The sequence below is a fragment of the Halomonas sp. A11-A genome, assembly GCF_003182195.1.
GTDB classification, from domain to species: Bacteria; Pseudomonadota; Gammaproteobacteria; order Pseudomonadales; family Halomonadaceae; genus Halomonas; species Halomonas alkalicola.
Genome location: NZ_QGTM01000018.1, coordinates 1 through 52,216, shown reverse-complemented (window position 1 = coordinate 52,216; position 52,216 = coordinate 1). Strand labels below are relative to the sequence as shown.

The window sequence follows — 52,216 nt, the reverse complement described above, 5'->3', positions numbered from 1 at the left end:
CACCTCCCCGGGACGCGCGGCTCACCTCCAGCACCGCCTCGGGGGCCTCACCCTGCAGGGTATCCAGCAGCGCCGAGAGGGCCGCGACCGCCTCGGAGGCGCGGCGCGCGCCGAAGCTGTCGTCGTCCGGCGGGGGCGCCTGCTCGGCCAGCTTCTCCGCCTGCAGGGCGAAATCGATCTTCGCGCCCTTCACCGAGAGCCGCTCCCACACCAGGTCGAGGATGGCCCGCAGCGCCTGGGGGTTGCCGTGACCGACGCCCTGGGCGTCGAGCGCCTGGCAGTAGAACCCGTAGTTGGGCAGCAGGCGCTCGCACAGCGCCGCCATGAAGGCCTGCTGGGAGCGGGGTTCGAGCTCCTGCAGGCGCTGAAAGAAACCGCTCATGGACTCTCCTTAACATCTCAATGTCTCATGGCCAGAGGCGCTCGGCCGGGGCACGGCCCCGGCCATCCAGCACCACGCCCTCCGCGGCGAGCCGCTCGCGCTGCTCCGCCGCACCGGGATGGTCGGCCAGCTTGCGCGAGGCGGTGATCACCCGGTACCAGGGCAGGCCGTGATCCTCGGGCAGCTCGCGCAGGGCGCGGGCCACCAGCCGGGGCGTCGCCCCCTCGGTCATCGCGGCGATGCGCCCATAGGTGGTCACCCGCCCGGCCGGGATGGCCGCCAGCACCGTCAGTATCTGTTCACGCAACGCCGGCTTCATGTACCCTTGCGCCCCCTGTCAGGTCGTTACGCATCGATGGCGAGGTTCCCATGCACCTTCACCTGCTCCAGCACAGCCCCCACCAGGGGCCGGCGCGCCTGGCCGACTGGCTCTCCAGCATGGGCCACAGCCATACGGTGTTCCATCTGGACGCCGGCGAGACGCCGCCGCGCCTCGCCGACTGCGATGCCCTGGTGGTGCTCGACGGCCCCGTCGGCCCGCTGGACAAGGGCAGCCAGCCCTGGCTCAAGGGCGAGCGTCGGCTGATCGAGCGCGCCCTGGACAGCCACAAGCCGCTGCTCGGCATCGGCTACGGCGCGCGCCTGATCGCCGAGGCGCTGGGCGCCGTGGCGGCCCGCGGCACCTTTGCCGAGACCGGCTGGCACCGGGTCACCCTGGCGCCGGAGAGCCCGCTGGACCTGCCCGAGCAGTTCGACGCCTTCATGTGGCACCGCGAGGTGTTCGCGCTGCCAGAGGACGCCGTGGCGCTGGGCGGCAGCGAGGCGAGCCCGCTGCAGGGCTTCAGCTGGGACGCCGGCCGGGTGGTGGGCCTGCTCTGCCACCTGGAAGTGACGCCGGAGAGCGTGGCGGCGCTGCTCGAACGGAGCCCGCTCCCCGACGGCACCACCCGGAGCCCCCACGCCCAGCCCGCGGAGGCGATGCTCGCCGACCCCCAGCGCTTCGTGCGGCTGGCCCCGCTGCTCGACCGCCTGCTCAGCCAGTGGCTGCGCCCGCGGGCGGCCTGAGCGCCTGCAAATCGCCTAGGGAGCGGCCTGGGCGGCGCTCCACTCCCGGGCCGCGGCCAGGCAGCTCTCCCAGTCACCCACATGGAGGAAGCGCTGCTCGGGGTGCTTCTCCAGCTGGTAGCGGTACATGGGGTCGTAGTACTCGGTGAGCAGCGGGGCCAGCCAGGCCTCGTGGGCCTGGCGATTACCTCGCGCGTGCTCGCGGAAGGCCAGCTGCTGGAGCCGCTGCAGCCGATCGAGCCGGGCGCGCCCCAGCCGCTTGCGCAGCCTGGCCAGCGAACCCGACAGCTGCTTGCGCATCAGCGCCCAGCCCAGCCACTCGCCGCACTGCTGCCGGTAGACCTCCCAGAGGTCGTCGATGTAGTCCTTGTGGATCTGCGCCAGGCGCCAGTCCAGCGGCATCTCCACGCGCAGGCGTGGCGCCTGCTCCATGGCCCGCCAGAAGGTGAGCGGCAGGTTGGCGGTGCCGATATGACGCGACTCGTCCTCCACCACGACGGGGCCGGGCAGGGCCAGCAGGCGCCGGCCCATGGCGTGCTCGAAGTCGATCTGGCTGGGGGCCGGCAGCGGGTGGCGCCCGAAGGCCGAGCCCTTGTGACGGGCGCAGCCCTCCAGATCCAGGCCGTTGTCGAGGGCCTGGATCAGCGCGGTCTTGGCACAGCCGGTCAGCCCGCCCACCACCAGCAGCGGCCGCTCGGCGGCGGCATCGATGCGCGCACAGAGCGCCTGGCGCATCGCCTTCCAGCCGCCGCGGATGCGTGGGCGGGTGATGCCCGCCTCGCTGATCCACTGCTGGGCGATCTGCGAGCGAAGCCCACCGCGGAAGCAGTAGACGATGGCGTCGGGGTGAGCCTCCAGGGCCTGTATCCAGGCCCTGACGCGGGCCGCCTTGATGCCGCCGCTGACCAGCCGCTGGCCGAGCTCGATGGCCGCCTGCTGGCCACGCTGCTTGTACTCGATGCCGACCAGGCGGCGCTCCTCGTCATCCATCAGCGGGAGGTTGATGGCCCCGGGCAGCGCGCCCTGGGCGAACTCCACCGGGGCACGCACGTCGATCAGCACACGCCCCTCGCTCAGCAGAGCGAGATCCGGTTCGACCAGCGGCAGTTCGCTCACCCCTTTACCTCGATCAGCGCGGGGCCTTCGGCCCTGACCACCTCGCCGAAGGGGGTGAGCACGATGCCGTGCTCGCGGCCGATGCGCTCCACGTCGTCCTCCCAGGCGGGGTCCACCGAAAGCAGCAGGCCGCCGGAGGTCTGGGGGTCGCACAGCCACTGCCAGTGCGCCTCGTCCATCTCCGGCAGGCTCTCTCCCAGGGCCTGGCGGTTGCGCAGGGTGCCGCCGGGCACCGCGCCCTGGCGGCGGTAGGCCTCCGCCTCGGCGAGTCGCGGCAATCGGCGGAAGTCGACCCGCGCCGCCACGCCGCTGGCCGCGCACACCTCGGCCAAGTGGCCGGCCAGGCCGAAGCCGGTGACGTCGGTCATGGCGTTGACCCCCTTCACCTTCGCCAGGGCCACGCCGATGCGGTTGGACCTGAGCATGGTCTTCCGGGCCAGCCCCTGGTGGCCGGCCTCCAGCAGCCCCTTCTTCTCGGCGGTGGTGAGCATGCCCACCCCCAGCGGCTTGGTCAGGAACAGCAGGTCGCCGGGCTTCGCCCCCTTGTTGAGCTTGAGGTGCTCGAGCTCCACCAGGCCGTTGACCGCGAGGCCGAAGATCGGCTCCGGGGCATCGATGGAGTGGCCGCCGGCCAGGGCCAGGCCCAGCTCCCGGCATACGGCCTGGGCACCGGCGAGCACGTCGCCCGCCACCTCGGCGGGCAGCTTGTCCAGCGGCCAGCCGAGGATGCCCAGGGCCAGCACCGGGGTGCCCCCCATGGCGAAGACATCGCTGATGGCGTTGGTGGCAGCGATACGGCCGAAGTCGAAGGGGTCATCGACGATGGGCATGAAGAAATCGGTGGTGGCGATCATGCCGCGGCCATCGCCCAGGTCATAGACGGCGGCATCCTCGCGCCCCTGGTTGCCGACGATCAGCTGCGAATGGGTGGCGCCCGGACCGGCCTTGGCCAGGATGCCGTCGAGCACGTCGGGGGCGATCTTGCAGCCACAGCCGGCGCCGTGGCTGTACTGGGTCAGGCGGATGGCACTCATCGAAGTCTCCTCGGTGTCTGATGCAGGCATTCTACCTCAAGGCGGCAGGCCCCGAGGACGGTGGTGTAGCCCGGCTCGCCCCCTCATCGCCGGTAGGCCTAGCTCGGATGTTGCATCGGGTTGGTCAGCAGCACCTAGATGCCAGGTTGGGTGGCGATGATGCCACCCAGAGCTGGAAGTTGGCTATATATTGATCAATTTCCTGCGCTTAGGGTGCACTTTCCCCTACCCCCATCTGTTTTCTGTGCCGGGGACAGCACGCCGCGGCGCTACCCAGGCACCAGTTTGCCAGCCAGCCTCAGGTAGAGGTTCTCCATCTCGTCCCGGGCACAGTAGCGATTGTCATAGAGCCACTCGGCGCTGCAGCCGCGCCGGCCGCGGGTCAAGCCCATCTCACGATCGAGCTGACGCAGCAGGAGGATGCCGGCGTCGACAGTGACATCACCACCATCGAAGTGGGCGACGATCTGACGGCCTTTGCAGTGTGGAAAGGTGGCGGGGCATGCTGGGGCCCCGGGTACAGCGATGTCGAGCCGGTGGTGGCGGCATGCCATGGGGCCGCGGTAGTGGTACGCGGCGCCTGGTGCGGTAGACTGTGTGGCTTGTCGCCGAGATGCGGCACGCATAATGAGAAGGAGAAGACCCGCCATGCGCTTTGTTCCACGTTTCACCGATGGCCAGGAGTTTCCCCACGCGCTCGGCAAGATCGTCTGCGTCGGCCGCAACTACGCCGATCATGCCCGGGAGCTCGACAATCCGGTGCCCAGCGAGCCGCTGCTGTTCATCAAGCCGGCGACCTGTGCCGTGCCGCTGGAAGAGCCCATCGAGGCGCCCTTCTCCCGGGGCGAGGTGCACTACGAGACCGAGCTGGCGCTGCTGGTCGGCGAGGAGCTCTCCCACGCCACCGCCGATGAGGCCGAGCGCGCCATCGTCGGGATCGGCCTTGGGCTGGACCTGACCCTGCGCGACCTGCAGACCCGCCTCAAGGAGAAGGGGCATCCCTGGGAGGTCTCCAAGGCCTTCGATGGGGCCTGCCCGCTCTCCACCTTCCTGCCGCTCTCTCAGGTGCCCAACTGGAGTGCGCTGACCTTCACCCTCGAGATCGACGGTGAGCTGCGCCAGCGCGGGGAGGGGGCCGACATGCTATTCCCGGTCGCCACCCTGGTGGCGGAGATGAGCCGCCACTTCACCCTGCTGCCGGGCGATGTGGTGCTCACCGGCACCCCGGTGGGGGTGGGCCTGCTGCCCCGCGGTGCCGAGCTGCATTTCACCCTGACCGGCGGCCTGGAGTTCACCACCCGGGTGGTCGAGTGAGTTAGCCTCGCCCGATAGCGCAAGGCAGTCGTGCAATAAGGAAGACGCCCCGCGGCCTGGCCGCGGGGCGTCGTCGTCTGGCAGTGCAGAAGGGCGCGCTATTCGAGGTAGGTATAGCCCGCCAGGCCCTCGGAGAGGTCGTCGAGGAAGCGCTGCTGCTCGGCCTCCTCGAGGCCGCTGGCCGCGAGCTGGTCGGCCAGGTGGCGGCGCAGCACTTCGGCATCGAAGTTGACGTAGCTCAGCACGTCGGCGACCCGGTCGCCCTGCTGGATATGGCTCAGGGTCCAGCTGCCGTCCTCGGCCAGGGTCGCATCCACCGAGTCGGTGTCGCCGAACAGGTTGTGCAGGTCGCCGAGGATCTCCTGATAGGCGCCCACCAGGAAGAAGCCCAGCAGCTGCTCCTCGCCCTCCTGCCACTCGGGCAGCGGCAGGGTAGTTTCCACGCCCTGGCCATCCACGTAGCCGTCGATGCGACCGTCGGAGTCGCAGGTGATGTCCTGGATCACCCCGCGGCGCACCGGCTCCTGGTCGAGGCCGGTCAGCGGTAGCACCGGGAAGATCTGCTGGATGCCCCAGACGTCGGGCACCGACTGGAACAGCGAGAAGTTGACGAACAGCTTGTCGGCGAGCTTCTCGGCCAGCTCGTCGGCGATCTCGCGGTGGGCGCGGTTGCGGGTGTCGAGACGGGCGCGCAGCCGCGCGCAGGCGGCGAAGTAGACCGCCTCGCCCTCGGCGCGGGCGTTGATGTCGGTCATGCCGATCACGAAGCGCTCGTGCAGCTCGCCCATGGCCTGGACCAGGTCGTGCCAGGCTTCCACCAGGCCGCGTGGCTCGATGTGGGCGTGCAGCAGGTCATGCACTCGCCACAGCTCGTCGACCTGGGGGTCTCCCTCGACGCGGCGTTCGGGGGCCAGCTCGCTGACCCGCTCCTCGCCGATCACGTTGGTGATCAGCACCGCATGGTGGGCGGTCAGGGCGCGGCCGGATTCGCTGATCAGGTGCGGCTCGGGCAGCCCCTGCTCCTGACAGGCCTGGCGGAAGGCGTAGACCACGTTGCGGGCGTACTCGAGCATCGAGTAGTTGGCGGAGCAGAAGCTGCGCGAGCGGGTGCCCTCGTAGTCAACGCCGAGGCCCCCGCCCACGTCCACGGTATCCACCGGGGCGCCCAGCTCCACCAGACTCTGGTAGAAGCGGGCGCACTCGCGCAGCCCGCCCTGGATGTCGCGGATATTGGCGATCTGGGAGCCTAGGTGGAAGTGCACCAGCTGCAGGCTGGCCAGGGCGTCGGCCTCGCGCAGCTGCCCCACCACGGCCAGGATCTGGCTGGCGGTGAGGCCGAATTTGGATTTCTCGCCGCCGGTGTTCTGCCAGCGTCCGCGGCCCACGGTGGCCAGGCGCGCGCGCAGGCCGATGCGTGGCTTGACCCCGAGCTCGGCGGCCTCCTCGAGGATCAGCGGCAGCTCGGAGAGCTTCTCCACCACCAGGTAGACGCGGTGGCCGAGCTTCTCGCCCATCAGCGCCAGGCGAATGTACTCGCGGTCCTTGTAGCCGTTGCAGACGATCAGCGAGGGGCCGTCGCCGGAGAGCGCCAGCACGGCGAGCAGCTCGGGCTTGCTGCCGGCCTCGAGGCCCACCCGGTCGCGACCGCGCTCGGGGGTGGCGAGGATCTCCTCCACCACGCGGCGCTGCTGGTTGACCTTGATCGGGTAGACGGCGGTATAGCCGCCGCCGAACTCCTCCTCGGCCATGGCGGTGTCGAAGGCGGCACACAGCTGCTCGACGCGGTCGTGGAGGATATCGATGAAGCGCACCAGCACCGGCAGGCGCAGGCCGGCGGCCTTGAGTTCGGCCACCAGGTCGTCCAGCGGCAGGGCCGGGCCCTCGATCTCGCTGCCCAGGGGGCGTACCAGGGCGTGCCCGGAGTCGTCCACGTCATAGTAGCCGCTGCCCCACTGGTCGATGTTCCAGACGCGCCGCGCGCGCTTCGCCGGGCTGCCGGCACTGGCCATGGAGAGACTCATGCATTCACCTCCGGGAGAGGAAGGGCGCCATGCGCCAGGCGCGCCTTGAGGATGGTGCGGAACTGTTCGGGATCGTGGGGGGTGAGGTCATGGGCCGGCGGATCCACGTAGACCACCAGCAGCCGAGAGAGCCAGTAGCGCAGTGCGGTCATGCGCAGCATCATCGGCCACGCCTCGCGCTCGGCCGCGGTGAGCGGGCGGCGCGCCTGATAGGCGCCGAGAATGGCGTCATGGCGCTCGACGTTGAGGCGGCCGTCGACCTCGGTGGCCCAGTCGTTGATGACGATGGCCAGGTCGAACAGCAGGTCGCCGGTGCAGCCGTTGTAGAAGTCGATGATGCCGCCCAGGCGGTTACCCTCGTAGAGGGTGTTGTCGCGGAAGAGGTCGCCGTGCAGGGCCCCCTGGGGCAGCTCGGGGCCGTTGCCGAAGGCCTCCTGGTAGATCTCCACCTCATCCTTCATCAGGGCCTGATCCTCCGGCGAGAGGTAGACCAGCACCTTGTGGTGCATGGGCAGCAGCCAGTGGAGATCCCGCGGGTTGGGGCGGTGGCCGGGGAAATGCTGCGACACCCTGTGCAGATGGCCCAGGGCATCGCCCAGGGCCGCACACTGCGCCAGGTTGGGCGCCTTGGGATGCCGGCCGGGCAGGCGCGGGAAGAGCAGCGCCGGCTTGCCGGCGAGGCGGTGCAGTGCCACGCCCTCGCGGTCGTGGAGCGGTCCCGGCACCGGCAGACGGTGTTCGTCCAGGTAGTCGAGCAGGTCGACGAAGAACGGCAGCTCTCCGAATTCGCCCTGCTCGAATAGGGTCAGCACCAGCGCCCTCCGGTCGGTGGTGACGAAGAAGGTGCTGTTCTCGGTGCCGGCGGGGACGCCTTCCAGGGAGACCAGCGAGCCGGCATCGAAGCGTGCCAGAAAGTCCGCGACCTGGGTCTCGGTAAGCGGTGTGAATACGGCCATGTGTCTCTCACCCGGGAATGCCAAGCCGCCTATTGTAGCGACTTGGCAGTCCGATGCACGCGTGCGGATTCGGGGAGAGGCAATTGATGGCGATCGAGCGGCTCGGGCCGCTCTGGCTGGCGGGTCAGAAGGTCCGCAGGATCCACTGGGGGACGGCGATGCGGTCGCCCTCCTGGCGCTCGAAGTTGCCGTCGCCGTCGTGGTCCACCAGGTAGTAGGAGGGGCCGCGGGAAGGCCGGATCTCGATGGCGTAGAGCTCACCGTTGATGCGGTACTCGCGGATGGTACGATCCTCCTCCTGGCGGATGGTGATGTCCGGCTCAAGGTCGGCGGAGGACTGGGCCAGGGCGGGGCCGGTGGCGATCAGCGAAAGCCCCAGCAGCAGGGCGATGAGAGGGCGTGTCACGAGCATGGTGGCCTCCGGGCTGCCTGGGGCAGTAGCGAGGGGAGATACCCGCAGTGTAAGGCGTCCGGCGCACCCTGCCCACTACCCGCGGAAAAACGGCGCCGCAATGCGTATCATGGGTGATCAGGATCACTTTCCGCCCAGCTTGAAGGGATGCCTCCATGGCCGATACCCCCATCGTACTCGTCGACGGTTCCTCCTATCTCTACCGCGCCTTCCACGCCCTGCCGCCGCTGACCACCTCCAGGGGCCAGCCCACCGGCGCCATCAAGGGCGTACTCAACATGCTCAAGCGGCTGATCAAGGACTATCCGGACAGCCCCATGGCGGTGGTCTTCGACGCGCCGGGCAAGACCTTCCGGGACGAGCTGTTCGCCGAGTACAAGTCCCATCGCCCGCCGATGCCCGACGACCTGCGCTCCCAGGTGGCGCCGCTGCATCGGTGCGTCAAGGCGCTGGGGCTGCCGCTTTTGTGCATCGAGGGCGTGGAGGCCGACGATGTCATCGGCACCCTGGCCCGCCAGGCCACCGAGGCCGGCCGCGACGCGGTGATCTCCACCGGCGACAAGGACATGGCCCAGTTGGTCAATGCCCATATCACCCTGGTCAACACCATGAAGGACGAGACCCTGGATGTGGAAGGGGTGAAGGCGAAGTTCGGCCTGCCCCCCGAGCTGATCATCGACTTCCTGGCGCTGATGGGCGACAAGGTCGACAACATTCCCGGCGTGCCCGGCGTGGGCGAGAAGACCGCGCTGGGCCTGCTGCAGGGCATGGGCGCTGGCCTCGAGACCATCTATGCCGATCTCGAGAAGGTCAGGACGCTCACGTTCCGCGGCGCCAAGACGTTGCCGAAGAAGCTCGAGGAGCACCGCGACCAGGCCTTCCTCTCGTACCAATTGGCCACCATCAAGACCGACTGCGAGCTGCCTGTCGGCCTCGACGATCTCGATATCGCCCGCCCGGATCGCGAGGCGCTTCTCGAGCTCTACCGTGAGTACGAGTTCAAGGCGTGGCTCGCCGAGCTGCTGGAGGGCAGCGACAGCGGCGTCGATGATGCCGGCGGCGGCACGCCGACCCCTGCCGACGCCGACGCTGCCCCCGGCAGCGCTGCCCGGGAGGACCAGGTGATCCTGGAGCAGGCCGACTTCGACGCCTGGCTCTCGCGTCTGCAGGAGGCCGAGGCCTTCTGCTTCGACCTGGAGACCACCAGCCTCAACTACATGGAGGCGCAGATCGTCGGCGTGGGGCTCTCGCTTGTGCCCGGGGAGGCGGCCTATATCCCGCTCGCCCACGACTACCTGGACGCTCCCGCGCAGCTCGACCGCGACGCCGTGCTCGCTGCCCTCAGGCCGCTGCTGGAGGATGCCGGCAAGACCAAGATTGGCCAGAACCTCAAGTACGACATCTCGGTGCTGGCGAGCCACGGCATCAAGGTGGCGGGGCCCCTGGAGGACACCATGCTGGAGTCCTACGTGCTCGACTCCACCGCGACCCGCCATGACATGGACTCCCTGGCGCTGAAGTACCTCGGCGAGAAGACCGTCTCCTTCGAGGAGATCGCCGGCAAGGGGGCCAAACAGCTCACCTTCAATCAGATCGCCCTGGAGCAGGCGGCCCCCTACGTTTGCGAGGACGTCGACATCACCCTGCGCCTGCACGGCGAGCTGCGCCCGCGCCTTGCGGCCACCGGGCGCCTGGCGGAGGTGCTGGAAGAGATCGAGCTGCCGCTGGTGCCGGTGCTGTCGCGTATGGAGCGCACCGGCGTGGCGCTGGACCCGCAGCGCCTCGATGCTCAGAGCCGCGAGCTCGAGGGGCGCATCCGCGAGCTGGAGGCCCGAGCCTACGAACTGGCCGGGCGCGAGTTCAACCTGGGCTCGCCCAAGCAGCTCGGCCAGATCCTCTTCGAGGAGCAGAAGATTCCGGTGATCAAGAAGACCCCCAAGGGGGCGCCCTCCACCGCGGAAGCGGTGCTGGAGGAGCTGGCGCTGGACTACCCGCTGCCCAAGGTGATCATGGAGCACCGGGGACTGGCCAAGCTCAAGTCCACCTACACCGACAAGCTGCCGCGGCTGGTCAACAAGGGAACCGGCAGGCTGCACACCAGCTACCACCAGGCGGTCACCGCCACTGGCCGGCTCTCCTCCAGCGACCCCAATCTGCAGAACATCCCGATTCGCACCGAGGAGGGACGCAAGATCCGCCAGGCCTTTATCGCCCGGCCCGGCTACCGCATCGTCGCCGCCGACTACTCCCAGATCGAGCTGCGCATCATGGCGCACCTCTCCGAGGACAGGGGGCTGCTCGACGCCTTCGCCGAGGGGCGCGACATCCATGCCGCCACCGCGGCGGAGGTGTTCGGCGTGCCCCTGGAGAAGGTCTCGGACGACCAGCGGCGCAGTGCTAAGGCGATCAACTTCGGCCTGATCTACGGCATGAGCGCCTGGGGCCTGGGCCGCCAGCTGCATATCGAGCGCAACCAGGCCCAGACCTGGATCGAGCGCTACTTCGACCGCTACCCCGGCGTGGCCCGCTACATGGAGCGGATCCGCGCCCAGGCGGCGGAGGATGGCTTCGTCGAGACGGTGTTCGGCCGGCGCCTCTACCTGCCGGAGATCCACTCCCAGAACCGCGCTCGCCGCCAGGGGGCCGAGCGCACGGCGATCAACGCACCCATGCAGGGCACCGCGGCGGACATCATCAAGCGGGCGATGATCAACGTCGATGCCTGGCTGCAGGCGGGAGAGATGGATGCCTGGATGGTGATGCAGGTCCACGACGAGCTGGTGTTCGAGGTGGCGGAAGGGCAGGTGGAGGCCTTCATCGAGCAGGTGAAGGGGCGCATGCAGGCCGCCGCCGAGCTCAGCGTGCCGCTGATCGTCGAGGCACAGTCAGGTGCCAACTGGGACGAAGCCCACTAGGGGCAGTCCTGCGGCGCTTTTCTACTCTGGTGGGAGCCACGCTTTGCGGGCGGTTCGACGCTTCGACGAATGGCGCCGCAGGCGCCCCGGTGGTGTTGCCAGTGCTAGTGTCTTCCGCCAGGAGTCCTTCGGCCTCCATTCGCCGGGCAAAGCCCAGCTCCCACCAGTAGCCTCGAGGCCGGCACTCAGTCCCTGAGCACGGTGGCGGTGCGCTGGGGCTCCAGGCTGACCTGCTCGCCCACCTTCCACAGGGTATGGCTGGGGGTGATGGCGCAGAAGTGCTGGCCGTGCTGCTCCAGCAGATAGAAGCAGTCGTGGCCGCGGAACTCCCGCTCGACGATGGTGGCGCCCTGGCCGTCCGGGGCGGCGGAGAGGGCCAGGTGCTCCGGGCGCAGCGAGAGGCGCACCGGGCCGCGCCGGTGGCTGTCGATGGCCACCGGGCCGAGGGTGGTGCGGGCGATCTCGCCGTCGGCCTCGCCCTCCAGCAGGTTGGTATGGCCGAGGAACTCCGCCACGAAGGCGGTGGCCGGCGCCTGATAGATCCGCTCCGGGCGGTCCTTCTGGATCAGCTGGCCATAGTGCATTACCCCCACCTGATCGGCGAAGGAGAGCGCCTCGGCCTGGTCGTGGGTGACCAGGATCACCGAGGTGCCGGCGGCCTTGAACAGCCGGCGCACCTCCTTGCGGGTCGATTCGCGCAGGGCGGCGTCCAGGTTGGAGAAGGGCTCGTCGAGCAGCACCAGCTCGGGCTCGGCGGCGAGCGTGCGGGCCAGGGCCACGCGCTGCTGCTGGCCGCCGGAGAGTTGGTCGGGCATGCGCGCGGCGAGATCCGCCAGTCCCACCAGGTCGAGCCACTCCCGGGACTTGGCGGCCCGCTTGGCCTTAGGCACATGGCGCATGGCGAAGGCGACGTTTTCGCCCAGGCTCATGTGCGGGAAGAGGGCGTAGTCCTGGAAGACGATGCCGATGCGGCGCTGCTGGGGCGGCAGGCGGGTGACGTCCTCGCCGCGCAGCAGGATCTCACCGGCATCGGGGTGCTCGAAGCCGGCGATCATACGCAGCGTGGTGGTCTTGCCGCAGCCGCTGGGGCCGAGCAGGGCGAGGATCTCGCCGTTGTCCAGGGAGAAGCTCACGTCCTCCACCGCCAGCGGGTCCTGGCGGCGATAGCGCTTGTGCAGCCCGCCTACCGAGAGCAGCGGCTCGGGCAGCCGGGTCGGCACGCCCTGCGGAGCGGCCTTGAGGTCGAGGTTGGACATCATTTGCCCTCCTTGGTGAGCAGCAGGCCCACGGACAGGCTGGAGAACACCACGATGGCGGCGGCGAAGGGAGCCGCTTCGGCCAGCATGCCTTCCGAGGTGCGAGTGAAGACGGTGACCGCCAGGGTCGTGTAGCCGGTGGGGGCCAGCAGGAAGGTGATCGGCAGCTCCTTCATGCACAGCACGAAGACCAGCGCCACGCCGGCCAGGATGCCGCGGCGCAGGCGCGGGAAGATCACGTGGATGAAGGTGCTGATGGGGCCGTGGCCCAGGGATTGGGCAGCCTCTTCCATGCTCGGCCGTGTCTGCAGCAGGGCGCTGCGGATTGGGCCCAGGGCCAGCGCCAGCGATGCCATCGCCCAGGTGATGATCAGCATCGCCAGGGTCTGGTAGAGGAAGGGCGCGGTGCGCAGCGAGAAGAACACCATGGCCAGCGCCAGCGCCAGCGGCGGAATGGCGTAGCCGATATAGGCCGAGCGCTCGATCAGGGTCGCGAAGGGTGAGCGGTAGCGCACTGTCAGAAAGGCGATGGGCAGGGCGAAGGCCGCGGCCAGGAGGGCGGCCGGCAGGGCCGCGCCGGCGGAGCGCAGCAGGGTGCCCGGCACGCGGGCGAAGAAGGAGAGATCTGGCGGCGCCAGCAGCAGCCAATAGGCCAGGATCATCACCGGCAGGCCGATGGAGGCGGTGAACAGCGCCACCAGATAGGGCCAGGCCAGGAAGCGCGCCCGGCCGAGCCGCTGGGGCGTCATCGGGCGGGCCACCCCGGTGCCGATGCGCGCCAGCTTGCGCTTCACCACCAGGCTGTCGAGCATCACGAAGCAGGCGGCCAACGCCAGCAGCATCAGCGCCAGCCAGGCAGCATAGACGCGGTCGAAGGCGCCGGAGTACTGGGTGTAGATGGCGTAGCTGAAGGCCTCGTAGCGCATCAGCGCCACGGCGCCGAAGTCGCCCAGCACATAGAGGGTGATCACCAGCCAGCCGGCCATCAGCGCCGGCATCAGGTGGGGCAGGGTCACCCGACGAAAGATCTCGCCTTGGGTGTAGCCCAGGCTGCGTGCGCTCTCCTCGAGGTTGCCATCGAGACCCGCCAGGGCGGCGCGCAGGTTCAGGAACAGGTAGGGAAAGGTATAGAGCGACAGCGCCAGGGTGGCGCCCCAGTAGCCCTGCAGGCGCGGCAGCTGGAGCCCGGTGAGCTGGGCCAACACTCCGTAGTTGCCGCCGAGCCCGATCAGCGCATAGGCCATCACGTAGCCAGGCACTGCCAGGGGAATCACGCCGAGAATCGTCAGGGTCTTTTTGAAGCGGATATCGGTGCGGGTGACCAGCCAGGCCAATGGGAAGGCCATCAGGGTGGTCAACGCCACTACGCCGGCGGCCAGGGACAGGGTGTTGATCAGCAGTTGCAGGTTGCGGGGGCGGAATACCAGGTCGACGAGGGTGGCGCTATCGGCTTCGAACGCGCGCAGCCCCAGGTAGGCCAGGGGCACCAGCATCATCCCCGCCGCGATCAGCGAGGGTAGCAGGATATGCAGCGGAACGCCGCGAGGCAGCAGCCGGGGCAGGCCCCGGGTACGGTGCGGCGTGGCGGTGTAGCGTGTCGGATTCATCGTACCTCGTCGGTGAAGACCTGCCGCCACGGGGCGGCAGGTCGCTGGCCGGGTTACAGCAGCCCGGCGTCACGCAGCAGCCGGAGGGTACCCTCGAGATCGCTCAGGTCGTCAAGGTCGATCTGAGGGGAGACCTCCAGCAGGCGCTCGAAGTCCTCGAGCACCGGGTTCTGGATCACGTCGCGGGTGACCGGGTACTCGTAGACGTTGCCGGTAAAGTACTGCTGGGCGGCCGGAGAGAGCAGGAAGCGCACGAACTCCACGGCGGCCTCCTGGTTGCTGCTGCTCTCGAGCACCGCGATGCCGGCCACGTTCACCAGATTGCCGATGTCGCCGTCGGCGAAGAAGGTCTGCTTTACCGGGAAGTCGGCGTCGGAGGCCAGGAAGCGCGGCAGGTAGTAGCTGTTCACCAGGCCAAAGTCGATCTCGCCGTCGGCGATGCCCTGCACCTGGGTGGTGTTGTTGCTGAAGGTGACGGCGCCGTTTGCCTTCATCCCCTCGAGCCAGGCCAGGGTGCGCTCGTCGCCGTGCTCCACGCGCATGGCGGTGACGAAGGACTGGAAGGAGCCATTGGTGGGCGCCCAGCCGACGCGGCCTTCGTAGCGCTCGTCGACGAGGTCGAAGACGCTCTCGGGCAGCTCATCCTCGCTGGTGCGCTCCGGGGAGTAGGCGACCACGCGGGCGCGACCGCTGGCGGCGACCCAGTTGCCGCTCTTGCTGGTGTAGATGGTCGGCAGACCTTCGTAGATGTCGGCGGGCAGTTCGGCCAGCAGGCCGGCCTTACTAAGCTCGCCCATGGCGCCGGCGTCCTGGCCCCAGTAGAGGTCTGCCGGAGAGCGGCTGCCCTCCTCCTGGACCAGCACCGCCAACTGAGCGGTGTCGCCGTAGCGGACGTTGACGCTGATGCCGGTGTTCTTCTCGAACTGACTGATGATCGGCTCGACCATGGACTCGCCGCGACCGGAGTAGAGCGTCAGGCTGGCGGCGGAGGCCAGGGGAGTGGCAAGCAGGGTGGCCACGAGGGTGGCGGAGGCGAACAGCGACTTCTGCATATCTGGATGATCCTTGGGTTGACGGTCAGGATAAATCCGCTCTGCGGCGGCTGATGATCCTCGGCCAGTCTCGGTCTATTGGCACGATAGCAAAATTATTGTCTGCTGCAAATGATAATGATACGCAAAAGGCTTCTCATGATGTGCGTCAATTCCTGCCCTCGTGATGGACGGCTGTAGGCAGCACGAGTCTTGAAAACCGAAGCGCCCGCCATGCAGGGTATGGCGGGCGCTGTGTGGCGGGGAGGGCGGGGCTCAGCCCAGCAGCATCGCGGGCAGGCCGGTGATCAGCACCGGGAAGAAGGCCATCAGCACGCAGGCCAGCAGGATCAGCGCCACGAAGGGCAGCACCGCCTTGTAGAGATCGATGATCTCCACCCCCTTGGGCGCCACCCCCTTCATGTAGAAGAGCGCATAGCCGAACGGCGGGGTGAGGAAGGAGGTCTGCAGCACCACCGCCACCATCACCACGAACCACAGCACGTCGATGCCCATGTCGGCGACGATCGGCAGCATGATCGGGAAGCTCAGCAGCACGATGCCGGTCCAGTCGAGGAACATGCCCAGCACAAACACCAGGAAGAACATGAAGATCAGCGCGCCCACGGTGCCGCCAGGCATGGCCATGACCAGGTCGTTGATCACCGTCATGCCGCCACCGCGGGAGAAGACCCCGGTGAAGGCGGTGGCGCCGACCAGTACCAGCATCACCATGGTGGTGGTCTTGCCGGCATCAATCAGGGTCTTGAAGCAGGTCGAGAGCTTGCGATCACCGAAGATCAGGAACAGCAGGAAGGCGATGCCCACGCCGATGGCCGAGGCCTCGGTGGCGGTGGCCACGCCGGTGAACAGCGCGCCCAGCACGCCGAGGATCAGCGACATGGGCGGCAGCACGTACTTGGCCAGCATGACCAGCAGCTGGCCGGTGGAGACCTCGGCGCGCTCCGCGGCGGGCACCGGCGGGCCGTAGCTCGGCTTGACGAAGCAGATCACCAGCACGTAGAGGGCATACATCGCGCCCAGCATCACGCCCGGCACCAGGGCGCCGGCGAACAGCGCGCCCACCGAGACCGGCGAGTAGCTGGCCATCAGGATCAGCATGATGCTCGGCGGGATCAGGATGCCCAGGCAGCCGCTGGCCATGATCACCCCGGTGCTGAGCTCCTTGTTGTAGCCGTACTTGAGCATCGGGGCGAGGGCGATCATGCCCATCACCGCGATGGAAGCGCCGACGATGCCGGTGGTGGCGGCCAGCAGCACCGAGACGACCACCACGGTGAGCGCCAGGCCGCCGCGCAGGTTGGCCATCAGCAGGCGCATCGCCTCGAACATCTTCTCGGTGACGCCGGAATCGTTGAGGAAGCGCGCCATCAGCACGAACAGGGGAATGGCCACCAGGACGTAGTTGTCCATGGCGTTGCCGTAGATGTTGTTGATGATGGTGCCAAGCACGCGCTCGCCGGGGCCCAGGTAGGCGCCGATGACCGCCACGCCGCCCAGCACGAAGGCCAGCGGATGGCCCATGAACAGGCCGATCAGCAGCCCGCCGAACATCACCAGGGTGAGCAGTTCGGGACTCAGGTTCATGCGGCTTTCTCCTCGCGCAGCTGCTGGATGGCGCGAATGACGATGGCGATGGCCTGGAGCAGGATCAGCACGGCGGCCACCACGATGACGCCCTTGATCGGGTAGACCGGGATCGACACCACCCCGTAGGTGGTCTCGCCGCGGCTGTAGGAGCGCATGAAGAAGCTCCAGCCCAGGCTCAGCATCATGTAGATGAAGGGCACGAAGAAGATCAGGTAGCCGAGCAGTTCGACGATGGCCTGCTTCCGGCGCGAGAGCAGGCGCTTGAGCACGTCGACCTCGACGTGGGCGTGATGGCGCAGGCCGTAGGCGGCCATCAGCATGAAATGGGCACCGAACAGCATCTTGGTGATGTCGAAGGCCCAGTCGCTGGGGCGTCCGGCAAAGTAGCGCAGGCCGATGTCATAGAGGACGATCAGCGTGATCACGGCGATCAGCGGCGCGATGAGTCGCCCGAGCGCCTCGTTGAGCGTATCGATCGCCTTGGCAATCGCATTCATGGGAACAGTCTCCGACGTCGGAACGCAGGCCGCCCCGGGCAGGGCCGGGGCGGCTTCGGCACGCCTTACAGGCAGGCTTCGATCTCTTCCAGAGACGGCAGGTTATCCATGGTGCGGCTCATGTTGAACGGGACGGAGATGTCACGCCAGGTGGCGTAGTGCTCCAGGTAGCTGATCATGGAGTGGTAAACCTTGGCGTGGTCCGGGTGCTCACAGGCACCGCGCACGATCACCTCGTTAGTGATGTCCTGGATGCGGGCAAGTTCTTCATCGGAGAGCGGGTTGATCTGCACGCCTGCCTCGATGAAGTTCTCGGTGCCTTCGGTAGAGCCGCGCTCGGACCAGGCCAGCGACCAGGCCATGGTGGCGTCGGCGGCAATTTTCAGTTTCTCCTGGGTCTCTTCGGAGAGGGCGTCCCAGGCGTCTTTGTTAATCATCACGCCAAACACGCTAGCGGATTGGTGCCAGCCGGGTACCGACCAGTGCTCGACCACTTCGGCGAAGCCGGCCTTGTAATCCACGCCCGGGGTTGAGAACTCACCGGCGTCAACTACACCGCGCTCGATGGCCTGGTAGATTTCACCGCCAGCCAGGTTGACCTGGGAGCCGCCCAGTTGCTCGAGTACACGGCCCTGGTCTCGGCCCGAGAGGCGCAGGCGCTTGCCTTCGAGATCGGCCAGGCTCTCGATGGGCGTGCGGCCCATGAAACCGGATTCGTTGTTGGTGATGCCGTAGGGCAGATAGACCATGTTGTACTGGCCGTAGATCTCTTGATAGAGGTCCCAGCCGCCCCACTGCTGGATCCAGTTGAGATAATCCACGCCATTGAACAGCATGGTGGTAGTGGCCAGGGGCGAGAAGGCCGGGTTGCGGCCAGCCCAGTAGCCGGGCCAGTCGCCGGCGGCCTCGATGCTGCCGGTCTCGGTGGCGTCGAAGACCTCGGTGCCGGGCATCAGGGTGCCACCGGCGCGGAACTCGATCTGCAGCTCGTCGCCGGCCAGCTTGTTGACGAGTTCGGCCCAGTGGCGGTCGATCTGGATCAGGTCGAGGTTGTCGGGCCAGGTGCTGGTCATGGTCCAGCGTTCCTGGGCCTGGGCGGTGGTGGAGAGGGCGGCCAGTGCTACGCCGGCGGCCAGGCCGGTGAGGGCGAACTTGGTCATCTTCTTCATGGGATGCTCCCTGTGCGGGTTATTGGTGTTGGTCGAGAAGACGTATCGAGTGCCGGAGCCGGCCCTTATTGTGTGACGATGGTGGGGCGGCGGCGCCTGCGGTCCGCGGTTGACCGGACGGGCAGACTCGGCAGCCATGCCAAGCTAGCACACTGCCGCTCTCATAATCGATAGCCTGCTGGCGACAGGGCGCGAGGTGCCTGGGTGGTAGCTGGTAGAGGCGGCGTGTCAGATTTTTCTAGTATTATTAGAGTGTTAAATGAATTCCCTGTTGGCCTTTTCGGAGCCGGCAGCGTTGAATGCAATGAGCATTGCGACCAAGGTAGTAGCTGCCATCGGGAGGAAAACCATGCCGCAGGCCTCGGGAAGCCAGCCTCTATCGGGGCAGAGGGAGGCGCCAGAGGCGCTAAGGCAGCATAGCGTCAAGGCGATAGTGGAGCGGGCCGCCGACCTGGCGCGGCGGCGCTGGCGCGGCCTGGTATGGCTGACCGGCGAGGCGCCGGCCTGTCGTGAGGCGGCGCTGGCGCTATGGAGGGCCGGCCCCTGGCAAGCGCCGCTGTGGGTGGCCGCCGAGCCCCCTCCGGGGCTGGCCGGAGATGCCTGCCTGGCGCCCGGGCGGGCCCGGAGCCGCCTAGGCGGCGAGCAGGACTTGCTGGTGGTGGATGCGGTGTCCGCGGGGGCGGGCTTCGATCCCGACGCCTTCGGTGCCCTGGCCGGCACCCTGCGCGCCGGGGGCCTGCTGGTACTGATGACGCCCGCCGACTGGGGCGCGCGCCCCGATGCCGACTACGCCCGCCTGGCCGAGCACCCGTTTCTGCTGGAGCGGCTTACTGCCCGCTACCTGGGCCGGCTGGCTCGCCTGCTGGCGGCAGCTACCGAGGCGATCCGCTGGCGGGTAGAGGAGGCGCCGCTGCTGCCGCCTCTTGCCGAGCCGGCCCCGCAAACCTCGGCTCCCGGGCAGAGCAACCAAAGCGCGGATCCCGACTGCCTGACCGACGACCAGGCCGAGGCGGTGGCGCGCCTGGTGCGCCAGCGTCGGCGGCGCCCGCTGGTGATCACCGCTGATCGCGGGCGTGGTAAGAGCGCGGCGCTGGGCATCGCCTGTGCGCGACTGCTGGCCGCCGGCGAAGCGGAGATCCTGGTCACCGCGCCGCGGCCGGCGGCGGTGGAGAGCCTCTTCGAGCGCCTCGCTACGCTCTGCCCGGCAGGCGAGCGCCAGGGCCTCGACTTCCGGCTGGGCGATCGGCGGGTGCGCTTCGTGGCACCGGACGAGCTGACGCGACTGGCCCAGGCGGGGGCGGCCGGCGGGGCCGGGGCTCGGCTGCTGGTGGACGAGGCCGCGGCGATACCCGCCGCCCTGCTCGGCGAGTGGCTGGGTGCCTTCCCGCGCATCTCCTTCGCCACCACGGTGCACGGCTACGAGGGCTCCGGGCGTGGCTTCGCGGTGCGTTTCCTGCCGCGGCTGGCGCGCGAGGCACCCAACTGGCAGAGCCTGCACCTGGGCGAGCCGATTCGATGGGCGGCGGATGATCCCCTGGAGGGGCTGGTCAACCGCCTGCTGCTGCTGGACGCCGAGCCGACGGGGGCCCCGTCTGATGGCGACGTCGTCTGGCAGCGGGTGCTGCCCGCCGAGCTGGCCGAGGACGAGTCCCGGCTGCGGGCCCTGTTCGGCCTGTTGGTGCAGGCCCACTACCGCACCACGCCGGCCGACCTGCGCCGCCTGCTGGACGGCCCCGGCGTCGGCATCGGCGCGCTGATGGTCGACCGCTCCCCGATGGGCGTGGTGCTCACCGGCGACGAGGGGGGCTTCGATGCCGAGCTGGCCGAACGAGTGGCTCGCGGCGAGCGCCGCCCCCGCGGACACCTGATGGCCCAGTCGCTGGCCGCCCACGCCGGCAGCCGCGAGGCGCTCACCGCCCGGCTGCGTCGCGTGGTGCGCATCGCCGTGGCCCAGCCTCAGCGACGCGCCGGGCTGGGCCGGCGGCTGATCGAGGCGGAGGCCGAGCAGGCCCGCCGCGACGGCGTCGATCTGCTGGGCGCAAGCTTCGGTGCCGAGCCTGGGCTGCTCGCCTTCTGGCGCTCGCTCGGCTTCGTCACCCTGCGCCTGGGGCTGACCCGGGAGACCGCCACCGGGGAGCATGCGGTAATGGTGGCGCGCCCACTGAACGAGCGGGGCGAGGCGCTGGTGGAAGGGCTCGCCGCACGCTTCCGGCGCGCCCTGCCGGGACTGCTGGCCTTCGAGCTGCGCGGGCTTGCCCCCGAGATCGCCGCCGCCCTGCTGGCGGAGGGGCCGGCATTGGACGCCGCCGACCGCCGTGACGTGGAGGATGTGGCCTTCGCCCAGCGCGAGCCGGCCCTGGCCCGCCCGGCACTGCAGGCGCTGGTGCGCCACGCCCTGGCACGGGGCGTACCGGCGGGCGACGCCTCGCTCTGCCTGCTGGTGGCCTGGGGTTTCCAGGGGGCGAGCAGCGAACGGCTGGCTGCCCTGCTCGGCGTCACCGGGCGCCGCGAGGTCACCGCCCGGCTGCGCCAGGCCGCGGGGGCGCTGCTTGAGGCCACTTTCCCTGCCACCAACGGCTGAGTAAGGTAGGCCGGTTATCGCAGAGCAGACATCTCATGAACGAACATCTCGAAAGGCTCGAGCCGCAGCCGCTGTGGCGCCACTTCCGCACCCTGTGCAACACGCCGCGCCCCTCCGGGCACGAGGCGGCGTTGGTCGCCCTCCTCGAGGCGTGGGCCGACGAACAGGGGCTCGCCCACGACCGCGACGCCTTCGGCAACCTGCGCCTGCGCAAGCCGGCCACGCCGGGCTGCGAGGGTGCGCCGGGGGTGATCCTCCAGGCCCACCTGGACATGGTGCCCCAGGCCAATGCCGGCTCCTCCCACGACTTCACCCGCGACCCGATCCAGACCCGTATCGGTGACGACGGCTGGCTGCGCGCCACCGACACCACCCTGGGCGCCGACAACGGCCTGGGGGTTGCCGCGGCGCTGGCCATCCTCGAGGATGACACCCTCGCCCACGGCCCGCTGGAGGCGCTCTTCACCCTGGAGGAGGAGACCTCCATGGGCGGGGCCCTGAACCTGGCCGAGGGGTGGCTCGAGGGGCAGCTGCTGCTCAACCTGGACTCCGAGGATCGCGGCGAGGTCTATATCGGCTGCGCCGGCGGGGCCGACGTGGTGGTGGAGGCGCAGCTGCCGACGGCCTCCATCGGCGAGGACGAGGCGGCGATGCGCCTCTCGCTCACCGGCCTCAGGGGCGGCCACTCGGGCATGGACATCCACAAGGGGCTGGGCAACGCCAACCGGCTGCTGGTGCGGGTGCTGCGCGCTCTGGAGGGCTACGGGGTGCGCCTGGTGGACTATCACGGCGGCACGCTGCGCAACGCCTTGCCGAGGGAGGCCTTCGCCACTCTGGTCCTGCCTGCCGACCAGCGCGAGGCGGCACTGGCACGGGTGGCGGCGCTGGAGGCGGAGCTGCGCGCGGAGCTTGCCGGGGTCGACGATGGCCTGGCGCTGGCCCTCGAGCCGGCGGAGCCTGGCGCTGGCGAGGCGCTCACCGCCCAGGCCAGCCACCTGCTGGTGGCGGCGCTGCACGCCGCCCCCTGCGGGGTGGAGCGCATGAGCAGCGAGGTGCCGGGCGTGGTGGAGACCTCCAACAACCTGGGCGTGGTCAGCCTCGAGGCCGGGCGCTTCCATCTCTGCGCCCTGGTGCGCTCGCTACGCGACAGCGCCACCGCCGACCTGGCCGACCGCTTCAAGGCGCTGTTCGAGCTGATTGGCGCCCGGGTGCGGGTAGAGAACGCCTACCCGGGCTGGACGCCCCAACCGGACAGCGACCTGCTGGTCCGCTTCCGGCGCCTGCATCGTGAGCGACTGGGCAGCGACCCGGCGGTCAAGGTGATCCATGCGGGGCTGGAGTGCGGCATCCTCGGCGGCAAGTATCCGGCGCTCGAGATGATCTCCTTCGGCCCGCTGATCCGCGGCGCCCACTCCCCCGACGAGCGGGTGGAGATCGCCTCGGTGGCGGAGTTCTGGGACCTGCTGCGAGCCCTGGTCGAGGACCTGGCCCGCGAGGGTCAGTGATTGACCTGGATGCGCACCGCCGGGTAGCCGCCCACGGTTATCAGCGGGATGTCGGTGCTGCCGCGATGGTAGTACCGATGGTCCCGGCGGGGCTCGCGATAGCGGGGCGGCGAGGAGTAGTAGTGGTGCTCCACGACGCGGCTCGGGGTGCGGTGGCGATGTTTGGCACGCTTGGGGGCCTTGTAGCGCTTCTGGGCGTGGTGCCGGCCGCGGTCGGCGCGACGGTCATGGTGGTGGTAGTGGTGGTGCACCTGGGGCTGGTAGCCGCCGTGACGGTGGCGGTCGGCCATGGCAGGCAGGCTCATGGCGAGTGCCAGGGCGGCCATCAGGGTGGCCAGCAGTAGTCGGTTCATGGTCTCTCCTCCATGGGGGGCGAGGGCGCCCTCGTTCCTGCGTCCATGGAGGCAGTATATCGCCGTGTTCATGGGCGGCCGCCTGCCCGGCGGGGGTTGCCCAATCTCTTCATATTCGCAGCGGGGGTGACCGCAAACGACGACACCGCCCGAAGGCGGTGTCGTGTGGCGCCGGATTCCGCCGGCTGGTGCGGCGGCTCAGCCGAGGTAGGCGTTGAGCATCCAGACGGTCTTCTCCTGCTCGCGGATATAGTCGCCGACCTGGGCGGCGGTGCCTTCGTCGTCGGCATCGGCGGCCAGCGAGAGCAGCTCGCGCTGCAGCTCGATCAGGGTCTGGAAACCCTGCAGGGTGCCGCGCACGCAGGCCTCGCCGTCGGTGACGTTCTTGTCCTCGGCGATGCGCGACATGGTCACGTAGTCACTGTAGGCGTGTACCGGCTGGTGGCCCAGGGTCAGGATGCGTTCGGCGACCTCGTCCACCTTGGTCAGCAGGTCGGTGTAGAGCTCCTCGAACTTCTCGTGGAGCTGGAAGAACTGGGGCCCCTTCACGTTCCAGTGGTAGCCACGCACGTTCATGTAGAAGATCTGGTAGTTGGCCAGCAGCTCGTTGAGCTTCTCGGCCAGCTGGCTGGCGCTGCTCTCGTGCAGGCCGATGGTGTTGGTGTGGCTCATGCGGATGCCTCCTTGATCGTGATGGGAACAGTCTAACCCGCCGGCTCGGTGGCCGGAGAGCCAATGATGGTGATGGCCACCATAGCCGCTGTACATGACATGCCGGCGCGCCGGCCGAGATTCAAGTGGCCCGGGTCACTTCCTGGATGCGGCGAGCAGTCGCACCACGGACTCGGCGCGGTCCGCCAGCAGCTCGGCACAGCGCTCCAGCGCCTCGTCCAGTCCCATGGGGCCGTCGGCCAGGGCGAAGGCGGCGGTGACCCCCTCCTCGAGGGCGGCCTGCCAGCCCGGTGCCAGTCGCCCGGCCAGCACCACCACCGGCACCTCCTTCGCCCGTGCCGCACGGGCCACGCCCACCGGGGTCTTGCCGGCCAGGCTCTGGCCGTCCAGCTGCCCCTCGCCGGTGATCACCAGATCGGCCTCGGCCAGCAGCGCCTCGAAGCCGGCCTGGGCCATCACCAGCTCGATGCCCGGGCGCAGCTCGGCGCCCAGGAAGGCCCGGGCGGCGAAGCCCATGCCGCCGGCGGCGCCGGCACCGGGCAGCTCACGGTACTCCTCGCCCAGGGCCGCGGCGGTCACGTCGGCGAAGCGGGCCAGGGCGGCGTCCAGCCGGGTCACGTCCTCCGGCGTGGCCCCCTTCTGGGGGCCGAACACCGCGCTGGCGCCGCGCTTCCCCAGCAGCGGGTTGTCGACGTCCACCGCGGCTTCCACCTGGAGGCCGGCCAGCCGCGGGTCAAGCCCGGCGAGGTCGAGCTCGGCCAGCTCGGCCAGGGCGGCACCGCCGGGCGGCAGGTCGCGACCGTCACGATCCCGCAGTCGGGCGCCCAGCGCCACCAGCATGCCGGCGCCACCGTCGTTGGTGGCGCTGCCCCCCAGGGTGAGCAGCAGCCGCTCGGCGCCGGCGTCCAGGGCCGCGCGGATCAGCTCGCCCACGCCGTGAGTGGTGCTGTACAGGGCGGTGCGCTCGGCCGGGGCCAGCGCCTGGATGCCGCTGGCCTCGGCCAGCTCCACGAAGGCGGTGCGGCGCTCGGCCAGCCAGCCCCAGTGGGCGCGGGCGGGGCGCCCCAGGGCGTCCTGCACGGTAGCGGTGCGCCGCTCGGCGCCGGTGGCGGCCAGCAGCGCCTCCAGGCTGCCCTCGCCACCGTCCGCCAGGGGGCACTCGATCGGTTCGATCGCCTCCCCTAGGCGGCGGATGCCGCAGGCGATGGCGCGGGCCGCGGCGGCGGCGGGCAGGGCGTCCTTGAAACTATCCGGGCAGATGAGAATCTTCATGGGAGGCTCGCGGCAGGGGGTGGCCCTCAGCTTACCGCCGGGAGGCGACGAGCTGAAGCGGTGGCGTTCCCAGCCGAGGGCCGGCTGCGTACACTGCACGCCGGTGCATTCACGGGAGAGAGACCATGCTGCGGCCCCAGGTATGGAAGAAGGTGCGGGCAAGGGCGCCGGTCATCGGCCTGGCGGCGCTGCTGCTGGCCGGGTGCCAGACCCTTCCCTCCACGCTGCCAGTGGCGGAGCCTCGCCCCGCAGCGGAGTGCCGCTGGACCATCGGCGATGGGGCGGTCCAGCCGCTGGTGCGTGCCGCCGTGGAGGCCCTGGAGGCCGACGGCTTCCTGATTCGCCACACCGACCTGGCCCTGGGGCTGGTGAGCGCCGAGCGCACGCGTATCCTGCCGGGCTACGGTGATCGCTACGACCGTTGGGATTCCCGCGGCATGTTCGGCGGCATCGGCATCGGCGGTGGCCGCGGCGGGGTGAGCAGCGGCGTGATGATCGGCTTCGGCGGCGTGGGCAGCCTGACCCGGGACGCGACCCAGCTGGAGCGGGTCTCGCTGCTGGCCGGCGATGGCGAGGTGCGGGTGAGCCGCGATATCCAGGTGATCGACTGGCGCGGCGAGCTGGCCGAGGCGCGCAGCGCCAGCACGACGGAGTTCTGCCAGCGGCTGCGCGACGCCATCGAGGCGGGAGGTCGGCCATGAGTCGCTGGCTTGCCGTGGCGCTGCTGGCTCTGCTGCTGGCGGGCTGTGCCAACTCGCCGGCCCGGGAGCCGCCTCGGGAGCTGGACTTCGCCTATGCCCCGGAGGCGACCCTGCGGGCCTCCGCCCAGGTGCTGATGGCCAACGGCTATGTGGTGCGACACGCTGACGCCGAGCTGGGCCGTCTGGAGGCGGTCTTCTCCCGCTGGCCCGGCTACCGGGTGCTGGTGGAGGTCTCGGGAGAGGGCGAGCGGAGCCGGGTGAGCCTCACGGCCAGCCGCGGCGGCCGCCCGCTGCCGCCGCAGACCCTGGACCGCCTGCTGGTGGAGATGCAGGAGCAGCTGGGCATGTGGCGCTGATCACGCCCGATTCGCGATTGAAGAGACAACGCTGTAAATAAACCCGAGAGACACCATGTTCGATCATCTGCGACGACCCCTTGGCCTCGCCGCTGCGACGCTGCTGTGCCTTGCCATGAGCGGCCTGGCCCACGCCCACCCCCACGGCTGGATCGACCTGCGCATGCGCCTGGTGGTGGACGACGAGGGCCGGCTCACCGGCCTGCATCAGTCATGGCGCATGGACCCCTTCTACAGCCTGGTGGTGCTGGAGGAGCTGGGCCAGACTGGCGGCGAAGGCGGTCTCGAGGCCGCCCTGGACCAGCTCGGCAGCGAGATCCGCGACAATCTGGTGCCCTATGGCTACTACACCGAGCTCTACTTGGGCGACCAGAAGCAGGCGTTCGATGCGGTCAACGACTACACCGTGCTGGAGCGCGGCGGCCGGATCGAGTTCATCTTCCTGCTGCCCCTGGCCGAGCCGCAGCCGCTGGCCGGCCAGACGCTGCGCTACCAGGTGTTCGACCCCACCTACTACATCGAGATGGTGCACGAGGAGGAGGAGCGCGTGCCGGCGGAAGATGCCCTGCTGGTGGGCGGTGAGCTCGCCTGCGAGACCCGGATCCGTCAGGCCAGCCCCGACCCGGAGCTGGTCATGCGTGCCGCCATGCTGGACGTGGATGACGAGGCCGAGCCAGGGCTCGGGCGCCACTTCGCCGAGACGGGGGAGGTGACATGCCGGTAGTGCTCAGGCGACTGCTGTGGCTGGCGGGGGCCCTGCTGCTTGCCCTGCTGGCCTGGCAGCTGGTGCTCCAGGAGGCCCTGCAGGGGCTGAGCCTTCAGCTGGTGGCCTGGCAGCGCGATTTCCATCGTTCCCTGACCCTGGCCATCAGCGAGTTCTCGGGTACCCCGTCGTCCGCCGCCTGGTGGGGGCTGCTCGGCATCAGCTTCGGCTACGGGGTCTTCCACGCCGCGGGGCCGGGCCACGGCAAGGCGGTGCTCGCCACCTACCTGGTCACCCAGGGCGGGGCCCGGCGGCGGGCGCTGGGGCTCTCCTTTGCCGCCTCGCTGCTGCAGGGGCTGGTGGCCATCGCCCTGGTGGTGGTGCTGGTGCACGGCCTGGGCTGGCTGACCCGTCAGGCCATGGGCAGCGTGGTGTGGGTGGAGCAGGCCAGCTTCGTGATGGTGGCGCTGCTGGGGGTCTGGCTCTGCCTGCGGGCGATCCGGCAGCTGCGGCGCCGGCCGGGGCCGGTGGGTCACGCCCACGCCAGCGCTGCTCATGGTCACTCTCAGGGGGGTGGGCATCGCCACGATCATCACCACGATCATCATCATCAGGGCCATGACTGCTGCGGCGGCCACCACCATGTGGATCCACAGCAGGCCGGCGACTGGCGTACCGCCCTGGCCACGGTGGTGGCCATCGGCATCCGGCCCTGCAGCGGGGCGGTACTGCTGCTGGGGGCGGCGACCCTGCTCGGCCACTTTGCGGTCGGGGTGGCGGCGGTGATGGTGATGTCGCTGGGCACGGCGCTGACCGTCTCGGCGCTGGCGCTGGCCAGCGTCTATGCCAGGGGTTGGGCGGAGCGCCGCCTGGCCCGCCAGGAGCGGGCGGCACGGGCCGGACGGCTGCTGCACTGGGCGTCGCTTGCCGGCGGTATTGCCATCCTGGCGCTGGGGGTGTCGCTCAGCGTGACCGGCGCAAGCCAGCCGTCCGGGGTGCCCCTGCTGGGGGACCCCGCGTCGCGCGGCGCCCCGGCGGCAAGTCCTTCCAGCGAGGGAGCGCCTCCTCGCCACCCCCTGGGCGGCTAGTCGAGGTCGAGCCCCTCCACCATGGCCAGCACCCGGTCACGCATGGCGGCCAGGGAGTCGAGATCGTGGCGGCGGGGCTCTCCCTGGCCCCATACCGGACCGGGCCAGGCTTCGTCGTCCTGGTGACGCAGCACCAGGTGAACATGGAGCTGGGGCACCACATTGCCAAGGCTCGCCACGTTGAGCTTGTCGGCACCCAGCAGCTCCTTGAAGGCCTGGCCGACCCGGCTGGCCTCACGCCACAGCTGCTGCTGGTCGGCCTCGTTCAGGTCGAATACCTCGCTTGCCCCGCGCCGCCGCGGGATCAGCATCAGCCAGGGGTAGCGGGCGTCATCCATCAGGCGCAGCTGGCACAGCGGCAGCTCGGTCACCGGGTAGCTGTCTTCCGCCAGGCGCGCATCGAGCCTGACCTCTTCCATGTCCTTTCCTCATGCGGGGTCGTGGCCCTCCATCATGCCATATCTCCTTCGGCTCGAGTTCTGCCGCGGCGCCGGCTATGCTGGCGCTTCTGCCCGGGCGTCATGACAAGGAGACGCGATGACCCTGCTCGAAGTGCTGGCCCTGCTCGCCATCGGCGTGGTGGCCGGCTTCATCAATGTGCTCTCGGCGGGCGGCTCGATGCTGACCCTGCCGCTGCTGATGTTTCTGGGCCTCTCCCCCCAGGCGGCCAACGGCACCAACCGGGTCTCCATCGTGCTGCAGAGCGTCGCCGCGGTGGCCAGCTTTTTCCGCGCCGGTGCCCGCCATGTGGGGCTCTCGCTGCGTCTTGCGGCGCCGGCGGTGGTGGGCTCGCTGCTCGGCGCCTGGCTGTCGCTGCAGGTCAGCGATGGGCTCTTCGAGGCGATCCTGATCAGCGTCATGGCGGGGTCGGCGGTGCTGATGCTGCTGCCCCAGCCCCGGCTCGATACCCGGCCGCTTACCGCGGAGCGCCTGACGCCGGCGATCTATCTGGCGATGTTTGTCATCGGGCTCTACGGCGGCTTCATCCAGGTCGGGGTGGGGATCCTCTTCATCGTGGTGCTCTACCGCATGCTGAAGATCGACCTGGGCCAGGTGAACGCCTTCAAGGTGCTGATCGTGCTGCTCTACACCCTGCCGGCGCTGCTGGTCTTCGTCTTCAACGACCAGGTGCGCTGGGGCTACGGCCTGGTGCTGGCGGCGGGCAGCATGCTGGGCGCCTGGCTGGGGGTGAGGGTCAACATGAGCCCCCGGGGGGCGCTGTGGGTCAAGTGGCTGACCATCGGGGTGATCGTGGCCATCATCCTGCGGCTGCTGCTGGGATAGCAGGGCAGATCGCCGCCGGCAGTGCTAGATTGGATGTGGGTATCCCAGATCCACGAGCAAGGAGGCAAACCGATGCAACGCACCCTGGCCATCGTGCTGCTGTCGCTCTTCTCCCTCTCGCTGCTCTCCGGCTGCAACACCATTCGCGGTGCCGGCGAGGATATCGAAGCGGGCGGCGAGGCGATCCAGCGCTCCACCCAGTGAGTGTTTGATTTGAAAGGTCCCGCCACAGGCCGGAGCGAGTCGACTCGCTCCGGCTCTTTTCATCAAGGAAGAGGAGACAATCATGCCCTTCAAGCTGCTCACCCCCGCCATCGCGGGCCTGCTGCTGGCCGGCTGTGCCGGAATGACCGCCCCGCCGGCCCATGAGTCGGCACCGCCGCCGCCCCGGGTGGAGAGCCGCGGCGAGTGCGGCGCGGCCCAGGTGCAGGATCGCGTGGGGCGCGCCTACAGCGAGGCGCTGGGCGAGGCCATCCACGCCGAGAGTGGGGCGGCCGCCATGCGGGTGATCCGCCCCGGCGACGCCGTCACCCTCGACTACCGCCCCGACCGGCTCAATGTCCGGCTGGATGACGACGACGTCATCACCGAGATCGGCTGCGGCTAACCCTCCGCGATGCCGTGCTCGGCCTGGGTGCGGCGCTCCTCCCGTTCGGCCTGCTTGCGCAGCTTCTTGCGCAGCGCCGCCTTCTCGAAGCGCAGCCGCTGCAGCTTCGTTTCAAGCTTCAGCGGCGGCACCCGCGCGGGTTTCCCCTCGTCGTCCACGGCCACCATGGTCAGGTAGCAGCTGTTGGTATGGCGAATCAGCTTCCGGCGGATATCCTCCGCCACCACCTTGATGCCGATCTCCATGGAGGAGCGCCCCACGTGGTTGACGCTGGCCAGGAAGGTGACCAGCTCTCCCACGTGGATCGGCTGCTTGAACAGCACCTGGTCCACCGAGAGGGTCACCACGTAGTGGCCGGAGTAGCGGCTGGCGCAGGCGTAGGCCACCTCGTCGAGCTTCTTGAGGATGGCGCCGCCGTGGACCTTGCCGCTGAAGTTGGCCATGTCGGGGGTCATCAGCACGGTCATCGAGAGCTCGTGCTGGCCGGGCAGGTCGGTGTGTTCCATATCAGTCTCCAGGGCGGTTGCCCTGCTCCTCGTCGTGGCCGTAGGCCAGATGGTTACGGCGCCGCTGGGCCGGGTGGGGCGGCTGCCAGGGCCAGTGACCCTCGACTTCCAAATGCAGCGTGACGCCCAGGAGGGCTTGAGAGGGCGCCCCCGGCAGCGGGGCCAGGGGCGCTGGAGGGTCAGAACCAGGTCAGGCCGATCGAGATGACCGCCCCGGTGATAAACAGCTGGATCAGGCAGAAGCCCATGATGTCCTTGGCCTTCAGGCCGGCGATGGCGAGCACCGGCAGCGCCCAGAAGGGCTGCAGCAGGTTGGTCCAGGCATCACCCCAGGCCACCGCCATGGAGACCCGGGCCACGTCCACGCCCAGCGCCTCGGCGGCCGGCAGCATCACCGGCGCCTGCACGGCCCACTGGCCGCCGCCGGAGGGCACGAAGAGGTTGACGATGCCGGCGCTGATGAAGGTCCAGAAGGGCAGCGAGGTCTCGGTGGCAAAGGAGACCAGCGCCTCGGACATGCTGGCGGCCAGGCCCGACTGCACCATGATCGCCATGATGCCGGCGTAGAAGGGGAACTGGATGACGATGCCGGCACCGCCCTTGATCGCCTCGTTGAGGCTGATCAGCAGGCTGCGCGGGGTGCGGTGCAGCACGATGGCCAGGAACAGGAACAGGAAGTTGACGATGTTCAGGTTGAGGCCACCGCCGCGCAGGAAGAAGTGGTCGAGCAGGTAGATCAGGCCGGGGATGCCCACCAGCCAGGCCAGGGTCACGCTGTTCTCGAGGCGATCGGCAGGGCGACGGACGCGTGCCTGGGCCTCGGGAGCCTCTTCCTCCAGCAGCTTGGGATCGACGTAGACGCTCTCCTTGTCGTCGGGGAGCATCAGGCGGTTGACCAGCGGGATGACGATGAAGAGGCAGACCACGATGGCCAGGTTGAAGAAGGCGAAGATGGTGGAGCCGGTACCGATCACACCAATCTGGTCGGCGGTGAAGTGGCCCTCGGTGGCGATGGTCAGCGGAATGGAGCCGGCCAGGCCGCCGTGCCACACCACGAAGCCGGAGTAGGCGCTGGCTACCAGCAGGCGGTAGTCCACCCTGACCAGGCGCGCGAGCTCCTTGGCGAACAGCGCGCCCACCACCAGGCCGAAGCCCCAGTTGATCCAGCTGGCCGCCAGCGACACATAGGTGACCAGCAGGATGGCCCCGCCGGGGCCCTTGGCCAGGGCCGCCAGGCGCTGCAGCAGCTTCTTCACCGGGGGGGAGCTTGCCAGCATGAAGCCGGTGACCAGCACCAGCAGCATCTGCATGGAGAAGGTCAGCAGGTTCCAGAAACCGTCGCCCCACATGCGCATCACCGCCAGCGGCGTCTGGCGTTCCACGGCGATGGCGGCCACTGCGGCGATGATGGTCAGCAGCAGCACGAAGATATAGGGGTCGGGCAGATAGCGATCGACCAGCTTCACCGCTGGTCTCGAGAGAGCCTTGAGCATGGCGTTCCCTTACTGTTGTGAGTGTTATGGGTAGTTCAGTATAGAAACTAGCGCAGCGTCAGTATCTTGCGTTATTTCGCCGCCAACGGTCCAGCAGGCTTGACACACCAGTCGGTGCGGCGCCGTCGCCGATAGTAGGCGATCAGGGTCGCCGAGCGCACCAGGGTGAACAGCGTGAAGGCCAGCCACAGCCCATGGTTGGTGAGGGTCTCCGGCAGCACTGCCTGGGCGAGCCACCAAGCGGGCAGGTAGACGGCGAGCCCGGCGAAGATGCTGTTGCGCATCTCGCGGATCGCCGTGGCGCCGATGAAGACCCCGTCGAGCAGGTAGCTCCACACCGCGATCAGCGGCATCAGCACCATCCAGGGCAGGTAGCTGGCCGCGGTGGTGCGCACCTCGGGCAGGCCGGTAAGCAGGGCGATCAGCCACTGGCCGCCCAGGGCGAAGGCCAGGGCCGCGGCCCCGGCGGTGACCAGCGAGAGCCAGGCGGCACTCTTCACCGCCTGGCCGAACTCGTCCCAGCGGCGGCGACCCACGGCGCGCCCGGCGATGGCCTCGGCGGCATGGGCGAAACCGTCCAGGGCGTAGCTGGTCAGCATGATGAACTGCAGCAGCACGGCGTTGGCGGCAAGCACGGTGTCGCCCTGGGCGGCCCCCCGCGAGGTGAAGAAGGCCATGGCGAAGAGCAGCCCCAGGGTGCGCACGAAGAGGTTGGCGTTGACCGAGAAGAGCTCGCCGTAGGCGGCCAGCGCCAGCAGCCGGCTGCGCAGGAAGCGCCCCGAGAGCCACCTGAGCTGGCGCGAGACCAGCCACAGGCCGAAGGCGAAGGCGGAGTAGTCGGCGATCACCGTGGCCCAGGCCACGCCGTCGCTGGTCATGCCCAGGCCGACGACAAAGAGCAGGTCGAGGACGATGTTGACGCCGTTGGTCAGCACCAGGATCGCCAGGGTCACCCGCGAGTTCTGCTGGCCCAGGAACCAGCCGAGGATGGCGTAGTTGGCCAGCACTGCTGGCGCCGAGAGGATGCGGATCTCGGCATACTCGGCGGCCAGCGCCGTGGCCACCTCGCTGCCGCCCAGCAGCCACAGGCCGAGCGCGATCAGCGGGCGCGAGAAGAGGATCAGCGCCGCGCCGATGCCCGCCGCCAGCAGCAGCGACTGCCCGAGGAGGTTGCGTACGTCGCTGTCGTTCTCGCGGCCCACCGCCTGGGAGGTGAGCCCGGTGGTGCCCATGCGCAGGAAGCCGAAGCCCCAGTAGAGGAAGCTGAACAGGGTGGCGCCGAGGGTCACCGCGGCCAGGTAGCGGGAGTCCGGCAGGTGGCCGACCACGGCGGTATCCACCAGCCCTAGCAGCGGCACGGTGATATTGGAGAGGATAATCGGCCAGGCCAGCGTCAGGATGCGCCGGCGCGCGGACGCGAGTGGCGAAGGTTCCGAGCGGCTCACGATGGGCTCCCGAGGGTGGAAAGCCGCGCAGCATGGCCGGCGGCGGCATATAACGCAACCGCCCCGCACGAGGGCGGGGCGGCTGTGGCGGGGTGGCTGGGCTTTCGCTTAGAAGCGGTAGCCGATGCTGGCGGAGATCAGGTCGATCTCGAAGTCCTCGCCGCTGTCGCTCAGGTCGTAGCGCTCGAACTCGAGACGCATCATCACCTGATTGACCACATACTCGGCGCCGATACCGTAGAAGGGATCGATATCGTCCGCGCTCAGAGAGTAGCTGACACGATTGCCCAGTCCGGTTGTGTATTCTTCATCATAGCTTCCATCCCATGCTATCAGGCCCAGCTTGCCGAAGACGCTGAAGCCCGCATCGATAGGCAGGCGGCCTACCAGGGCAAAACCAAACCCATCGGCACTGGCTTTGGCCCTTGCCGGCTCGCCGTTAATGATGCCAGTCGCAGTGAAGTCCCCGAAGTCCACATAGCTGGCTTCCACGGCGAAGTTGGGGTTGAACTGGTAGCCGGCAAACAGCTTGAACGCCGTGTCCTTGTCGTCGGTGTTGGCACCAATATCGCTATACCAGTCGAGAGTATCGTTCTTGAGCTTGGCCTGGCCGATGGCGGTACCCAGGTAGAAGCCCTCGTCGGGCACACCGGGGTAGCTCTGGGCGAAGGCGGGGGCGGCGACCAGGGTGGTCAGGACGGCAGTGGCGATCAGACGCTTCATCATGCGCTCCATTGCATGCTGGGGCAGGCGGGGCCTGCGGGGTTGGGCAAGCGGGCAAAGCCGTCTACCCTGATGTAAGATCCTGTGAAAGGATGTAACCTCAGGCATTCTAGAAGCTAATGATGATGAGCGCCATGCTCGGCATGATGGCAACTTGGTGCCGGCCAGCATGACAGACGCCGCCGAGACGGCAGGGAGCAGGGGAGTGACACTGATGGGTAAGCGGACCGTTTTCTTCTTCGTACTGGCGCTGGTGGCGATGCTGGGCAGCTCGCCGGCGGTGGCCCAGCAGCAGCGCATGGAGGCCCGTCCCAGCGGCGGCGCCATGGTGGCCGATGCGCTGATCGCCCGGCCGCTGCTGGCGGTGGCCACCGTGGCCGGCACCGCGGTGTTTCTGGTCTCGCTGCCCTTCACCGCCCTGGGGGGCGGGGTGGACACCGCCGCCGAGACGCTGATCAAGACCCCGGCCGAGGCGACCTTCCGCCGCTGCCTGGGGTGCACGGTGAGCCGGCGCGCCGACGAGATGTAGGGCACTCCGGCCGGCAGGCACGAAACGCAGAACGCCCCGCTCGATAGCGGGGCGTTCTGCATTGCGAGGAGGGCAGCGAGACGAGGCGCGCTGCTCAGGCCGCGGTGATGAGGCGGTACTTGGCCATCAGCTCGTCGCGGCTCTCCTCGTGTGCCGGATCCAGCGGGATGCAGTCCACCGGGCAGACCTGCTGACACTGGGGCTCGTCATAGTGGCCGACGCACTCGGTGCAGAGATTGGGATCGATGACGTAGATCTCTTCCCCCGCCGAGATGGCGCCGTTGGGGCATTCGGGCTCGCAGACGTCGCAGTTGATGCACTCGTCGGTGATCATCAGGGCCATGGGGATACCTCACGGAAGTTCTGTTCGGGCGGCACGGGATTTGTTCCGCCCGCGCAGAGGCGCGGCGGAAGGGAAAGCCCGATGCTGTTGGTCAGGTATTGTAATGGCTCTTCAGCGCCGCGGCGACCCTGGGGTGCACGTGCTGAGATACGTCGCCGCCCAGCTTGGCGATCTCGCGGATCAGGGTAGAGGAGATGTAGGAGTTCTCTACCGCGGGGGTCAGGAAGACGGTTTCCAGCTCCGGCATCTGGGCGCGGTTCATGTTGGCCAGCTGCAGTTCGTACTCGAAATCCGAGACCGCGCGCAGGCCGCGCAGCAGGATCCGGGCCTGCTGCTGCTGCATGAATTCGGTCATCAGTCCTGAGAAGCCGACCACCTCGACGTTGTCCAGCTCGGCGACCACCTCACGGGCCAGGGCGATCCGCGAATCGATGTCGAGGGCCGGGCCCTTGCCGGGGCTCGAGGCGATGGCGACCACGACCTTGTCGAAGAGCCGCGAGGCGCGTTCGATCAGGTCGAAGTGGCCGTTGGTGATGGGGTCGAAGGTACCGGGATAGACGGCAATGTTCATCGGTCGGCGTCCGGGAGTCGTCCGTAGGGGTTGCCCACCGCCAGGGAGACGGGGCGTGCATAGCCGGGAATCTCGAGCTCGGCGTCGCTCATGGTGAGCTCGGGACCCTCCAGCACCCCTTCGCCGAAGCGGTAGTGGGCCGTGAACTGCCCCAGGTCGGCGCGGCGGCGGTAGTCGGCAGCGGCCTCGCGGGTAGCCCCGCGGCGATCCTGCCAGGCGGCGACCGCGGCCTCGCCGTGGCGGGCGGTCAACAGGCGCTCGGTCACCGCCGGGGAGAGCACCACGCCGGTGGCGTTATTGCCGCCGAAGCCCTTGGCGTTGATGAAGGCGGCATCCGCCGCGAAGGGCATGGCCTCGCGGGAGAGACGCAGGCGCTCGGCGTGGACGTCGTCGGCCACGGCCTCCAGGGTGCTGATGCCGGGCAGCAGGCCATGGGCGAAGCTGCCCAGGGCGCTGCTGATCTGGTCGCCGGCGGCGCTGCCCTGGGAGTGTCCCACGTAGGCCTTGACCGCCACCACCGGCCAGTCATGGATGCCATAGGCCCTGGCTACCAAGTCGAAGACATGGGACTCCGTCACCCGGTTCTTGGGGGTGCTGGTGCCGTGGGCGTGGAGGAAGGTGCGCTGCCGGAGCGCCTTTTCGCCGAGGATCTCGCGCACCAGGGAGGCGGCCTTGCCCAGGGTGATGTAGTTGCCGATGCCGGGAGCGGAGATGGAGCGCTTCCAGCCGTCGGCGTTGACGAAGACGCCGGGCACGCTGCCGAGGATCTCGGCGCCCACTTCCATCGCCAGGCTGTCGTCCATCAGCATCACGAACTGGCTGGACTCGGCGATGGTGAAGCCGCAGTTGCGGGCGAAGGGTCGGCAGGCACGCTGGTAGTCGGCGTCGGTCAGCAGCGTCAGGGCGTCCAGCGCCTTGAGGCTCTCATCGTCGGCCAGCGCCCCCATGGCGCGGAAGCCCTCGATGATCTCCGGGGTCACCGGCGCATCGGCAGTGCCGACCATCACCACTCGGCGGCGGCCGGTCTGGATGTCATCCACGCCCAGGCGCAAGTTGTAGAGGAAGCTGGCGCAGGCGCCCAGTGCCGCCCCGGTGCCTCCGACGCTGCCCAGCACATAGGCGTTGAGGAAGTCGGCAGGCATCTGGCCATAGCCCAGCGGCATCTGCTTGGAGGTGGCGCGATTGCCGGAGACGAAACTCTTGAGCAGGCCACCCCAGCCCTCGTCATCGAGCTGACCGATGGAGTTGCCGGCGTAGACGGCCACCTCGTCGGGATCGAGGCGGTCGCGCAGGTTGTCCCAGGCCAGGCCGCTATCGCCCAGGCAGTCGCTGGCGGCGAAGATCGCCATGGAGAGCCCGCGGGGGTGGTGGACGCTGCGGTAGAGCCGGCTGGGTTCGAAGCCGGTGGGCAGCTGGCCGGCGGCGCGCACCTGGGCCGGGCGATTCTCCGGCAGCATCACCTCCATGCTGCCGGCGGGCACCGTGACCTCCAGGCTGTGGCGGTCGATCTCGCGAACCTGCCAGGTGGGCGGCAGATCCTCCGGCAGCTGGCGGCGGCGAATGCGGAACACCAGGGGGGTATCCAGTTCGAGGCTGGCCCGGCGATTGGCGGGCAGGCCCGCCTCGTTGAAGCGGGGGTCCTCGATGCGACGGATCAAGGTATGGTCGAGCACCTGCTGTCGGGTCTGAGCGACGATCTCGGCGGGGTCCAGGGAGCGCCCATCGGCGTCCTGCCAGCGGCCATTTTCATCGGCGCTGGCCAGGCGCATCATGGCCGCCAGGCCCAGCAGGGTGCTGGCCTGGTCGTCGTCGGGCAGGGCGTCGAGCACGGTGCGACGAAACGCCTGGTGGCCCGAGGCTCTGCCGGCAGGGTTCACGCCGCCCATACCGACGATCACCGGTAAATGTGACAAGCCGGGTTCCTCGTTGTGCTGTTGATGTCTTCGAGTCGGTGTAGGTATCTGGCCATGGATCATATCACCCGCCTCACGGCGGCGTCATGGGGCCTCCGTGAGCAAAGGCGAGGGCGGCAGTGAAACATTTGTTTGAAATTGTGCGACGGGCATGTCAGGATGAAACGGCTGTTTGAGTCATATGAGTGGTCGTGGGCGCACCTCCTTGGGGTGCGCCCCTTTTTTTCCTTCATGATCGGTATGTTGCCGCCGGTTACGCGGCGTTGCATCGCGTAGTGGTGACGTCGCCGGGAGTTGGCTAGGGTGAGAGGGTGGTCGCCCTGGCGACTGCCGTTCAAGGAAATGACTCAGGAGGAGACACCCCATGACACACGAGATGCTCAAGAAGCTTGGTCTGGCACTGCTGGTGGGCATGCTGGCGGCGGGCCTGGTGGGCTGCCAGGATGAGCCCGGCCCCGCCGAGGAGGCCGGCCAGGAGCTCGACGAGGCCATGGAGGATGCCGGCGAGAGCGTCGAGGAGATGGGCGAGGCGATCCAGGATAGCGCCGAGGAGATGGGCGAGGCGATCCAGGATACCGCCGAGGGAAACTGACGAGCGATTCGGGGTCCTGACGCAGAAAGGCCGGACGAGATCGTCCGGCCTTTGCGCGTCATGGAAGAGCGTCAGGCTATTCGGCGTGGCTCAGCCGTTCTGCTCGATGCCCTGCACGTACCAGGGGGCGCCGTCGCGCAGGTCGCGCACCAGGTGCCAGGTCTCGTTGAACTCGTTGTGCTCGCCGTTCTCGTCGAGGATGCCGTGGAAGATCACGGTCGCCTCGGCCTGCTGGCCAACCTCCTGCACCATGCCCAGCTCGGCGAACAGGCGTACCACCTCGGTGCGGTTGTTGGCCGGATGCCGGTCGCGTTCGGCGCGCAGCAGGTTGTAGAGCTCCGGAGTCACGTACTCCTGGATGCCGGAGAAGTCATTGTTGTCCCAGGCGCGCTGCAGGGTCATGAAGTGCTCCTTGGCGCCACCCAGGAAGCGTTCGCGGTCGAACCACTCGGGCTCGCCGGCGAAGGCGGCGCCGCCGCCTGCCGGCGCGCTGGCCTGGAAGGCCTGGTCGCCGGGGGAGGCGGTGTGCTCGGTGCGTGCCTGGGGCGCCGCGCTGCCGGCACCCGCGCCGGCCATGGCGGCACGGCGGCGCAGGAACCAGATTGCGGCGAAGGCCAGGCCGGCGATCAGCAGGATATCCATCATGCGCAGCTCATCGAAGGCGCCGCCGAAGAAGAGCGCGGCGAGCAGGCCACCGGCGAGCAGGCCGCCCAGCATGCCGGGCATGCGCGAGCCGGCGGCGGCGCCCTGCTGGCCCTGGCGGGCGGGAGCGGCCTGGTTGGGCGCGGCGGCGGGGCGGTCCGCGGAGCGGGAGAAGCTGCCGACGTTGCCGCCGCCGCCCAGGCGGCGGGCCTCGGCGTAGTCCAGGGCCGGGCCGAGGGTGAAGAGTCCGACGACCAGCATGACAAGCAGATGTCGCATCAGGGGTGCCTCCGATCTTGGTCTGGGTAGGGGGTGGGAAGGTCGAGTCGATTCATTCTACCGGCTATGCTGGGGGGCACCATAAAAACCGACAACAAGCACAAGGAGACCCCAGCATGCATCTGTCACGAGAGGAGAGCCTGCTGTTGATCGTTGACCTGCAGGCCGGGCTGTTGCCGCTGATCGAGCACGGCGACCAGGCGGTCACCGAGGCGGCCTGGCTGGGCGGCCTGGCCGAGAGCCTCGAGGTGCCGGTGTGGGTGACCGAGCAGTACCCGGAAGGGCTCGGCGGCAGCGAGCCGCGGCTGCTGGAGGCGCTGCCTGGCCACCGGCTGTGGCAGAAGCTCACCTTCGACGCCTGCGCCAACCCCGAGTTCAGCGCCGCCCTGGCCGAGAGCGGGCGACGCCAGGTGGTGCTGTGCGGCACCGAGGCGCATATCTGCGTGATGCAGACGGGGCTGGGCCTGCTGGCCGCGGGCCATGAGGTCTACTGGCTCACCGAGGCCTGCGCCAGCCGCCGCGCCGCGGAGGCGCGCCTGGCCCGGGAGCGCATGATGCAGGCGGGGGCGGTGCCGGTCAGCGCCGACATGGTGGCCTACGAGTGGCTGCATCGCTGCGACGACGAGCGCTTCAAGCAGGCCCATCGCCGCTTCCTCAAGGGCCGCTCAGCGCGGCCGCTGGTGTTTGCCTAGCAGGCAGCGTCAGGCGGCGCCCTCGGGGCGGGTGAAGACCAGGGTGTCGCCCTCGCTCATGGCCGCGTTGTAGGCGTAGCCGGCGACGTTGAAGCCCTTGAGCCCCTCCGGGTCGTCCAGCCGCTCGCGGATCATCCAGGCCGCCATCAGGCCGCGCGCCTTCTTGGCGTAGAAGCTGATGATCTTCAGCTTGCCGTTCTTCTCGTCCTTGAAGACCGGGGTGATCACCCGCGCCTTGAGAGCCCTGGCGTCGATGGCCTTGAAGTACTCGTTGGAGGCCAGGTTGACCAGCACCGGGCTGCCGCTCTCGGCCACGGCCCGGTCGAGGGCCTCGGTGAGGGTGCCCTTCCAGAAGGCGTAGAGATCCTTGCCCGCCGGGTTCGCCAGCCGGGTGCCCATCTCCAGGCGGTAGGGCTGGATAAGATCCAGGGGGCGCAGCAGGCCGTAGAGCCCGGAGAGGATGCGCAGGTGCGCCTGGGCGAAGGCGTTGTCGTCGTCGCTGAAGGTGTCCGCCGCGAGCCCCAGGTAGACGTCGCCCTGGAAGGCCTGGGCGGCCGGCTTGGCGTTCTCCGGGGTGAAGGGGGGGCGCCAATCGGCGAAGCGAGCGGCGTTGAGGGCGGCCAGCTTGTCGCTGATGCCCATCAGCTCGGAGAGCCGCTGGGGGGAGTAGTCGCTCAGGATCTCGATCAGCTCGCGACTGCGGTCGAGGTAGTCCGGCTGGGTGTGCATGGCGGTGGTGGCCGGGGTCTCGAAGTCCAGCGTCTTGGCGGGCGAGATCACGCTCAGCATGGGGGCGCTCCTGATCCGGTGGAAGTGCTCCGAGTATACCAAGGGCGCCGCGGCGGTTGGGCTATCGCGGTGATAGCCCTCGAGCGCGGCGCCCGCCGGCCCGGCTTCAGGGCGCCGGGTTGGGCTGGCGCCGGTGCACCGCCTCGATGGCCTCGAGCACCTCGCTGTCGAGCTTGAGGAAGTCGCTCTCGAGATTGCGCTCGAGCTGCTCCATGGTGGTGGCGCCGATGATGTTGCTGGTCAGGAAGGAGCGCGAGTTGACGAAGGCCAGCGCCATCTGGGCCGGGTCCAGGCCGGCGTCCTGGGCGATCCGCACATACTCGGCGGTGGCCGCCTCGGCCTGGGGGTTGGTGTAGCGCTGGAAGCGCTCGAAGAGTGTCAGCCGCGCCCCCTCGGGGCGGGCGCCGTCCAGGTACTTGCCGGAGAGCACCCCGAAGGCCAGCGGCGAGTAGGCCAGCAGGCCCACCTGCTCGCGGTGGGCGATCTCGGCCAGGCCCACCTCGAAGGTGCGGTTGAGCAGGTTGTAGGGATTCTGCACCGAGGCGACCCGCGGCAGGCCCAGGGTCTCGGCCAGGTGGAGGGCACGCATCACCCCCCAGGGGGTCTCGTTGGAGAGCCCGATGGCGCGCACCTTGCCGGCATCCACCAGCTCCTTGAGGGCGCCGAGGGTCTCCTCGAGGGGTGTGGCCTCCTCCTCCTCATCATGCTCGTAGCCGAGGCGGCCGAAGTAGTTGGTCTTCCGGTCGGGCCAGTGCAACTGGTAGAGGTCGACGTAGTCGGTCTGCAGGCGCGCGAGGCTCGCGTCGATGGCCTGGTGCAGCTGGTCGCGGGTCAGCCGCGGGCCGCCGCGGATGTGATCGAGGCCGGGGCCGGTGGCCTTGGTGGCGATGATCACGTCGTCGCGGCTGCCGCGCTGCTTCAGCCAGCTGCCGATATAGGCCTCGGTGCGGCCCTGGGTCTCTGCCTTCGGCGGCACCGGGTACATCTCGGCGGTGTCGATGAAGTTGACGCCGAAGGCCACGGCGCGGTCGAGCTGCTCATGGGCCTCGGCCTCGCTGTTCTGCTCGCCGAAGGTCATGGTGCCAAGGCACAGGCGGCTGACTTCGATGCCGGTGGTGCCCAGCGGTCGCGTCTGCATTCTCTCTATCCTCAATTGCCAGGGGCTGCGAAGGGTTGGGGCATGGGGTAAATGCGTGGAGTAAAGGCATGGTAGGGGAGCCCGGCGGGGGCGGCAAATCCCCCCGGGGTTGAGTCCCGGGCGGGGCGGGCGTATGCTGGCCGCCGCTTGCGCGCCCCTGGATTCCGGGGCGTTTTGCTTTCGCAGATGACAGACGCCGTGCACAGGGTGGTGCCGGGTGTCTCCACGTTGCGTCAACAGGACCCGGTTACTGGCCATGACACAGGCATCATCACTGTTCACCCGGCTCGAATACCGCCTGGCGGAGCAGCTGTTCCATACCCGCTGGCTGCCCCGCTCTCCGCGTACTCAGCGGCTGACCATGCACCTCTTCCAGCGCTGCGCCGATGCCGGCCATCCGGCGGCGCTCTCCGTCTATGGGCATATGCTCTTCCATCGTGGCCTGACGCCCCAGGACAAGGCCCGTGGGGCCCGCTACGTGATGGAGGCGGCCCAGGCCGGCGACATTCGCGCCCAGTACCAGGCCGCCCAGATCTACGAGCACGGCTGCGTTCTCTACCCGCGTCGCGATGATCGTGCGGTGACCTGGTATGCCCGCGCCGGCGAGTCCGGCCACCCCCTGGCCGCGGCCCGCCTGGCCCGCGCCTATGGCGAGGGCCAGCTTGGCCTGCCGGTGGATCGCGAGCGCGCCGCCGAGTGGCAGCAGCGGGCCGACCAGGCCGCCGGTCTCGCCGAGGCGCTGGACAGCGGCGAAGCCGAGACGCGACACTAGACCGACGCCCGGCCGGGGCGTGACCGCGCCCCGGCCTCTCCATCCCAAGCTTCGGCCTCGAGGACCCGCGCTCCCGTGACGCTACCGACACTGCTCGATATCGAGGCGTCCGGGTTCGGGCGCGGCAGCTACCCTATCGAGGTCGGCCTGGCTCGCCCCGATGGCAGCCGCTGTGCCTTCCTGATCCTTCCCCTGCCGGAGTGGACCCACTGGGACCCCAAGGCGGAGCTCCTGCACGGCATCAGCCGCGCGCGTCTGCAGCGCGAGGGATACCCGGTCCGTCAGGTGGCGCGCTGGCTCAACGACGAGCTCGGCGGGCTTGGCATCGCCTACAGCGACAGCTGGGGCTATGACAACACCTGGCTGTCGCTGCTCTTCCACCATGCCGGCATGCTGCCGGCCTTCCGGCTGGAGGCGCTGCGCAAGCTGCTCAGCGAGGGGCAGCTGGCGCTCTGGAAGCAGACCAAGGAAGCGCTGATCGAGGAGCTGGGCATCCGCCGGCATCGCGCCGGCGAGGACGCCCGCCTGCTGCAGCTTACCTACCAGCGCACCCGCGAGCTGACCGGCGCCGCCTGACGCACGGACCCGCGGTGTCAGGCCGGCTCGGCAAGCCGCGCCTCGAGGATATCCAGCAGCTCGCCCGGCTCGGCGGCGTCGAACAGCTCGGCCCGGGTACGGGCGTTGAGGAAACCGTGCTCCACGGTGCTGTCGAGGAAGGCCAGCAGCGGCGTGTAGAAGCCGGCGCTGTCGAGCACGCCGATGGGCTTGTCGTGGAGCCCCAGGTAGTGCCAGGTCCAGGCCTCGAAGAACTCCTCCAGGGTGCCGATGCCGCCCGGCAGCACGATGAAGGCATCGGCGTGGGCGGCCATGCTGGCCTTGCGCTCGTGCATGTTGCGCACCCGGATCAGCTCGGTAAGGCCGTGGTGGGCCTGCTCACGCTCCACCAGGTGATCGGGCATCACGCCGATCACCTCGCCTCCCTCGGCCATGGCGGCATCCGCCAGGGCGCCCATCAGGCCGATGCGGGCGCCGCCGTAGACCAGCACATGGCCGCGCCGGGCCAGCTCGCGGCCCAGCTCGCGGGCGGTCTCGAGGAACTGGGGGTCGTGACCGTCCCTTGACCCCAGGTAGACACAGAATCTTGGCATGCTCTTCTCCTTGGCAGAGGCGCGCTGGCCGCTTGTTGGCCGGGGCGCTGTCACCTCGTCACAGGGCCATATGCTGGCGCCGAGGGCCTGACGCCGCAAGCCCTTTCCCTCCCACGGAAACGACGAAGGGCGCCGAGGTGGCGCCCTTCGCGGGATGTCGCTTGCCGGCGGCTCAGCGCGTGCCCTCGGCGTCACGCTTCATGGCCTGGCGCAGCAGCTTGAGGCCGACGCCGGTGATCACGAACATGCTGGCGATCAGGGCGAGGCTGGCAACGACATGGGTATCGAGGTACATCGGGGGCTCCTTGTGGGGTGTCGAGAGTGAGGCGTTGAGGGTCAGGGGGAATGGGGTCGGGATCCGCCGGGCAGGCAGTCGGCCACACCGTACTCGGCGTCCATCCACTGGCCGATGACGTTGTCACCGCACAGGTGGTGGGCGTACTGGGTGTGCAGGCAGCGTATCTGGTCCCAGTTGGCGATGCCGCCGATGCCGCGCTCGGTGAGCACGCCATCGTAGCCCAGCCGGATGACGTCAGCCTTTTGTGCCTCGCTCATGTGGCGCCAGCGGGCCGCCACGTAGTCGCGATGGCTTGCGTGGTAGGCGGCGAGGAACTCGGGCTCCTCCTGCAGGCGCGTCTCCAGCTGCTTGATCACGCCGACGGCCTCGATGCGCGAGATCTCCACCTTGAGCCGCTCGGAGCAGAGCCAGTAGAGGGTCGGAAAGGGCTTGCCGTCGACGATCGGCGCCATGCGCAGTACCAGCGGGGTGCCCTCGCTGTCGGTGGCCGCCACGGCCTCGATGCCGCGCGGGGCGCGGCCCAGCTGCGCGGTGATGATCGCCAGCTGGCGCTCGTCAGGAGTCTGATCGGTGCGGATCACCATCGTCGGGGTCCCGTAGAAACTTGTTGGACTGGCCGACGGCCAGGAAGAAGGCGCGGTTGAGCTGCTCGGGGGTGGGCGTATAGCGCCACTCCCGCTCGCAGTAGTCTGCGGCCCGGGCCATCAGCACGTGGTAGAGCCGATTGAACGGGGCATCATAATCGTAGGGATCGGCGCCGAACAAGCGGATGTGGGGATAGTCGGCGAAGCGCTCGACGAAGTAGCGGAGCAGGTCCGCCTCAACGGCGCGGTGCCGGGCGACGTTGTCGGGGTCCAGCCAGAGGTCGTAGCGGATGGCCATGATCACCTCCTGTCGGGGGGGCGGGTGTCGGCCGAGCCGGCCATGTGATTGGGACAGCATGACACGCCGTTTGGCTCGCCGCGTCAGCCTCTGGCGAGCGGGGCCAGCCTGGCGCCGGTGAGGCGCACCAGGTCGGCGGGGGCCAGGCGGATCTCCAGCCCGCGCCGGCCGCCGCTGACGTGGATCGCCGGCAGCGCCGCGGCGCTTTCGTCCAGGAAGGTGGCCAGGCGGCGCTTCTGCCCCAGCGGGCTGATGCCGCCGACCACGTAGCCGGTGGCACGCTGGGCCGCCTCAGGCTCGGCCATGGCGGCCCGGCGGGCGCCGGCGGCGCGAGCCAGCGCCTTGAGGTCGAGCTGGCCCGCAACCGGCACGATGGCTACCGCCAGGCGGCCGTCGTCGAGTTTCACGAGCAGGGTCTTGAACACCTCGTCGGGGGAGAGCCCCAGCGCCCGCGCCGCCTCCTCGCCGTAGGCGGGGGTGCGCGGGTCGTGCGCGTACTCTGCCAGGGTAAAGGCCACGCCGGCCCGCTCGAGCTGCTTGACGGCAGGGGTCATGTGGCCACCGGCTCCTCCCGCACGTGGGCTTCCAGCGCCGCGCGCAGCGTCCCCTCGATGGGCACGGCCTTCTTGCTCTGGTGGTCGAAGTGGACCATCACGGTGCGGCCAATGTTGGTCATCTGCCCCTCCTGGTGGGCCTCCTGGGTCACCGTGAAGGAGCTGTTGCCGAGCCGCGAGACGTAGGTGCGGATCTCGATCTCGCTGCCGTACTGGAGCTCGGCGAGGTACTCCACCTCCATGCGGGCCATGATCAGGCGCCACTGGCGCGGGTCGAGGTCCGGGGTGAAGAGGCGGAAGAGGTCGTTGCGGGCCAGCTCGAACCAGGCCGGCAGCCGGGTGTTGTTGATATGGCCCAGGGCATCGGTGTCGTAGAAGGCGGGCTCGACGGTGCGGGTGAACATGGCGGCGCTCCTTTTTGTAGTGATTCAGCTGTCGTGATCCGGGCAGGACAGCTTTGCCCCAAGCAAGCGCTCGGTCAAGCTCGGGCGGTGCGCCTGCCCTGCTGCCACGCCTGCAGCCGGGTCCAGCCTAGCAGCCAGAGGGTGGCCACGGTGAAGCCGGCCAGGGTGCCCAGGCCAAGCCCCAGTGCCGGGTAGGCCAGGGAGACGCAGAGGGTATAGCTGAGCAGCGAGCCGAGCCCCGCCGGGTAGTGCTTGATCACCGTGGCCACCGGGCCGGGCCCGTGGGTCAGGTGCAGGATCACCAGGAAGGGGAACATGGTCACCGGGAAGGCCGCCATGACGCCTGCCCAGGCCGCCGGCAGGACGTGGGCGAGGCCGGTAATCACGAAGATGATCGCGGCGGCGAGCAGGGCGCGCACCCCCAGCGCCGCCCAGGAGAAGCGTCCGGCGGGGCGCGCGGGACTGTCCGGCACCCGCCGGTAGAGCCAGGTGAACAGCGCGATGGCCGCCAGGGTGGTGAGGGTGCCGGTGAGGCGGTCGAACTCCACCCGGGTGAGCAGCAGGCTCACCGCCAGGAAGGCGGCCAGGCCCGCCGCAGTGCCGGTCAGCACGCCGGGCAGGCCCGGGCGGCGGCCGGCCAGCAGGTAGCCGCCGCCGAGTGCCAGGGTGGCGGTGAAGCCGGCCAGGGTATGCACCGCGCTCTCGGCGGCGAAGCCCGTGGAGAGCTCCAGGCCGATGAAGAAGAGCGCGATGGCGGTGCCCAGGGGGTAGCCGGCCAGCAGGCCGGCTACCCGGGGGCTGACGCGCACGGCGATGGCGCCGAGGCCCAGCACCATGCCGATCGAGACCAGAAGCTTGGCAAGCTGCCAGCTCAGGGGGACGTCCATGGGGTTTCCTTGTCGTTATGAAGGGGCCGGTCGGCTAGATGAGCCTCAGGCCCTGGCGGTCGTGCCAGGCGGCCTTGATGGCGGTGGCCAGGGGCTCGCGCAGGTGGTCCGGCAGGGCGGCCTCGGCGCTCTCGTGGTCGGTGAAGTCCCGGTTGCGCAGCCAGCAGTAGGCCCAGGCGCAGGCCTCGTCGTTGCTCCCGGGCAGCGGTCGGGCAGGCATCTGCATCAGCAGGAAGGTGGCGGTACGCGCCGCCCACAGCGGGATCTCGTCACCCGCCTCCGGCTTGGTCCAGGCCACCAGGGTGGCCCCGTCCGGCGTGGCCTCCGGCTGGCCCAGCCTGGCGACCCGTGCGGTCTCGGCGAGGATCAGCGCCAGGCGGTCGGTGTCGCCCTGGCCCAGGGTGCGCCACTGGTCGATCAGTGCAGGCAGGCCGCGGCGTACCTTGGCATAGAAGCCGTCCTGGGGCATCGTGCTGGTCATGGCATCGTCCTGATCATTGCAGGGCCCTGAAGTGTAAGGAGTGAGACATGGACTTCGATTTTGCCACGCCCGTGGAGCGGCGGCACCCGTCAGGCGAGCGTTCGTCCGACTGGCCGTCCCAGAAGTGGCACCGTTACGACGACGAGGTGCTGCCGCTGTGGGTCGCCGATATGGACTTCGTCTCGCCCCCGGCGGTGCTCGAGGCGCTGCGCGCCCGGGTGGACCACGGGGTGTTCGGCTATGGCCTGGTGCCGGCCTCCCTGCGCGAGACTCTCTGCGCCTGGAGCGAGCGCCACTATGGCTGGTCCATCGAGCCCGACTGGCAGCTGTGGCTGCCCGGGGTGGTGCCGGCGCTTCACCTGGCCAGCCTGGCGCTGACCGAGCCGGGCGACGGGGTGCTGACCGTGACGCCCATCTATCCGCCCTTCCTGCAGGTGGCCGAGCGCACGGGGCGCCTGCCCCAGCAGGCGGCGATGGCCGAACCCGTGGCCCCGGGCGAGCCCTGGCGGCTAGACCTCGCGGCGCTCGCGGCGGCAATCACCCCGCGTACCCGGTTGCTGCTCTGGTGCCATCCCCACAACCCCACCGGGCGGGTCTGGGCCCGCGACGAGCTCGCCGGCCTGGCCGAGCTGGTGATGCGCCACGACCTGTACGTGGTCTCCGACGAGCTGCACTGCGATCTGCTGCTGGACGAGGGCGCCCGGCACGTGCCGCTGGCGGCGGCCTTCCCCGAGCTGGCCGCGCGCACCCTGACCCTCTGGGCCCCCTCCAAGACCTTCAACCTGGCGGGCCTGACCACCGCCTGCGCGGTGATCCCCGATGCCGTCCTGCGCCGGCGCTTCGCCGCGGCGATCAAGGGGCTCGTGCCGGACGGAAACGTGCTGGGGCTGGTGGCCGCGGAGGCCGCCTACGGTCAGGGCGAGCCCTGGCGCCAGGCGCTGCTCGAGGTGCTGCGGGGCCACCGGCAGGCGCTCGTCGAGCGGGTGGCCCGCTGGCCGGGGGTCACGATGAGCGCGCCCGAGTCCACCTACCTGGCCTGGCTCGACCTGCGCCAGGCACCGGCCCTGGCCGGCAGCGAGTCGCCCCAGCAGGCGCTGCTCGAGCGCGCCGGGGTGGCGCTCTCGGACGGCGCCGACTTCGGCATGCCGGGGTTCGCGCGGCTCAACTTCGGCACCACGGCGACCCAGCTCGAGGCCGCCCTGGCACGCCTGGACGGGGTGCTGGGCGGATGACTCAGTAGAGCAGGGCGAACAGCTTGCGGCGGTAGGTGACCGTCAGCGGGTGGTCGGCCCCCAGGGCGTCGAAGACCCGCAGCAGGGTCTTGCGGGCGGCGTCATCGCCCCAGGCGCGGTCGGCCTTCATCAGCGCCAGCAGGGCATCGAGGCCCGCCTCGTAGTCGCCGTCGGCCACCCGGCGCAGGGCGAGCAGGTACTGGGCCTCGCTGTCGTCGCGCTCGCCCAGGGCGGCCAGCGCCTCGGCGTCGGGGGCCTCCTCGCTGAACTCGATGCTGGCGCGCACACCCCGGGCCGGGGCGGCGTCGCGCTCCTCCGGGGGCAGGTTGTCGAGCAGTGCGCGGGCGTCGGCGGCGCGCCCCTCGGCCACCAGGGCCCGGGCCAGCTCCACCTGGAAGGGGTAGTGCTGGGGGTTCTGCTGCACCAGCTCCTCGTAGAGGGCGCGGGCGGTGGCGGCATCGCCGGCGGCCAGGGCCTCGGCGGCCTGCTCCTCGGGGCTGGCTGGGGCGTCCTCGGGGGCCGGGAAGTAGCGGCCCAGCCACTCGCGGACCTGCTTCTCGGGCAGCGCGCCCTGGAAGTGGTCGACCAGGCCGCCCTGGCTGATCAGCTTGACGTCGGGCACCGAGCGCACGCCGAGCTGGGCGGCGATCTCCTGGTTCTCGTCGATGTTGAGCTTGGCCAGGATGAAGGCGCCGCGGTATTCGCGGGCCAGCTTCTCCAGTATCGGCATCAGGTTCTTGCAGGGCTCGCACCAGGGGGCCCAGCAGTCGAGCAGTACCGGCACCTGCATAGAGAGCTCCAGCAGCTGCTGGATATTGCCGGCGTCGGCGTCGACGATTACCTCGGGGGCATCGCCGGCGGGGGCAGGATCGCTGGTGCCGGAGGGTGTGTCGGCGGCGAGGGGCTCGCCGGTGCGCGGGTCGACGATGGGCATGGTGGGGGTTCCCGGGTCAGAGTGGATTCGCACTGAAGATGCGGGTAACCGTGGGCGTATTCAAGGGGAGGGGTGCGATGGGGGTGCTGTGGCGTCTGCTGGTCGGGCTGGTGCTGATGCTTTCACTGCTGCTGGCGGGGCCGCTGTGGATGCTGGCCAGCGAGGAGGTGGCGACGGGCCGGCACTGGGCCTCGACGAGGGGGTGGAGCTGAACCTGCTGGGGCTGGCCCTGGGCCTCGACCTGCGTCGTCCGGCCCTCAAACTGCCCGGCGTGGAGCGCCTGGGCATGGCGCCCCTCGTCAAGGGGACAGACGGCGGCTAACCCGCGGCGGTATGTCGGTCGCCCCATGTTTCCCATGGGAAACCCGTTCTCCCGCCGGCCGGCAAATGTTCCGTAAGCCTGGCGAGTGTGGCCATGGCGCTACGAACGCGATTCTCTCCTTGCGCCCATTGTTTCCAATAGGAAACATGGTCTACTCTTGACCCATTCGAAACCGAGTCGGTCCGGCACTCAGCCATGGGGCCGGGTCGAATGCCATTATCGCTTGTAAGAGGCCGCCGCGATGAGCCAGCTGAACCGTACCCCCCTCCATGACCTCCATGTGGAACTGGGCGCCAGGATGGTGCCCTTCGCCGGCTACGAGATGCCGGTGCAGTACCCGCTGGGCGTGAAGAAAGAGCACGAGCATACCCGTGCCGCCTGTGGCCTGTTCGACGTCTCCCACATGGGCCAGCTGCTGCTGCGCGGCCCCGCGCCGGCCGAGGCGCTGGAGACCCTGGTGCCGGCGGACCTTCTCGGGCTGCCCGAGGGGATGCAGCGCTATGCGCTGTTCACCAACGAGGCGGGCGGGATCCTCGACGACCTGATGGTGGTCAACGCCGGCGATCACCTCTACCTGGTGGTCAACGCCGCCTGCAAGGCGCAGGACATCGCCCACCTACGCGCGCACCTGCCCGAGGGTCACGAGATCGAGGTGCTGGACCGGGGGCTGATCGCCCTGCAGGGGCCGCAGGCCGCCACGGTCATGCAGCGGCTCTGCCCGGCGGCCTGCGAGATGATCTTCATGCAGCACGGTCGCTTCGAGATCGCGGGCATCCCGGTCTGGGTCAGCCGCAGCGGCTACACCGGCGAGGATGGCTTCGAGATCTCGGTCGCCGCCGAGCAGAGCGAGGCGCTGGCCCGCCGCCTGCTGGCGGAGCCTGAGGTGGAGGCGATCGGCCTGGGCGCCCGCGATTCCCTGCGCCTGGAGGCGGGGCTCTGCCTCTACGGCCACGATATCGACACCACCACCACGCCCGTCGAGGCCGGCCTGATCTGGGCCATCGGCAAGCCGCGTCGCCATGGCGGCGAGCGCCCCGGCGGCTTCCCCGGCGCCGAGACGATCCTCCACCAGGTGGAGGCCAAGGACCACAGCCGCAAGCGGGTCGGCCTGCTCGGCGAAGGGCGCGCCCCGGTGCGCGAGGGCACCGAGCTCTACGACGCCGAGGGCAACCTGATCGGCATCGTCACCTCCGGCGGCTTCGGCCCCAGCGTGGGCAAGCCGGTGGCCCTGGGCTATGTGCCGGTGGCGCTGGCCGAGGTCGGCACCACGGTCTTCGCCGAGGTGCGCGGCAAGCGTCTACCGATGGTGGTCAGCAAGACGCCCTTCGTCGCACCGGGGTACTACCGCGGCTAGAGAGGCTGCCTATGCTGTCAGGGTGGGGCGACCCTCGACGGCTCGATCAGCCCTTCCATCAACCGTTCACTTAAGCGTTCAGTCAACAACAACAGGGCGGCAGGTAGCCCAGGGTGGTGCAACATGTCTATCAGCGTCTTCGACCTGTTCAAGGTCGGCGTCGGGCCGTCGAGCTCGCACACCGTGGGGCCCATGCGGGCCGCCTGTGACTTCCTCGACGAGCTGAAGGCGCGGGAGCTGCTGACGCGGGTGGCGCGCCTCGAGGTGCAGCTCTTCGGCTCGCTCTCCGCCACCGGGATCGGCCACGGCACCGATCGCGCGGTGATCATGGGGCTGATGGGCGAGCGGCCGGATCGCATCGACCCCGCCATCATCGCGCCCTGCATCGAGGAGCTGCAGGAGTCCGAGGCACTGCTGCTGGATGGCCGCCACAGCGTGCCCTTCCTGTGGGCCCGCGACATGCAACTGCTCGAGGAGAGCCTGCCGCATCACCCCAACGCCATGCGCCTGATCGCCCACGGCCACGCCGGCGAGCTCTACCAGAACACCTACTACTCGGTGGGCGGCGGCTTCGTCATCGACGAGGCCCAGGCCGAGCGAGGCGAGCTCGACAGCGACACCACCGCGCTGCCCTACGACTTCCAGACCGGCGACGACCTGATGCGCATGTGCCGGGAGAGCGGCCTGCGCATCAGCGAGCTGATGCTGGAGAACGAGAAGGCGTGGCGTAGCGAGGAGGAGATCCGCGACGGCCTGCTTGCGATCTGGGCCGCCATGCAGGCCTGCGTCCGGAAGGGCATGGAGGCCGAGGGCGTGCTGCCGGGGGGGCTGAACGTCAAGCGCCGCGCCAAGGCCCTCTACCAGCGTATGCTGGCCAGCGAGGACGACCACTCGCTGATCGCCTCGACCATGTCGGCCATGGACTGGGTCAACCTCTACGCCCTGGCGGTCAACGAGGAGAACGCCGCCGGCGGGCGCATGGTCACCGCCCCCACCAACGGCGCGGCGGGCATCATCCCCGCGGTGCTGCACTACTACATGCAGTTCCAGAAGGGGGCCTCCGAGCGCGACGTGGTGAACTTTCTGCTCACCGCCGGGGCGGTGGGGATCCTGTGCAAGAAGAACGCCTCGATCTCCGGCGCCGAGGTGGGCTGCCAGGGCGAGGTGGGTTCCGCCTGCGCTATGGCCGCCGCCGGCCTCACCGAGGTGATGGGGGGCAGCGTGGCCCAGGTGGAGAACGCCGCCGAGATCGGCCTGGAGCACAACCTGGGGCTGACCTGTGACCCGGTGGGGGGGGTCGTTCAGGTGCCCTGCATCGAGCGCAACGCCATCGCCTCGGTGAAGGCGATCAACGCCGCCCAGATGGCGCTGCGCGGCGACGGTGAGCACTTCATCTCCCTGGACAAGGTGATCCGCACCATGCGCGACACCGGCGCCGACATGCAGGCGAAGTACAAGGAGACCTCGAAGGGGGGGCTTGCCGTCAACGCCATCGAGTGCTGAGACCAGCGGCGCTACAGACGAAGAAGGCCGCCCCCACAGGCGGGCCCGCTTCGTATCTTTTTGTAACAATCACTTGGGATGCTGGAATATTAGCTACCCTGACAATCAATAATAACTAGTGAGTGACGAGGGGAGAGGCATGGAAGACCCGGATAAGTGGCTATTCAAAATTTATCGTGCGCTCAGACCCGTAGCCGTCGAGTAGGCGACAGACCTCCTTGCTGAGGTGGTCAAATGAGAGATAGGCACTCAACGGTAGCCATGCGTACTTCATCTGCCGCC

58 protein-coding genes and 1 pseudogene (1 of these 59 cut by a window edge) are annotated in these 52,216 nt (G+C 69.2%); 21 read left to right on the top strand and 38 right to left on the bottom strand.

Going from position 1 to position 52,216, the window contains the following annotated elements; genetic code table 11:
• Positions 1 to 382: the 5' portion of a YjaG family protein gene (locus tag DER72_RS11655; RefSeq protein ID WP_110070158.1), read on the bottom strand. The gene continues 212 nt to the left of window position 1, outside the view; only the first 382 of its 594 coding nucleotides appear in the window; it begins with the start codon at positions 380 to 382; the stop codon falls past the left edge of the window.
• A gap of 25 nt (positions 383 to 407) precedes the next feature.
• Positions 408 to 701 (bottom strand): MGMT family protein, encoded by a 294-nt coding sequence (locus tag DER72_RS11650; protein WP_110070157.1) that lies wholly within the window; start codon positions 699 to 701, stop codon positions 408 to 410.
• Between the two features lie 50 nt (positions 702 to 751).
• Here DER72_RS11650 and DER72_RS11645 point away from each other — a divergent pair, with 50 nt between their 5' ends.
• Entirely contained in the window at positions 752 to 1,447 is a 696-nt protein-coding gene (locus tag DER72_RS11645; RefSeq protein ID WP_110070156.1) for a type 1 glutamine amidotransferase, read from the top strand.
• A gap of 15 nt (positions 1,448 to 1,462) precedes the next feature.
• Here the strand turns inward: DER72_RS11645 and mnmH are convergent, their stop codons facing one another.
• From mnmH to DER72_RS16615, 3 genes are all read right to left on the bottom strand, one after another.
• Entirely contained in the window at positions 1,463 to 2,563 is a 1,101-nt protein-coding gene (gene mnmH, locus DER72_RS11640) for a tRNA 2-selenouridine(34) synthase MnmH (protein ID WP_110070155.1), read from the bottom strand.
• Positions 2,560 to 3,597: a selenide, water dikinase SelD gene (gene selD, locus DER72_RS11635; protein WP_110070154.1), complete on the bottom strand. Its 1,038-nt coding sequence runs from the start codon at positions 3,595 to 3,597 to the stop codon at positions 2,560 to 2,562. Before selD ends, mnmH begins: the two co-directional genes overlap by 4 nt.
• A 269-nt stretch (positions 3,598 to 3,866) precedes the next feature.
• Positions 3,867 to 4,151, bottom strand: a complete 285-nt coding sequence (locus DER72_RS16615) for a transposase (protein WP_219983274.1) — start codon at positions 4,149 to 4,151, stop codon at positions 3,867 to 3,869.
• Positions 4,152 to 4,245: 94 nt separating this feature from the next.
• Here DER72_RS16615 and DER72_RS11625 point away from each other — a divergent pair, with 94 nt between their 5' ends.
• A complete protein-coding gene (locus DER72_RS11625) occupies positions 4,246 to 4,911 on the top strand; it encodes a fumarylacetoacetate hydrolase family protein (RefSeq protein WP_110070153.1) in 666 nt (221 codons plus the stop codon).
• 98 nt (positions 4,912 to 5,009) lie between these two features.
• Here DER72_RS11625 and speA read toward each other — a convergent pair whose 3' ends face one another.
• From speA to DER72_RS11610, 3 genes are all read right to left on the bottom strand, one after another.
• Complete coding sequence (gene speA, locus DER72_RS11620; RefSeq protein ID WP_110070152.1) at positions 5,010 to 6,920, bottom strand: biosynthetic arginine decarboxylase; 1,911 nt, start codon at positions 6,918 to 6,920, stop codon at positions 5,010 to 5,012.
• An 8-nt stretch (positions 6,921 to 6,928) separates the two neighbouring features.
• The gene (locus DER72_RS11615; protein WP_110070151.1) at positions 6,929 to 7,888 is read right to left on the bottom strand and encodes a homoserine kinase; all 960 of its coding nucleotides are present in this window, start codon (positions 7,886 to 7,888) and stop codon (positions 6,929 to 6,931) included.
• Positions 7,889 to 8,012: 124 nt separating this feature from the next.
• Positions 8,013 to 8,300 (bottom strand): DUF2782 domain-containing protein, encoded by a 288-nt coding sequence (locus DER72_RS11610; protein ID WP_110070150.1) that lies wholly within the window; start codon positions 8,298 to 8,300, stop codon positions 8,013 to 8,015.
• A 155-nt stretch (positions 8,301 to 8,455) separates the two neighbouring features.
• Between DER72_RS11610 and polA the strand changes: the two genes are divergently transcribed.
• Positions 8,456 to 11,215: a DNA polymerase I gene (gene polA, locus DER72_RS11605; protein ID WP_110070149.1), complete on the top strand. Its 2,760-nt coding sequence runs from the start codon at positions 8,456 to 8,458 to the stop codon at positions 11,213 to 11,215.
• Positions 11,216 to 11,400: 185 nt separating this feature from the next.
• Here the strand turns inward: polA and DER72_RS11600 are convergent, their stop codons facing one another.
• The 6 genes from DER72_RS11600 to dctP form a co-directional block, all read right to left on the bottom strand.
• Positions 11,401 to 12,471, bottom strand: a complete 1,071-nt coding sequence (locus tag DER72_RS11600; RefSeq protein ID WP_110070148.1) for an ABC transporter ATP-binding protein — start codon at positions 12,469 to 12,471, stop codon at positions 11,401 to 11,403.
• On the bottom strand, positions 12,471 to 14,078 hold the full coding sequence (locus DER72_RS11595; protein ID WP_219983272.1) for an iron ABC transporter permease: 1,608 nt from the start codon (positions 14,076 to 14,078) through the stop codon (positions 12,471 to 12,473). The genes DER72_RS11600 and DER72_RS11595 overlap by 1 nt, the downstream gene beginning before the upstream one ends.
• 53 nt (positions 14,079 to 14,131) lie before the next feature.
• Entirely contained in the window at positions 14,132 to 15,130 is a 999-nt protein-coding gene (locus DER72_RS11590; protein WP_110070147.1) for an iron ABC transporter substrate-binding protein, read from the bottom strand.
• A gap of 255 nt (positions 15,131 to 15,385) precedes the next feature.
• Positions 15,386 to 16,717 (bottom strand): TRAP transporter large permease subunit, encoded by a 1,332-nt coding sequence (locus DER72_RS11585; RefSeq protein ID WP_110070146.1) that lies wholly within the window; start codon positions 16,715 to 16,717, stop codon positions 15,386 to 15,388.
• The gene (locus tag DER72_RS11580; RefSeq protein WP_110070145.1) at positions 16,714 to 17,217 is read right to left on the bottom strand and encodes a TRAP transporter small permease subunit; all 504 of its coding nucleotides are present in this window, start codon (positions 17,215 to 17,217) and stop codon (positions 16,714 to 16,716) included. The genes DER72_RS11585 and DER72_RS11580 overlap by 4 nt, the downstream gene beginning before the upstream one ends.
• Positions 17,218 to 17,282: 65 nt before the next feature.
• Positions 17,283 to 18,386 (bottom strand): TRAP transporter substrate-binding protein DctP, encoded by a 1,104-nt coding sequence (dctP, locus tag DER72_RS11575; RefSeq protein ID WP_110070144.1) that lies wholly within the window; start codon positions 18,384 to 18,386, stop codon positions 17,283 to 17,285.
• Between the two features lie 349 nt (positions 18,387 to 18,735).
• On the opposite strand from dctP, the gene DER72_RS11570 reads away from it, so the two are divergent.
• Both DER72_RS11570 and DER72_RS11565 read left to right on the top strand, forming a co-directional pair.
• A complete protein-coding gene (locus tag DER72_RS11570; RefSeq protein WP_110070143.1) occupies positions 18,736 to 20,967 on the top strand; it encodes a tRNA(Met) cytidine acetyltransferase TmcA in 2,232 nt (743 codons plus the stop codon).
• A 35-nt stretch (positions 20,968 to 21,002) separates the two neighbouring features.
• Positions 21,003 to 22,472, top strand: coding sequence for an aminoacyl-histidine dipeptidase (locus tag DER72_RS11565; protein WP_110070142.1), 1,470 nt, complete (start codon positions 21,003 to 21,005; stop codon positions 22,470 to 22,472).
• Here DER72_RS11565 and DER72_RS11560 read toward each other — a convergent pair.
• The 3 genes from DER72_RS11560 to DER72_RS11550 all read right to left on the bottom strand — a co-directional run bounded on the left by DER72_RS11560 (position 22,466) and on the right by DER72_RS11550 (position 24,769).
• Positions 22,466 to 22,825, bottom strand: a complete 360-nt coding sequence (locus DER72_RS11560; protein ID WP_110070141.1) for a hypothetical protein — start codon at positions 22,823 to 22,825, stop codon at positions 22,466 to 22,468. The genes DER72_RS11565 and DER72_RS11560 overlap by 7 nt on opposite strands.
• Before the next feature lie 198 nt (positions 22,826 to 23,023).
• Positions 23,024 to 23,497 (bottom strand): Dps family protein, encoded by a 474-nt coding sequence (locus DER72_RS11555; RefSeq protein ID WP_110070140.1) that lies wholly within the window; start codon positions 23,495 to 23,497, stop codon positions 23,024 to 23,026.
• A 135-nt stretch (positions 23,498 to 23,632) separates the two neighbouring features.
• Positions 23,633 to 24,769 (bottom strand): glycerate kinase, encoded by a 1,137-nt coding sequence (locus DER72_RS11550; RefSeq protein ID WP_110070139.1) that lies wholly within the window; start codon positions 24,767 to 24,769, stop codon positions 23,633 to 23,635.
• Between the two features lie 125 nt (positions 24,770 to 24,894).
• On the opposite strand from DER72_RS11550, the gene DER72_RS11545 reads away from it, so the two are divergent.
• The 4 genes from DER72_RS11545 to DER72_RS11530 are packed head-to-tail and all read left to right on the top strand — an operon-like array spanning position 24,895 to position 27,617.
• Positions 24,895 to 25,470, top strand: a complete 576-nt coding sequence (locus DER72_RS11545; protein ID WP_258306283.1) for a hypothetical protein — start codon at positions 24,895 to 24,897, stop codon at positions 25,468 to 25,470.
• Positions 25,467 to 25,826 carry a hypothetical protein gene (locus tag DER72_RS11540; RefSeq protein WP_110070138.1) on the top strand — a complete coding sequence of 120 codons (360 nt, stop codon included), beginning with the start codon at positions 25,467 to 25,469 and terminating at the stop codon, positions 25,824 to 25,826. The genes DER72_RS11545 and DER72_RS11540 overlap by 4 nt, the downstream gene beginning before the upstream one ends.
• Positions 25,827 to 25,881: 55 nt before the next feature.
• A complete protein-coding gene (locus tag DER72_RS11535; protein WP_110070137.1) occupies positions 25,882 to 26,550 on the top strand; it encodes a DUF1007 family protein in 669 nt (222 codons plus the stop codon).
• A complete protein-coding gene (locus DER72_RS11530) occupies positions 26,541 to 27,617 on the top strand; it encodes a nickel/cobalt transporter (protein ID WP_110070136.1) in 1,077 nt (358 codons plus the stop codon). Before DER72_RS11535 ends, DER72_RS11530 begins: the two co-directional genes overlap by 10 nt.
• Here DER72_RS11530 and DER72_RS11525 read toward each other — a convergent pair.
• A complete protein-coding gene (locus DER72_RS11525; RefSeq protein ID WP_110070135.1) occupies positions 27,614 to 28,036 on the bottom strand; it encodes an HIT domain-containing protein in 423 nt (140 codons plus the stop codon). The genes DER72_RS11530 and DER72_RS11525 overlap by 4 nt on opposite strands.
• A gap of 118 nt (positions 28,037 to 28,154) precedes the next feature.
• On the opposite strand from DER72_RS11525, the gene DER72_RS11520 reads away from it, so the two are divergent.
• From DER72_RS11520 to DER72_RS11510, 3 genes are all read left to right on the top strand, one after another.
• Positions 28,155 to 28,901 (top strand): sulfite exporter TauE/SafE family protein, encoded by a 747-nt coding sequence (locus tag DER72_RS11520; RefSeq protein WP_110070134.1) that lies wholly within the window; start codon positions 28,155 to 28,157, stop codon positions 28,899 to 28,901.
• Positions 28,902 to 28,973: 72 nt separating this feature from the next.
• Positions 28,974 to 29,105 (top strand): entericidin A/B family lipoprotein, encoded by a 132-nt coding sequence (locus tag DER72_RS11515; protein WP_110070133.1) that lies wholly within the window; start codon positions 28,974 to 28,976, stop codon positions 29,103 to 29,105.
• Between the two features lie 82 nt (positions 29,106 to 29,187).
• Complete coding sequence (locus tag DER72_RS11510; protein WP_110070132.1) at positions 29,188 to 29,508, top strand: I78 family peptidase inhibitor; 321 nt, start codon at positions 29,188 to 29,190, stop codon at positions 29,506 to 29,508.
• Here DER72_RS11510 and DER72_RS11505 read toward each other — a convergent pair.
• The 4 genes from DER72_RS11505 to DER72_RS11490 form a co-directional block, all read right to left on the bottom strand.
• The gene (locus tag DER72_RS11505; RefSeq protein WP_110070131.1) at positions 29,505 to 30,014 is read right to left on the bottom strand and encodes an acyl-CoA thioesterase; all 510 of its coding nucleotides are present in this window, start codon (positions 30,012 to 30,014) and stop codon (positions 29,505 to 29,507) included. The genes DER72_RS11510 and DER72_RS11505 overlap by 4 nt on opposite strands.
• A 179-nt stretch (positions 30,015 to 30,193) precedes the next feature.
• Positions 30,194 to 31,507, bottom strand: a complete 1,314-nt coding sequence (locus tag DER72_RS11500; RefSeq protein ID WP_110070130.1) for a short-chain fatty acid transporter — start codon at positions 31,505 to 31,507, stop codon at positions 30,194 to 30,196.
• A gap of 71 nt (positions 31,508 to 31,578) precedes the next feature.
• On the bottom strand, positions 31,579 to 32,952 hold the full coding sequence (locus DER72_RS11495; protein ID WP_110070129.1) for an MATE family efflux transporter: 1,374 nt from the start codon (positions 32,950 to 32,952) through the stop codon (positions 31,579 to 31,581).
• A gap of 108 nt (positions 32,953 to 33,060) precedes the next feature.
• Complete coding sequence (locus tag DER72_RS11490; RefSeq protein WP_169957095.1) at positions 33,061 to 33,675, bottom strand: porin family protein; 615 nt, start codon at positions 33,673 to 33,675, stop codon at positions 33,061 to 33,063.
• 214 nt (positions 33,676 to 33,889) lie between these two features.
• On the opposite strand from DER72_RS11490, the gene DER72_RS11485 reads away from it, so the two are divergent.
• The gene (locus tag DER72_RS11485; protein ID WP_110070128.1) at positions 33,890 to 34,204 is read left to right on the top strand and encodes a hypothetical protein; all 315 of its coding nucleotides are present in this window, start codon (positions 33,890 to 33,892) and stop codon (positions 34,202 to 34,204) included.
• Between the two features lie 94 nt (positions 34,205 to 34,298).
• Here the strand turns inward: DER72_RS11485 and DER72_RS11480 are convergent, their stop codons facing one another.
• The 3 genes from DER72_RS11480 to DER72_RS11470 form a co-directional block, all read right to left on the bottom strand.
• Positions 34,299 to 34,547: a YfhL family 4Fe-4S dicluster ferredoxin gene (locus DER72_RS11480; RefSeq protein WP_110070127.1), complete on the bottom strand. Its 249-nt coding sequence runs from the start codon at positions 34,545 to 34,547 to the stop codon at positions 34,299 to 34,301.
• Between the two features lie 91 nt (positions 34,548 to 34,638).
• A complete protein-coding gene (gene coaD / locus DER72_RS11475) occupies positions 34,639 to 35,118 on the bottom strand; it encodes a pantetheine-phosphate adenylyltransferase (RefSeq protein ID WP_110070126.1) in 480 nt (159 codons plus the stop codon).
• Positions 35,115 to 37,004, bottom strand: coding sequence for a beta-ketoacyl synthase (locus tag DER72_RS11470; RefSeq protein ID WP_110070125.1), 1,890 nt, complete (start codon positions 37,002 to 37,004; stop codon positions 35,115 to 35,117). The genes coaD and DER72_RS11470 overlap by 4 nt, the downstream gene beginning before the upstream one ends.
• 391 nt (positions 37,005 to 37,395) lie before the next feature.
• Here DER72_RS11470 and DER72_RS11465 point away from each other — a divergent pair, with 391 nt between their 5' ends.
• Positions 37,396 to 37,623 (top strand): hypothetical protein, encoded by a 228-nt coding sequence (locus tag DER72_RS11465; protein WP_110070124.1) that lies wholly within the window; start codon positions 37,396 to 37,398, stop codon positions 37,621 to 37,623.
• Positions 37,624 to 37,713: 90 nt separating this feature from the next.
• Here the strand turns inward: DER72_RS11465 and DER72_RS11460 are convergent, their stop codons facing one another.
• Positions 37,714 to 38,544 (bottom strand): Tim44 domain-containing protein, encoded by an 831-nt coding sequence (locus DER72_RS11460; protein ID WP_110070123.1) that lies wholly within the window; start codon positions 38,542 to 38,544, stop codon positions 37,714 to 37,716.
• 116 nt (positions 38,545 to 38,660) lie between these two features.
• Here DER72_RS11460 and DER72_RS11455 point away from each other — a divergent pair, with 116 nt between their 5' ends.
• A complete protein-coding gene (locus tag DER72_RS11455; protein WP_110070122.1) occupies positions 38,661 to 39,236 on the top strand; it encodes an isochorismatase family protein in 576 nt (191 codons plus the stop codon).
• A 9-nt stretch (positions 39,237 to 39,245) separates the two neighbouring features.
• Here the strand turns inward: DER72_RS11455 and yaaA are convergent, their stop codons facing one another.
• A complete protein-coding gene (gene yaaA / locus DER72_RS11450; RefSeq protein ID WP_110070121.1) occupies positions 39,246 to 40,025 on the bottom strand; it encodes a peroxide stress protein YaaA in 780 nt (259 codons plus the stop codon).
• Between the two features lie 106 nt (positions 40,026 to 40,131).
• The gene (locus DER72_RS11445; protein ID WP_110070120.1) at positions 40,132 to 41,163 is read right to left on the bottom strand and encodes an NADP(H)-dependent aldo-keto reductase; all 1,032 of its coding nucleotides are present in this window, start codon (positions 41,161 to 41,163) and stop codon (positions 40,132 to 40,134) included.
• A 256-nt stretch (positions 41,164 to 41,419) separates the two neighbouring features.
• On the opposite strand from DER72_RS11445, the gene DER72_RS11440 reads away from it, so the two are divergent.
• Complete coding sequence (locus tag DER72_RS11440) at positions 41,420 to 41,935, top strand: tetratricopeptide repeat protein (RefSeq protein WP_110070119.1); 516 nt, start codon at positions 41,420 to 41,422, stop codon at positions 41,933 to 41,935.
• A gap of 75 nt (positions 41,936 to 42,010) precedes the next feature.
• Positions 42,011 to 42,511, top strand: a complete 501-nt coding sequence (locus DER72_RS11435; RefSeq protein WP_110070118.1) for a hypothetical protein — start codon at positions 42,011 to 42,013, stop codon at positions 42,509 to 42,511.
• Between the two features lie 17 nt (positions 42,512 to 42,528).
• Here DER72_RS11435 and DER72_RS11430 read toward each other — a convergent pair whose 3' ends face one another.
• The 8 genes from DER72_RS11430 to DER72_RS11400 form a co-directional block, all read right to left on the bottom strand.
• Entirely contained in the window at positions 42,529 to 43,083 is a 555-nt protein-coding gene (locus DER72_RS11430; protein WP_110070117.1) for a TIGR00730 family Rossman fold protein, read from the bottom strand.
• 172 nt (positions 43,084 to 43,255) lie between these two features.
• Positions 43,256 to 43,378, bottom strand: coding sequence for a hypothetical protein (locus tag DER72_RS16450; protein WP_258306282.1), 123 nt, complete (start codon positions 43,376 to 43,378; stop codon positions 43,256 to 43,258).
• A gap of 41 nt (positions 43,379 to 43,419) precedes the next feature.
• Positions 43,420 to 43,965, bottom strand: a complete 546-nt coding sequence (locus DER72_RS11425) for a DUF501 domain-containing protein (RefSeq protein ID WP_110070116.1) — start codon at positions 43,963 to 43,965, stop codon at positions 43,420 to 43,422.
• Positions 43,937 to 44,263: a hypothetical protein gene (locus DER72_RS11420; protein WP_110070170.1), complete on the bottom strand. Its 327-nt coding sequence runs from the start codon at positions 44,261 to 44,263 to the stop codon at positions 43,937 to 43,939. The genes DER72_RS11425 and DER72_RS11420 overlap by 29 nt, the downstream gene beginning before the upstream one ends.
• 83 nt (positions 44,264 to 44,346) lie before the next feature.
• A complete protein-coding gene (gene ybaK, locus DER72_RS11415) occupies positions 44,347 to 44,817 on the bottom strand; it encodes a Cys-tRNA(Pro) deacylase (RefSeq protein ID WP_110070115.1) in 471 nt (156 codons plus the stop codon).
• Positions 44,814 to 45,221, bottom strand: coding sequence for a thioesterase family protein (locus tag DER72_RS11410; protein WP_110070114.1), 408 nt, complete (start codon positions 45,219 to 45,221; stop codon positions 44,814 to 44,816). Before DER72_RS11410 ends, ybaK begins: the two co-directional genes overlap by 4 nt.
• Positions 45,222 to 45,295: 74 nt before the next feature.
• The gene (locus DER72_RS11405) at positions 45,296 to 46,108 is read right to left on the bottom strand and encodes a hypothetical protein (protein WP_110070113.1); all 813 of its coding nucleotides are present in this window, start codon (positions 46,106 to 46,108) and stop codon (positions 45,296 to 45,298) included.
• A gap of 34 nt (positions 46,109 to 46,142) precedes the next feature.
• Positions 46,143 to 46,577 carry a hypothetical protein gene (locus DER72_RS11400; protein WP_110070169.1) on the bottom strand — a complete coding sequence of 145 codons (435 nt, stop codon included), beginning with the start codon at positions 46,575 to 46,577 and terminating at the stop codon, positions 46,143 to 46,145.
• A gap of 59 nt (positions 46,578 to 46,636) precedes the next feature.
• Here DER72_RS11400 and DER72_RS11395 point away from each other — a divergent pair, with 59 nt between their 5' ends.
• Positions 46,637 to 47,821 carry a MalY/PatB family protein gene (locus DER72_RS11395; RefSeq protein WP_110070112.1) on the top strand — a complete coding sequence of 395 codons (1,185 nt, stop codon included), beginning with the start codon at positions 46,637 to 46,639 and terminating at the stop codon, positions 47,819 to 47,821.
• A gap of 1 nt (position 47,822) precedes the next feature.
• Here the strand turns inward: DER72_RS11395 and DER72_RS11390 are convergent, their stop codons facing one another.
• The gene (locus DER72_RS11390) at positions 47,823 to 48,755 is read right to left on the bottom strand and encodes a tetratricopeptide repeat protein (RefSeq protein ID WP_110070111.1); all 933 of its coding nucleotides are present in this window, start codon (positions 48,753 to 48,755) and stop codon (positions 47,823 to 47,825) included.
• A 77-nt stretch (positions 48,756 to 48,832) separates the two neighbouring features.
• On the opposite strand from DER72_RS11390, the gene DER72_RS16445 reads away from it, so the two are divergent.
• From DER72_RS16445 to DER72_RS11375, 3 genes are all read left to right on the top strand, one after another.
• Positions 48,833 to 48,967: a hypothetical protein gene (locus DER72_RS16445; protein WP_258306286.1), complete on the top strand. Its 135-nt coding sequence runs from the start codon at positions 48,833 to 48,835 to the stop codon at positions 48,965 to 48,967.
• 351 nt (positions 48,968 to 49,318) lie between these two features.
• Positions 49,319 to 50,431 carry a glycine cleavage system aminomethyltransferase GcvT gene (gcvT, locus tag DER72_RS11380; protein ID WP_110070110.1) on the top strand — a complete coding sequence of 371 codons (1,113 nt, stop codon included), beginning with the start codon at positions 49,319 to 49,321 and terminating at the stop codon, positions 50,429 to 50,431.
• 123 nt (positions 50,432 to 50,554) lie between these two features.
• On the top strand, positions 50,555 to 51,934 hold the full coding sequence (locus DER72_RS11375; protein ID WP_110070109.1) for an L-serine ammonia-lyase: 1,380 nt from the start codon (positions 50,555 to 50,557) through the stop codon (positions 51,932 to 51,934).
• Between the two features lie 160 nt (positions 51,935 to 52,094).
• Here the strand turns inward: DER72_RS11375 and DER72_RS11370 are convergent.
• Positions 52,095 to 52,216 (bottom strand): annotated as a pseudogene (locus tag DER72_RS11370) (IS630 family transposase); the annotation flags it as partial.

What these genes read in the sequence shown, in the direction of transcription:
- DER72_RS11480 (WP_110070127.1), bottom strand. Translation starts at nt 34,547, where the DNA reads ATGGCCCTGATGATCACCGACGAGTGCATCAACTGCGACGTCTGCGAG.
- DER72_RS11400 (WP_110070169.1), bottom strand. Translation starts at nt 46,577, where the DNA reads ATGCCCCAGGACGGCTTCTATGCCAAGGTACGCCGCGGCCTGCCTGCA.
- coaD (WP_110070126.1), bottom strand. Translation starts at nt 35,118, where the DNA reads ATGAACATTGCCGTCTATCCCGGTACCTTCGACCCCATCACCAACGGC.
- DER72_RS11650 (WP_110070157.1), bottom strand. Translation starts at nt 701, where the DNA reads ATGAAGCCGGCGTTGCGTGAACAGATACTGACGGTGCTGGCGGCCATC.
- DER72_RS16450 (WP_258306282.1), bottom strand. Translation starts at nt 43,378, where the DNA reads ATGTACCTCGATACCCATGTCGTTGCCAGCCTCGCCCTGATCGCCAGC.
- DER72_RS11590 (WP_110070147.1), bottom strand. Translation starts at nt 15,130, where the DNA reads ATGCAGAAGTCGCTGTTCGCCTCCGCCACCCTCGTGGCCACCCTGCTT.
- DER72_RS11485 (WP_110070128.1), top strand. Translation starts at nt 33,890, where the DNA reads ATGGGTAAGCGGACCGTTTTCTTCTTCGTACTGGCGCTGGTGGCGATG.
- DER72_RS11535 (WP_110070137.1), top strand. Translation starts at nt 25,882, where the DNA reads ATGTTCGATCATCTGCGACGACCCCTTGGCCTCGCCGCTGCGACGCTG.
- DER72_RS11430 (WP_110070117.1), bottom strand. Translation starts at nt 43,083, where the DNA reads ATGCCAAGATTCTGTGTCTACCTGGGGTCAAGGGACGGTCACGACCCC.
- DER72_RS11515 (WP_110070133.1), top strand. Translation starts at nt 28,974, where the DNA reads ATGCAACGCACCCTGGCCATCGTGCTGCTGTCGCTCTTCTCCCTCTCG.
- DER72_RS16615 (WP_219983274.1), bottom strand. Translation starts at nt 4,151, where the DNA reads ATGGCATGCCGCCACCACCGGCTCGACATCGCTGTACCCGGGGCCCCA.
- DER72_RS11445 (WP_110070120.1), bottom strand. Translation starts at nt 41,163, where the DNA reads ATGCAGACGCGACCGCTGGGCACCACCGGCATCGAAGTCAGCCGCCTG.
- DER72_RS11545 (WP_258306283.1), top strand. Translation starts at nt 24,895, where the DNA reads ATGCTGCGGCCCCAGGTATGGAAGAAGGTGCGGGCAAGGGCGCCGGTC.
- DER72_RS11420 (WP_110070170.1), bottom strand. Translation starts at nt 44,263, where the DNA reads ATGGCCATCCGCTACGACCTCTGGCTGGACCCCGACAACGTCGCCCGG.
- polA (WP_110070149.1), top strand. Translation starts at nt 8,456, where the DNA reads ATGGCCGATACCCCCATCGTACTCGTCGACGGTTCCTCCTATCTCTAC.
- DER72_RS11540 (WP_110070138.1), top strand. Translation starts at nt 25,467, where the DNA reads ATGAGTCGCTGGCTTGCCGTGGCGCTGCTGGCTCTGCTGCTGGCGGGC.
- DER72_RS11645 (WP_110070156.1), top strand. Translation starts at nt 752, where the DNA reads ATGCACCTTCACCTGCTCCAGCACAGCCCCCACCAGGGGCCGGCGCGC.
- DER72_RS11500 (WP_110070130.1), bottom strand. Translation starts at nt 31,507, where the DNA reads ATGCTCAAGGCTCTCTCGAGACCAGCGGTGAAGCTGGTCGATCGCTAT.
- DER72_RS11610 (WP_110070150.1), bottom strand. Translation starts at nt 8,300, where the DNA reads ATGCTCGTGACACGCCCTCTCATCGCCCTGCTGCTGGGGCTTTCGCTG.
- DER72_RS11460 (WP_110070123.1), bottom strand. Translation starts at nt 38,544, where the DNA reads ATGCGACATCTGCTTGTCATGCTGGTCGTCGGACTCTTCACCCTCGGC.
- DER72_RS11505 (WP_110070131.1), bottom strand. Translation starts at nt 30,014, where the DNA reads ATGGAACACACCGACCTGCCCGGCCAGCACGAGCTCTCGATGACCGTG.
- DER72_RS11525 (WP_110070135.1), bottom strand. Translation starts at nt 28,036, where the DNA reads ATGGAAGAGGTCAGGCTCGATGCGCGCCTGGCGGAAGACAGCTACCCG.
- DER72_RS11425 (WP_110070116.1), bottom strand. Translation starts at nt 43,965, where the DNA reads ATGGTGATCCGCACCGATCAGACTCCTGACGAGCGCCAGCTGGCGATC.
- gcvT (WP_110070110.1), top strand. Translation starts at nt 49,319, where the DNA reads ATGAGCCAGCTGAACCGTACCCCCCTCCATGACCTCCATGTGGAACTG.
- DER72_RS11390 (WP_110070111.1), bottom strand. Translation starts at nt 48,755, where the DNA reads ATGCCCATCGTCGACCCGCGCACCGGCGAGCCCCTCGCCGCCGACACA.
- DER72_RS11565 (WP_110070142.1), top strand. Translation starts at nt 21,003, where the DNA reads ATGAACGAACATCTCGAAAGGCTCGAGCCGCAGCCGCTGTGGCGCCAC.
- DER72_RS11585 (WP_110070146.1), bottom strand. Translation starts at nt 16,717, where the DNA reads ATGAACCTGAGTCCCGAACTGCTCACCCTGGTGATGTTCGGCGGGCTG.
- DER72_RS11440 (WP_110070119.1), top strand. Translation starts at nt 41,420, where the DNA reads ATGACACAGGCATCATCACTGTTCACCCGGCTCGAATACCGCCTGGCG.
- DER72_RS11550 (WP_110070139.1), bottom strand. Translation starts at nt 24,769, where the DNA reads ATGAAGATTCTCATCTGCCCGGATAGTTTCAAGGACGCCCTGCCCGCC.
- DER72_RS11580 (WP_110070145.1), bottom strand. Translation starts at nt 17,217, where the DNA reads ATGAATGCGATTGCCAAGGCGATCGATACGCTCAACGAGGCGCTCGGG.
- DER72_RS11555 (WP_110070140.1), bottom strand. Translation starts at nt 23,497, where the DNA reads ATGAGCCACACCAACACCATCGGCCTGCACGAGAGCAGCGCCAGCCAG.
- DER72_RS16445 (WP_258306286.1), top strand. Translation starts at nt 48,833, where the DNA reads ATGGGGGTGCTGTGGCGTCTGCTGGTCGGGCTGGTGCTGATGCTTTCA.
- yaaA (WP_110070121.1), bottom strand. Translation starts at nt 40,025, where the DNA reads ATGCTGAGCGTGATCTCGCCCGCCAAGACGCTGGACTTCGAGACCCCG.
- DER72_RS11560 (WP_110070141.1), bottom strand. Translation starts at nt 22,825, where the DNA reads ATGAACCGACTACTGCTGGCCACCCTGATGGCCGCCCTGGCACTCGCC.
- DER72_RS11570 (WP_110070143.1), top strand. Translation starts at nt 18,736, where the DNA reads ATGCCGCAGGCCTCGGGAAGCCAGCCTCTATCGGGGCAGAGGGAGGCG.
- DER72_RS11465 (WP_110070124.1), top strand. Translation starts at nt 37,396, where the DNA reads ATGACACACGAGATGCTCAAGAAGCTTGGTCTGGCACTGCTGGTGGGC.
- DER72_RS11595 (WP_219983272.1), bottom strand. Translation starts at nt 14,078, where the DNA reads ATGAATCCGACACGCTACACCGCCACGCCGCACCGTACCCGGGGCCTG.
- DER72_RS11405 (WP_110070113.1), bottom strand. Translation starts at nt 46,108, where the DNA reads ATGGACGTCCCCCTGAGCTGGCAGCTTGCCAAGCTTCTGGTCTCGATC.
- ybaK (WP_110070115.1), bottom strand. Translation starts at nt 44,817, where the DNA reads ATGACCCCTGCCGTCAAGCAGCTCGAGCGGGCCGGCGTGGCCTTTACC.
- DER72_RS11520 (WP_110070134.1), top strand. Translation starts at nt 28,155, where the DNA reads ATGACCCTGCTCGAAGTGCTGGCCCTGCTCGCCATCGGCGTGGTGGCC.
- DER72_RS11410 (WP_110070114.1), bottom strand. Translation starts at nt 45,221, where the DNA reads ATGTTCACCCGCACCGTCGAGCCCGCCTTCTACGACACCGATGCCCTG.
- DER72_RS11530 (WP_110070136.1), top strand. Translation starts at nt 26,541, where the DNA reads ATGCCGGTAGTGCTCAGGCGACTGCTGTGGCTGGCGGGGGCCCTGCTG.
- DER72_RS11470 (WP_110070125.1), bottom strand. Translation starts at nt 37,004, where the DNA reads ATGGGCGGCGTGAACCCTGCCGGCAGAGCCTCGGGCCACCAGGCGTTT.
- DER72_RS11375 (WP_110070109.1), top strand. Translation starts at nt 50,555, where the DNA reads ATGTCTATCAGCGTCTTCGACCTGTTCAAGGTCGGCGTCGGGCCGTCG.
- selD (WP_110070154.1), bottom strand. Translation starts at nt 3,597, where the DNA reads ATGAGTGCCATCCGCCTGACCCAGTACAGCCACGGCGCCGGCTGTGGC.
- DER72_RS11615 (WP_110070151.1), bottom strand. Translation starts at nt 7,888, where the DNA reads ATGGCCGTATTCACACCGCTTACCGAGACCCAGGTCGCGGACTTTCTG.
- DER72_RS11490 (WP_169957095.1), bottom strand. Translation starts at nt 33,675, where the DNA reads ATGAAGCGTCTGATCGCCACTGCCGTCCTGACCACCCTGGTCGCCGCC.
- DER72_RS11455 (WP_110070122.1), top strand. Translation starts at nt 38,661, where the DNA reads ATGCATCTGTCACGAGAGGAGAGCCTGCTGTTGATCGTTGACCTGCAG.
- dctP (WP_110070144.1), bottom strand. Translation starts at nt 18,386, where the DNA reads ATGAAGAAGATGACCAAGTTCGCCCTCACCGGCCTGGCCGCCGGCGTA.
- DER72_RS11625 (WP_110070153.1), top strand. Translation starts at nt 4,246, where the DNA reads ATGCGCTTTGTTCCACGTTTCACCGATGGCCAGGAGTTTCCCCACGCG.
- DER72_RS11510 (WP_110070132.1), top strand. Translation starts at nt 29,188, where the DNA reads ATGCCCTTCAAGCTGCTCACCCCCGCCATCGCGGGCCTGCTGCTGGCC.
- DER72_RS11600 (WP_110070148.1), bottom strand. Translation starts at nt 12,471, where the DNA reads ATGTCCAACCTCGACCTCAAGGCCGCTCCGCAGGGCGTGCCGACCCGG.
- DER72_RS11395 (WP_110070112.1), top strand. Translation starts at nt 46,637, where the DNA reads ATGGACTTCGATTTTGCCACGCCCGTGGAGCGGCGGCACCCGTCAGGC.
- speA (WP_110070152.1), bottom strand. Translation starts at nt 6,920, where the DNA reads ATGGCCAGTGCCGGCAGCCCGGCGAAGCGCGCGCGGCGCGTCTGGAAC.